At 54.5% G+C, this 55,557-nt stretch carries 57 protein-coding genes and 1 tRNA gene (2 of these 58 running past the window's edge); 25 read left to right on the forward strand and 33 right to left on the reverse strand.

What is annotated here, in order from left to right; translation table 11 throughout:
* The 3 genes from N1249_RS00270 to N1249_RS00280 form a co-directional block, all read right to left on the reverse strand.
* Positions 1-714, reverse strand: partial view of an efflux RND transporter permease subunit gene (locus N1249_RS00270; protein ID WP_259833641.1) — the start only. It extends 2,397 nt beyond the left edge of the window; the window shows 714 of its 3,111 coding nt (coding positions 1-714); its start codon is at positions 712-714; the stop codon falls past the left edge of the window.
* On the reverse strand, positions 714-1,835 hold the full coding sequence (locus N1249_RS00275; RefSeq protein WP_259833642.1) for an efflux RND transporter periplasmic adaptor subunit: 1,122 nt from the start codon (positions 1,833-1,835) through the stop codon (positions 714-716). Before N1249_RS00275 ends, N1249_RS00270 begins: the two co-directional genes overlap by 1 nt.
* 147 nt (positions 1,836-1,982) lie before the next feature.
* Positions 1,983-2,552: a TetR/AcrR family transcriptional regulator gene (locus N1249_RS00280; RefSeq protein WP_259833644.1), complete on the reverse strand. Its 570-nt coding sequence runs from the start codon at positions 2,550-2,552 to the stop codon at positions 1,983-1,985.
* Between the two features lie 186 nt (positions 2,553-2,738).
* Here N1249_RS00280 and N1249_RS00285 point away from each other — a divergent pair, with 186 nt between their 5' ends.
* Positions 2,739-3,158: a GNAT family N-acetyltransferase gene (locus tag N1249_RS00285; RefSeq protein ID WP_259833646.1), complete on the forward strand. Its 420-nt coding sequence runs from the start codon at positions 2,739-2,741 to the stop codon at positions 3,156-3,158.
* On the opposite strand, the gene N1249_RS00290 is transcribed toward N1249_RS00285, so the two are convergent.
* Positions 3,155-3,802 (reverse strand): TetR/AcrR family transcriptional regulator, encoded by a 648-nt coding sequence (locus tag N1249_RS00290; protein ID WP_259833649.1) that lies wholly within the window; start codon positions 3,800-3,802, stop codon positions 3,155-3,157. The genes N1249_RS00285 and N1249_RS00290 overlap by 4 nt on opposite strands.
* A gap of 78 nt (positions 3,803-3,880) precedes the next feature.
* On the opposite strand from N1249_RS00290, the gene N1249_RS00295 reads away from it, so the two are divergent.
* From N1249_RS00295 to N1249_RS00310, 4 genes are all read left to right on the forward strand, one after another.
* A complete protein-coding gene (locus N1249_RS00295; RefSeq protein ID WP_409193157.1) occupies positions 3,881-5,383 on the forward strand; it encodes an MDR family MFS transporter in 1,503 nt (500 codons plus the stop codon).
* A gap of 170 nt (positions 5,384-5,553) precedes the next feature.
* Positions 5,554-6,372, forward strand: coding sequence for a lipoprotein NlpA (gene nlpA / locus N1249_RS00300; RefSeq protein ID WP_257272312.1), 819 nt, complete (start codon positions 5,554-5,556; stop codon positions 6,370-6,372).
* A gap of 124 nt (positions 6,373-6,496) precedes the next feature.
* Positions 6,497-7,276 (forward strand): MBL fold metallo-hydrolase, encoded by a 780-nt coding sequence (locus N1249_RS00305; RefSeq protein ID WP_259833655.1) that lies wholly within the window; start codon positions 6,497-6,499, stop codon positions 7,274-7,276.
* Positions 7,277-7,302: 26 nt separating this feature from the next.
* Positions 7,303-8,256 (forward strand): GlxA family transcriptional regulator, encoded by a 954-nt coding sequence (locus N1249_RS00310; RefSeq protein ID WP_259833657.1) that lies wholly within the window; start codon positions 7,303-7,305, stop codon positions 8,254-8,256.
* 28 nt (positions 8,257-8,284) lie between these two features.
* Here the strand turns inward: N1249_RS00310 and N1249_RS00315 are convergent, their stop codons facing one another.
* Positions 8,285-9,373: an AAA family ATPase gene (locus N1249_RS00315; RefSeq protein WP_041161975.1), complete on the reverse strand. Its 1,089-nt coding sequence runs from the start codon at positions 9,371-9,373 to the stop codon at positions 8,285-8,287.
* Between the two features lie 131 nt (positions 9,374-9,504).
* Here N1249_RS00315 and N1249_RS00320 point away from each other — a divergent pair, with 131 nt between their 5' ends.
* Positions 9,505-10,602: an alkene reductase gene (locus N1249_RS00320; protein ID WP_259833660.1), complete on the forward strand. Its 1,098-nt coding sequence runs from the start codon at positions 9,505-9,507 to the stop codon at positions 10,600-10,602.
* Here the strand turns inward: N1249_RS00320 and N1249_RS00325 are convergent.
* Positions 10,587-11,543 carry a LysR family transcriptional regulator gene (locus N1249_RS00325; RefSeq protein ID WP_259833661.1) on the reverse strand — a complete coding sequence of 319 codons (957 nt, stop codon included), beginning with the start codon at positions 11,541-11,543 and terminating at the stop codon, positions 10,587-10,589. The two genes, N1249_RS00320 and N1249_RS00325, sit on opposite strands and share 16 nt — an antisense overlap.
* A 113-nt stretch (positions 11,544-11,656) precedes the next feature.
* Between N1249_RS00325 and N1249_RS00330 the strand changes: the two genes are divergently transcribed.
* Positions 11,657-11,971 (forward strand): DUF1330 domain-containing protein, encoded by a 315-nt coding sequence (locus tag N1249_RS00330; protein WP_259833662.1) that lies wholly within the window; start codon positions 11,657-11,659, stop codon positions 11,969-11,971.
* A gap of 11 nt (positions 11,972-11,982) precedes the next feature.
* A complete protein-coding gene (locus N1249_RS00335) occupies positions 11,983-12,510 on the forward strand; it encodes an NAD(P)H-dependent oxidoreductase (RefSeq protein WP_259833663.1) in 528 nt (175 codons plus the stop codon).
* 84 nt (positions 12,511-12,594) lie between these two features.
* Here the strand turns inward: N1249_RS00335 and N1249_RS00340 are convergent, their stop codons facing one another.
* The 3 genes from N1249_RS00340 to N1249_RS00350 all read right to left on the reverse strand — a co-directional run bounded on the left by N1249_RS00340 (position 12,595) and on the right by N1249_RS00350 (position 14,891).
* Positions 12,595-13,554 (reverse strand): DUF523 and DUF1722 domain-containing protein, encoded by a 960-nt coding sequence (locus N1249_RS00340; protein WP_259833665.1) that lies wholly within the window; start codon positions 13,552-13,554, stop codon positions 12,595-12,597.
* A 101-nt stretch (positions 13,555-13,655) separates the two neighbouring features.
* Positions 13,656-14,030 (reverse strand): hydroxyisourate hydrolase, encoded by a 375-nt coding sequence (uraH, locus tag N1249_RS00345; protein ID WP_409193182.1) that lies wholly within the window; start codon positions 14,028-14,030, stop codon positions 13,656-13,658.
* 135 nt (positions 14,031-14,165) lie between these two features.
* On the reverse strand, positions 14,166-14,891 hold the full coding sequence (locus N1249_RS00350; protein ID WP_259833667.1) for a MerR family transcriptional regulator: 726 nt from the start codon (positions 14,889-14,891) through the stop codon (positions 14,166-14,168).
* 117 nt (positions 14,892-15,008) lie between these two features.
* Between N1249_RS00350 and N1249_RS00355 the strand changes: the two genes are divergently transcribed.
* Together N1249_RS00355 and N1249_RS00360 are read left to right on the forward strand one after the other, a co-directional pair.
* Complete coding sequence (locus N1249_RS00355; RefSeq protein WP_259833668.1) at positions 15,009-15,533, forward strand: lipocalin family protein; 525 nt, start codon at positions 15,009-15,011, stop codon at positions 15,531-15,533.
* A gap of 77 nt (positions 15,534-15,610) precedes the next feature.
* Positions 15,611-16,609 carry a class I SAM-dependent methyltransferase gene (locus N1249_RS00360; RefSeq protein WP_259833670.1) on the forward strand — a complete coding sequence of 333 codons (999 nt, stop codon included), beginning with the start codon at positions 15,611-15,613 and terminating at the stop codon, positions 16,607-16,609.
* Between the two features lie 56 nt (positions 16,610-16,665).
* On the opposite strand, the gene N1249_RS00365 is transcribed toward N1249_RS00360, so the two are convergent.
* Positions 16,666-17,274 (reverse strand): hypothetical protein, encoded by a 609-nt coding sequence (locus N1249_RS00365; protein ID WP_259833672.1) that lies wholly within the window; start codon positions 17,272-17,274, stop codon positions 16,666-16,668.
* Between the two features lie 175 nt (positions 17,275-17,449).
* On the opposite strand from N1249_RS00365, the gene N1249_RS00370 reads away from it, so the two are divergent.
* Positions 17,450-17,887 (forward strand): acetyltransferase, encoded by a 438-nt coding sequence (locus tag N1249_RS00370; protein ID WP_259833673.1) that lies wholly within the window; start codon positions 17,450-17,452, stop codon positions 17,885-17,887.
* Positions 17,888-17,996: 109 nt separating this feature from the next.
* Here the strand turns inward: N1249_RS00370 and N1249_RS00375 are convergent, their stop codons facing one another.
* Positions 17,997-18,176, reverse strand: a complete 180-nt coding sequence (locus N1249_RS00375) for a hypothetical protein (RefSeq protein ID WP_409193158.1) — start codon at positions 18,174-18,176, stop codon at positions 17,997-17,999.
* Between the two features lie 53 nt (positions 18,177-18,229).
* Positions 18,230-18,514 (reverse strand): SymE family type I addiction module toxin, encoded by a 285-nt coding sequence (locus tag N1249_RS00380; RefSeq protein ID WP_259833674.1) that lies wholly within the window; start codon positions 18,512-18,514, stop codon positions 18,230-18,232.
* A 136-nt stretch (positions 18,515-18,650) separates the two neighbouring features.
* On the opposite strand from N1249_RS00380, the gene N1249_RS00385 reads away from it, so the two are divergent.
* The 3 genes from N1249_RS00385 to N1249_RS00395 are packed head-to-tail and all read left to right on the forward strand — an operon-like array spanning position 18,651 to position 22,321.
* Complete coding sequence (locus N1249_RS00385) at positions 18,651-18,839, forward strand: toxin-antitoxin system HicB family antitoxin (RefSeq protein WP_259833675.1); 189 nt, start codon at positions 18,651-18,653, stop codon at positions 18,837-18,839.
* Between the two features lie 42 nt (positions 18,840-18,881).
* The gene (locus N1249_RS00390; RefSeq protein ID WP_259833677.1) at positions 18,882-21,887 is read left to right on the forward strand and encodes an RNA-directed DNA polymerase; all 3,006 of its coding nucleotides are present in this window, start codon (positions 18,882-18,884) and stop codon (positions 21,885-21,887) included.
* Positions 21,884-22,321, forward strand: coding sequence for a hypothetical protein (locus N1249_RS00395; protein ID WP_259833679.1), 438 nt, complete (start codon positions 21,884-21,886; stop codon positions 22,319-22,321). The genes N1249_RS00390 and N1249_RS00395 overlap by 4 nt, the downstream gene beginning before the upstream one ends.
* A gap of 4 nt (positions 22,322-22,325) precedes the next feature.
* Here the strand turns inward: N1249_RS00395 and N1249_RS00400 are convergent.
* Positions 22,326-22,420, reverse strand: a tRNA-Sec gene (locus N1249_RS00400).
* Positions 22,421-22,709: 289 nt separating this feature from the next.
* Between N1249_RS00400 and N1249_RS00405 the strand changes: the two genes are divergently transcribed.
* Together N1249_RS00405 and yicI are read left to right on the forward strand one after the other, a co-directional pair.
* A complete protein-coding gene (locus N1249_RS00405) occupies positions 22,710-24,101 on the forward strand; it encodes a glycoside-pentoside-hexuronide family transporter (protein WP_166718157.1) in 1,392 nt (463 codons plus the stop codon).
* Positions 24,102-24,113: 12 nt separating this feature from the next.
* On the forward strand, positions 24,114-26,432 hold the full coding sequence (yicI, locus tag N1249_RS00410) for an alpha-xylosidase (protein WP_259833681.1): 2,319 nt from the start codon (positions 24,114-24,116) through the stop codon (positions 26,430-26,432).
* A gap of 93 nt (positions 26,433-26,525) precedes the next feature.
* Here the strand turns inward: yicI and N1249_RS00415 are convergent, their stop codons facing one another.
* Both N1249_RS00415 and N1249_RS00420 read right to left on the reverse strand, forming a co-directional pair.
* Complete coding sequence (locus N1249_RS00415) at positions 26,526-28,220, reverse strand: AsmA family protein (RefSeq protein WP_259833684.1); 1,695 nt, start codon at positions 28,218-28,220, stop codon at positions 26,526-26,528.
* A gap of 119 nt (positions 28,221-28,339) precedes the next feature.
* Positions 28,340-29,731 carry an NCS2 family protein gene (locus N1249_RS00420; protein WP_014068333.1) on the reverse strand — a complete coding sequence of 464 codons (1,392 nt, stop codon included), beginning with the start codon at positions 29,729-29,731 and terminating at the stop codon, positions 28,340-28,342.
* A 225-nt stretch (positions 29,732-29,956) separates the two neighbouring features.
* On the opposite strand from N1249_RS00420, the gene gltS reads away from it, so the two are divergent.
* Positions 29,957-31,159 carry a sodium/glutamate symporter gene (gene gltS / locus N1249_RS00425; protein ID WP_259833686.1) on the forward strand — a complete coding sequence of 401 codons (1,203 nt, stop codon included), beginning with the start codon at positions 29,957-29,959 and terminating at the stop codon, positions 31,157-31,159.
* A 2-nt stretch (positions 31,160-31,161) separates the two neighbouring features.
* Here the strand turns inward: gltS and recG are convergent, their stop codons facing one another.
* Genes recG through gmk form a run of 5 tightly spaced genes read right to left on the reverse strand, consistent with a single transcriptional unit; the run spans position 31,162 to position 37,028 of the window.
* Positions 31,162-33,243, reverse strand: coding sequence for an ATP-dependent DNA helicase RecG (gene recG / locus N1249_RS00430; RefSeq protein WP_259833689.1), 2,082 nt, complete (start codon positions 33,241-33,243; stop codon positions 31,162-31,164).
* 3 nt (positions 33,244-33,246) lie between these two features.
* The gene (trmH, locus tag N1249_RS00435) at positions 33,247-33,936 is read right to left on the reverse strand and encodes a tRNA (guanosine(18)-2'-O)-methyltransferase TrmH (protein WP_014068336.1); all 690 of its coding nucleotides are present in this window, start codon (positions 33,934-33,936) and stop codon (positions 33,247-33,249) included.
* Positions 33,937-33,940: 4 nt separating this feature from the next.
* Complete coding sequence (spoT, locus tag N1249_RS00440) at positions 33,941-36,055, reverse strand: bifunctional GTP diphosphokinase/guanosine-3',5'-bis pyrophosphate 3'-pyrophosphohydrolase (RefSeq protein WP_014068337.1); 2,115 nt, start codon at positions 36,053-36,055, stop codon at positions 33,941-33,943.
* Between the two features lie 19 nt (positions 36,056-36,074).
* Positions 36,075-36,350, reverse strand: a complete 276-nt coding sequence (gene rpoZ, locus N1249_RS00445; protein WP_000135058.1) for a DNA-directed RNA polymerase subunit omega — start codon at positions 36,348-36,350, stop codon at positions 36,075-36,077.
* A gap of 54 nt (positions 36,351-36,404) precedes the next feature.
* Complete coding sequence (gmk, locus tag N1249_RS00450) at positions 36,405-37,028, reverse strand: guanylate kinase (protein WP_166718152.1); 624 nt, start codon at positions 37,026-37,028, stop codon at positions 36,405-36,407.
* A 251-nt stretch (positions 37,029-37,279) separates the two neighbouring features.
* Here gmk and ligB point away from each other — a divergent pair, with 251 nt between their 5' ends.
* A complete protein-coding gene (gene ligB, locus N1249_RS00455; protein ID WP_259833695.1) occupies positions 37,280-38,950 on the forward strand; it encodes an NAD-dependent DNA ligase LigB in 1,671 nt (556 codons plus the stop codon).
* Between the two features lies 1 nt (position 38,951).
* Here ligB and N1249_RS00460 read toward each other — a convergent pair whose 3' ends face one another.
* The 4 genes from N1249_RS00460 to N1249_RS00475 all read right to left on the reverse strand — a co-directional run bounded on the left by N1249_RS00460 (position 38,952) and on the right by N1249_RS00475 (position 42,578).
* Entirely contained in the window at positions 38,952-39,569 is a 618-nt protein-coding gene (locus N1249_RS00460) for a trimeric intracellular cation channel family protein (protein ID WP_259833699.1), read from the reverse strand.
* A gap of 238 nt (positions 39,570-39,807) precedes the next feature.
* Positions 39,808-40,866 (reverse strand): bifunctional transcriptional activator/DNA repair enzyme AdaA, encoded by a 1,059-nt coding sequence (locus N1249_RS00465; protein ID WP_259833701.1) that lies wholly within the window; start codon positions 40,864-40,866, stop codon positions 39,808-39,810.
* Positions 40,850-41,614, reverse strand: coding sequence for an isocitrate lyase/phosphoenolpyruvate mutase family protein (locus tag N1249_RS00470; protein ID WP_259833702.1), 765 nt, complete (start codon positions 41,612-41,614; stop codon positions 40,850-40,852). The genes N1249_RS00465 and N1249_RS00470 overlap by 17 nt, the downstream gene beginning before the upstream one ends.
* Before the next feature lie 100 nt (positions 41,615-41,714).
* Complete coding sequence (locus tag N1249_RS00475; RefSeq protein ID WP_259833704.1) at positions 41,715-42,578, reverse strand: YicC/YloC family endoribonuclease; 864 nt, start codon at positions 42,576-42,578, stop codon at positions 41,715-41,717.
* A 125-nt stretch (positions 42,579-42,703) separates the two neighbouring features.
* On the opposite strand from N1249_RS00475, the gene rph reads away from it, so the two are divergent.
* Complete coding sequence (gene rph, locus N1249_RS00480; protein WP_014068346.1) at positions 42,704-43,420, forward strand: ribonuclease PH; 717 nt, start codon at positions 42,704-42,706, stop codon at positions 43,418-43,420.
* Positions 43,421-43,492: 72 nt separating this feature from the next.
* Entirely contained in the window at positions 43,493-44,134 is a 642-nt protein-coding gene (pyrE, locus tag N1249_RS00485) for an orotate phosphoribosyltransferase (RefSeq protein WP_166718146.1), read from the forward strand.
* A gap of 40 nt (positions 44,135-44,174) precedes the next feature.
* Here the strand turns inward: pyrE and slmA are convergent, their stop codons facing one another.
* From slmA to coaBC, 3 genes are all read right to left on the reverse strand, one after another.
* On the reverse strand, positions 44,175-44,771 hold the full coding sequence (slmA, locus tag N1249_RS00490) for a nucleoid occlusion factor SlmA (protein WP_166718145.1): 597 nt from the start codon (positions 44,769-44,771) through the stop codon (positions 44,175-44,177).
* Positions 44,772-44,891: 120 nt separating this feature from the next.
* Positions 44,892-45,350: a dUTP diphosphatase gene (dut, locus tag N1249_RS00495; protein WP_014068349.1), complete on the reverse strand. Its 459-nt coding sequence runs from the start codon at positions 45,348-45,350 to the stop codon at positions 44,892-44,894.
* Positions 45,328-46,539 (reverse strand): bifunctional phosphopantothenoylcysteine decarboxylase/phosphopantothenate--cysteine ligase CoaBC, encoded by a 1,212-nt coding sequence (gene coaBC, locus N1249_RS00500; protein ID WP_259838269.1) that lies wholly within the window; start codon positions 46,537-46,539, stop codon positions 45,328-45,330. The genes dut and coaBC overlap by 23 nt, the downstream gene beginning before the upstream one ends.
* A 175-nt stretch (positions 46,540-46,714) precedes the next feature.
* Here coaBC and radC point away from each other — a divergent pair, with 175 nt between their 5' ends.
* The 4 genes from radC (at position 46,715) to mutM (ending at position 48,907) form a co-directional block, all read left to right on the forward strand.
* The gene (radC, locus tag N1249_RS00505) at positions 46,715-47,380 is read left to right on the forward strand and encodes a RadC family protein (protein ID WP_259833708.1); all 666 of its coding nucleotides are present in this window, start codon (positions 46,715-46,717) and stop codon (positions 47,378-47,380) included.
* 216 nt (positions 47,381-47,596) lie between these two features.
* Positions 47,597-47,833 carry a 50S ribosomal protein L28 gene (gene rpmB, locus N1249_RS00510; protein WP_002436699.1) on the forward strand — a complete coding sequence of 79 codons (237 nt, stop codon included), beginning with the start codon at positions 47,597-47,599 and terminating at the stop codon, positions 47,831-47,833.
* 22 nt (positions 47,834-47,855) lie between these two features.
* Positions 47,856-48,023, forward strand: coding sequence for a 50S ribosomal protein L33 (rpmG, locus tag N1249_RS00515; protein WP_003024094.1), 168 nt, complete (start codon positions 47,856-47,858; stop codon positions 48,021-48,023).
* A 74-nt stretch (positions 48,024-48,097) separates the two neighbouring features.
* On the forward strand, positions 48,098-48,907 hold the full coding sequence (gene mutM / locus N1249_RS00520) for a bifunctional DNA-formamidopyrimidine glycosylase/DNA-(apurinic or apyrimidinic site) lyase (RefSeq protein WP_166718143.1): 810 nt from the start codon (positions 48,098-48,100) through the stop codon (positions 48,905-48,907).
* Positions 48,908-48,953: 46 nt separating this feature from the next.
* Here mutM and coaD read toward each other — a convergent pair whose 3' ends face one another.
* The 4 genes from coaD to N1249_RS00540 form a co-directional block, all read right to left on the reverse strand.
* Positions 48,954-49,433 (reverse strand): pantetheine-phosphate adenylyltransferase, encoded by a 480-nt coding sequence (gene coaD, locus N1249_RS00525; protein WP_166718142.1) that lies wholly within the window; start codon positions 49,431-49,433, stop codon positions 48,954-48,956.
* Between the two features lie 3 nt (positions 49,434-49,436).
* Entirely contained in the window at positions 49,437-50,207 is a 771-nt protein-coding gene (locus tag N1249_RS00530; RefSeq protein WP_259833714.1) for a glycosyltransferase family 2 protein, read from the reverse strand.
* On the reverse strand, positions 50,207-51,481 hold the full coding sequence (waaA, locus tag N1249_RS00535; RefSeq protein WP_166718140.1) for a lipid IV(A) 3-deoxy-D-manno-octulosonic acid transferase: 1,275 nt from the start codon (positions 51,479-51,481) through the stop codon (positions 50,207-50,209). Before waaA ends, N1249_RS00530 begins: the two co-directional genes overlap by 1 nt.
* A 66-nt stretch (positions 51,482-51,547) precedes the next feature.
* A complete protein-coding gene (locus N1249_RS00540; RefSeq protein ID WP_259833717.1) occupies positions 51,548-52,531 on the reverse strand; it encodes a glycosyltransferase in 984 nt (327 codons plus the stop codon).
* 157 nt (positions 52,532-52,688) lie between these two features.
* Between N1249_RS00540 and N1249_RS00545 the strand changes: the two genes are divergently transcribed.
* Positions 52,689-53,792 (forward strand): glycosyltransferase family 4 protein, encoded by a 1,104-nt coding sequence (locus N1249_RS00545; RefSeq protein WP_259833721.1) that lies wholly within the window; start codon positions 52,689-52,691, stop codon positions 53,790-53,792.
* On the opposite strand, the gene N1249_RS00550 is transcribed toward N1249_RS00545, so the two are convergent.
* Both N1249_RS00550 and rfaQ read right to left on the reverse strand, forming a co-directional pair.
* A complete protein-coding gene (locus N1249_RS00550; RefSeq protein WP_259833723.1) occupies positions 53,771-54,880 on the reverse strand; it encodes a glycosyltransferase family 4 protein in 1,110 nt (369 codons plus the stop codon). The two genes, N1249_RS00545 and N1249_RS00550, sit on opposite strands and share 22 nt — an antisense overlap.
* Positions 54,877-55,557, reverse strand: the 3' portion of a protein-coding gene (rfaQ, locus tag N1249_RS00555; protein ID WP_014068359.1) for a putative lipopolysaccharide heptosyltransferase III. The gene runs 423 nt beyond the window's last position; 681 of the gene's 1,104 nt are visible here — the last part of the coding sequence; its start codon lies beyond the right edge, outside the window — the gene reads right to left on this strand; the stop codon is at positions 54,877-54,879. Before rfaQ ends, N1249_RS00550 begins: the two co-directional genes overlap by 4 nt.

Below are 55,557 nucleotides of genomic sequence, written 5' to 3' on the forward strand. Positions count from 1 at the left end.
CTGGGCGCGCACGGTGGCGGTCAGCTGTTGGGCGTTTGAAGACGGCAGCGCACCGATTTTACCGGCAGAGACCTGCACGTTCTGCGCTTCAATCGCGCTTTGCACGTCGGACGGCATCAGCGAATAAGAGGCCAGTTTCGCCGGGTCGAGCCAGATGCGCATGGCGTATTCAGCACCAAACACCTGCAAGCTACCCACGCCTTCAACGCGCGCCAGCGGGTCCTGCACGTTACTGACCATCCAGTCGGCGATATCGGAGCTGCTGGATTTGTCGGTCTTATCGTAGACGCCCATGATCAGCAGGAAGTTACTCTGCGATTTTTCGACCGTGATCCCGGACTGCTGTACTTCGGTCGGCAGGCGTGATTCCGCCTGCTGGACTTTGTTCTGCACCTGAACCTGCGCGGTGTCCGGGTCGGTTCCCTGTTCGAAGGTGACGTTAATGCTCACCGAACCGTCCGAGCTGCTGGTGGAGGTGAAATAGAGCAGGTGATCCAGCCCGGTCAGTTGTTGTTCAATGACCTGGGTGACGCTGTTTTCCAGGGTCTGCGCCGATGCACCGGTATAGGTGGCAGAGATTTTGACCGACGGCGGCGCAACGTCCGGGTACTGCGCGACGGGCAGCGTGCGGATCGCCAGCATCCCCGCGAGCATAATCAGAATGGCGATCACCCAGGCAAACACCGGGCGACGCACAAAGAAACGGGAAAACATCAGGCGTTTCCTCCGTTGGCTTTCATCTCTTCGGCTTTCACTTCCTGACCGGCGGTGACTTTGTCGGTGCCTTCGACAATCAGCTTATCGCCGGCTTTCAGGCCGCTCAGCACCAGCCATTTGTCACCGTAGGTATCACCCGTTTCCAGCTGACGCTGTTCCACTTTGTTGCTGGCATCAACGACCAGCGCGGTGGCGTTGCCTTTGGCATCGCGGGTAACGCCCTGCTGCGGCGCGAGGATCGCATCGTTCATGATGCCTTCATCCACTCTGGCGCGCACAAACATGCCCGGCAGCAGCTGATGCTGCGGGTTTGGGAAGACAGCGCGCAGCGTCACCGAGCCGGTCGATTCATCCACCGCGACCTCGGTCAGCGCCAGGCGGCCTTTTTCGCTGTAGGTACTGCCGTCTTCCAGCAACAGGGATACGCTCAGGGTGTCGCTGTTGCTGGCGAGAGTCTGTTTGCGTAAGCGCAGCAGGTCGGCGCTGGAGCGGGTTAAATCAACGTACATGCTGTCCAGACCACGAACGGTGGCCAGCGCGGTGTCCTGCTGGGCGGTGACCAGTGCGCCTGGCGTAACGGAAGAGATGCCAATACGCCCGGCAATCGGCGCGGTGACGGTCGTCCAGTTGAGGTTAATGCGTGCGCTCTCCTGGGCGGCTTTTTTCGACTCCACGCTGGCTTTGTCCTGCGCGCAGGTGGATTTCGCGTCTTCCGCATCCTGGCGCGATACGCCGTCGTCTTTCACCAGTTGCGCATAGCGCTGGGCTTTCTGGCAGTCGGCCGTAACCAGCGCCTGCGCCTGTTTCAGTGCTGCGGCGGCTTCATCGTAAGCGGCGCGATAGCTTGAGGGATCAATCTGATACAGGGCTTGCCCGGCTTTAACGGTATCGCCTTCGGTAAATAGCCGCTTCTGGATAATGCCGCCGACCTGCGGGCGCACTTCAGCGCTCATGGCGGCGGTGGTGCGGCCGGTCAGCTCGCTGACCACCGACACCGGCTGGCTCATCAGGGTGACAATGCCCACTTCCGGGAGGGGGCGCTGGGGAGCAGATGTTTGCGCATTATCGCACCCGGTCAGGAGGAATAATGCTGCGATGGAGGTTGTTATGGCTTTCATAATTTTTTCCAGGGTGAACGATGCCTGCCCTGTTAATGGATTAACAAGGAGGAGGGCTATTTAAAGGCACAGCGATACCGCATCTCCGGCAGCACCGGAAATGTAAAAACGAGAAATTACTTATCTCTTTTAATTATTCACATACGATTACTTCGCAGTGAAAAGCATATTTAAAATATCCTGATAAATGGGCTGTAACTGTTCTGATGGTACTTTTAAAGGTGTTAATCGACGGTATATGGTGCCCTCGATCATCACGGCGGTGATCTCCACGCAGCAGCGGATATGTTCGTCACTGAGGTGGGGAAATTGCTTTTTCAGGTGCGTACAGGCGTTGGCAAACATGCGGGCTTCGGCCTCGACAAGCATGGCCGCCACCTGCGGGTTGCGTGTTGCTTCGGCGGACATTTCGAGCATCAGCGCATCGTCATCTTCGTTAAGCGTCTGGCGTGAGGCCAGGGCTTCTGGCATCCCTTCTACCAGCGTTTTGCCTTCCATCTCTTCGATGCGCGAGTCGATAATCCGGCGGATCATCTCTTCGATAATGGCATCTTTATTACTGAAATAACGATAGATTTGCCCGACGCTGAGCTTCGCCTCGCTGGCGATTTGCGACATGCTGGCAGCGTGAAAACCGCTGGCGCGAAAACAGCGTCGCGCCGCAGTGATGATCTCGTCCTGGCGTAATTTTTGGCGTTCTGCAAGCGTTGGGCTCATCGTCGGTTACCGTGCAAAAGTGAGAATGATCGTTCTCATTATACGTTTTGAGAGCGTATTGGAAAGAGTTTTTTTATTTACATATTGAATGAATATTTCCAGATAAAAAGAATGAAGGAATTAAGGAGTTTCTGTGAAGGAAAGGCTGTGCGATATTAAGAATGCACAGAAAATAAGGAGAACAATATGCACCTGAGCACGACCGATAATGTCACACAGCAAGAGAAAGATGAGTTATTAACGGGATTAAGAGCCTACAACGGGCAATTTTTGGATCTGGCGACCTTTAGCGGCGATATTGGCGTTTACGTGCGAGATGATAAAGGCGCAATGTTGGGCGGGTTAATCGGGGTGCGTAAAGGCGACTGGTTAAACATCGACTTTCTGTGGGTCAGCGATAGCGTGCGGGGCTCCGGCGTGGGCAGCCAGATTATCAAAACGGCAGAAGATGAAGCCCGACGCAAAGGCTGCAAGCACGCGCTGGTGGATACAGCCAGCTTCCAGGCGCGCCCGTTCTATGAAAAGCAGGGATACCAGTTACAGATGTCCCTGCCAGACTACCCGTATCCGGGAATGCAGCGGCACTACCTGTCGAAAAATCTTTAACCGCCTATCCCGTGGCCGATCACCGCTAAGGCATGACGCACAATGATCTCCGGCGAGAGGGTTTTCAGCCTCTCGTCGTTGCGCATCCGCGAGAAGGGCACCAGCACCAGGCTCAGCAACGTGGTGAATAACAGCTCCGGTGCAAGCTCACGATTCAGTTTTCCTTCCTGCTGCCAGCGCGTGATGGCGGTCAGCGTTGTCTGATACTTTTCATCGCCAAACCGCGCGTGCAGGTGCGTGCGCAGCACCGGCATCTCGCCGATCACTTCCTGCATCCACAGCGGGGCAAACCAGTGGTGTTGCCCGGCCAAACCGGCCAGAGCTTGCACCATCTGCGTCAGGGCATTCACCGGGTTGTCCGGGTTTTCGGCGAAAATAACGCTGATCTTGCTGCGTAATGGCAGAAAACGTTCCTCAATCATCGCATCGAGCAGCTGTTCCCGGGAGTTAAAGTAGTAGTGCAGCATTGCAGGCGTCACACCCGCCTCTTTCGCAATGGCGTTCAGCGACGTATTGGCAATCCCCTGACGGGAAAAGAGGTGCAGCGCGATATCCAGCAGCTGCTCGCGGCTGGCGGTTACCCGTTTACCACCGCGCGGGCGGCCTGGGCGGCGGGGTTCAGAATTGTCCTTTTGTGCTGGCATGGTCACAGTATCTCTTGATCTTATTCATCACTTACACAAATATTAATTATCCAATTAATTAATTTCAAGTGATGTCTTATGGAGTCCGACGTAATGACTCAAACTGCGCAAAAAGCGCCGTCGATAAAGCTGCTGTTCAGCGCGCTGCTGCTGGTGATGCTGCTTTCTGCGCTGGATCAGACGATTGTCTCCACGGCGCTGCCGACCATTGTTGGCGAGCTGGGCGGGCTGGATAAACTCTCCTGGGTGGTCACGGCCTATATTCTCAGCTCCACCATCGTGGTGCCGCTGTACGGTAAATTTGGCGATCTGTTTGGCAGGAAAATCGTCCTGCAAATTGCGATTGTGCTGTTCCTGGCAGGCTCCGTGCTGTGCGGGCTGGCGCAAAACATGACCCAGCTGGTGCTGATGCGCGCCCTGCAAGGGCTGGGCGGCGGCGGGCTGATGGTCATCAGTATGGCCGCCGTGGCGGACGTTATTCCGCCTGCCGAGCGTGGACGTTATCAGGGGCTGTTTGGCGGCGTGTTCGGCCTGGCAACGGTTATCGGGCCGCTGATTGGCGGATTTATCGTGCAGCACGCCTCCTGGCGCTGGATTTTCTACATCAACCTGCCGCTGGGATTGTTTGCCCTGCTGGTGATTGGCACGGTGTTTCATGGCAGTGCCCGGCGCAGCAAGCACGAGATTGACTACCTGGGGGCGATTTACCTCAGTATGGCGCTGCTGTGCATCATTCTGTTCACCACGGAAGGCGGGACGATTCGCCCGTGGAACGACCCGCAGCTGTGGTGCATTCTCGCTTTTGGCCTGACGGGGATCATCGGGTTTATCTACGAGGAACGCCTGGCCTGGGAGCCGATTATCCCGCTGTCGCTGTTCCGCGACCGTAGCTTCCTGCTCTGTAGTCTGATCGGTTTTATTATCGGGATGTCGCTGTTTGGCTCGGTGACCTTCCTGCCGCTCTATTTGCAGGTGGTGAAAGACGCCACGCCAACGCAGGCCGGTTTGCAGCTGATCCCGCTGATGGGCGGCTTGTTGCTGACCTCAATTATCAGCGGGCGGATCATCAGCCATACCGGGAAGTACCGCCTGTTTCCGATCCTCGGCACGCTGCTGGGTGTGGTCGGGATGGTGTTGCTGACGCGAATTTCGATCCACTCCCCGACCTGGCAGCTGTACCTGTTCACCGGCGTTCTGGGGATGGGGCTTGGGCTGGTGATGCAGGTGCTGGTGCTGGCGGTGCAAAACAGCGTGTCGGCAGATCAGTACGGTGTGGCGACCTCGGGTGTGACGCTGTTTCGTTCCATCGGCGGGGCGATTGGCGTCGCGCTGTTTGGCGCGGTGTTCACGCACATGCTGCAATCCGGCCTGATGGATCGCTTGCCGGAAGGGACTAACCTGCCGCGCTCACTGGATCCGACCGCTATTCATCATCTGCCGGAGACCCTGAAGCTGGATTATCTGGATGCGTTCGGCTCGGCAATCCACGCTGTATTCCTGCTGGCCGCGAGCATTATGGTGCTGGCGTTTGTGCTGTCGTGGTTTTTACGTGAAGCGCCGCTGCGCAAAAGGTATGAGTGATGTCCTTCGCCCGGTGGCGCTACGCTTACCGGGCCTACAACTACCACTCACGTAGGCCGGGTAAGCGCAGCGCCACCCGGCAAAATACCGTATATAACTTATCCTTCTTATTGATTCCTTTTCGGTTTTTAGCGCGCCGCTTCGTTGTCGATATAGTCATCAAAACGTTTATCAAAAGGAACTGTCTGGTGAAATTTCGATTGGGTGCTCTGGTTCTCGCGGGCCTGCTGCTGGCGGGTTGCGATCAAGGCGGCAGCGATGCCAAACACATTAAAGTCGGCGTGATTAACGGCGCGGAGCAGGATGTGGCGGAAGTTGCCAAAAAGGTCGCAAAAGAGAAGTATGGCCTGGATGTCGAGCTGGTCGGCTTTAGCGGATCGCTGCTGCCAAACGATGCCACCAACCACGGTGAACTGGATGCCAACGTCTTCCAGCACCGCCCGTTCCTCGCGGAAGATAACAAGGCGCACGGCTACAAGCTGGTGGCGGTGGCCAATACCTTCGTCTTCCCGATGGCCGGTTATTCCCGCAAGATAAAATCCGTATCTGACCTGAAGGATGGCGCAACCATTGCCATTCCGAACGATCCGACCAACCTCGGCCGTGCGCTGTTGCTGCTGCAAAAAGAGAAGCTGATTACCCTCAAGCCAGACGTGGGCCTGCTGCCGACGGCACTGGATATCACCGCAAATCCCAAAAACCTGAAAATCATGGAGCTGGAAGGGGCGCAACTGCCACGCGTGCTGGATGACCCGAAAGTCGATGTCGCCATCATCAGCACCACCTATCTCCAGCAGACCGGGCTGTCACCGGTGCATGATGGGGTGTTTATCGAAGACAAAAATTCACCGTACGTGAACATTGTAGTGACGCGTGAAGACAACAAAGACGCCGAGAACGTGAAAGAGTTTATTCAGTCGTATCAGTCACCTGAGGTGGCGAAAGCGGCCGAGACAATCTTTAACGGCGGCGCGGTGCCGGGCTGGTAAGCATTCTGGCGGGGAAACCCGCCTTTTCACATTGACCCGATTCCATCGATCATCGCCCTTTAGCCCACATCGCAAAACGGCTCCTCTGGCTATTCTCCTTATCACACCAACCGGAGGATAACCCATGAACATCACCCAGATTCGCAATGCCACCCAGCTGATTACCTACGCCGGAAAACGTTTTTTAATTGACCCGATGCTGGCGCCAAAAGGCGCGTATCCTGGTTTTTCGGGTACGGCACGCGCAGACATTCGCAACCCGATGGTCGAACTGCCCGTTGACGTAAAAACGCTGCTGGATGCCGATGCGGTGATTGTCACCCACACCCATGACGATCACTGGGATCAAGCGGCCATTGAGCTGATCGCCAAAGACAAGCCTGTTTACGTGCAAAACGACAGCGACGCCGCGCTGCTGCGCAGCCAGGGGTTTACTCACCTGACGGTGATGACCGAAGAGACGACCTTTGGCGATATCCGCATCGCGAAAACCCAGGGCGGCCAGCACGGTACCGATCGCGCTTACGCCGTGCCGGAGCTGGCAGAACGTCTGGGCGAAGCCTGCGGCGTGGTTTTCCGCCATCCTGACGAGAAGACGCTGTACATCGCAGGCGATACCATCTGGCGCGAAGAGGTGGCGGCCGATCTGCAAAAACACCAGCCGGATGTGGTGGTACTCAATGCCGGTTATGCGCATGTGCTTGGTTTCGGGCCGATTATCATGGGCGATCAGGATGTGCTGAACGTCCATTTCCTGCTGCCGCAGGCGCAGATTGTGGCGACCCATATGGAGGCGATCAACCACTGCCTGTTAACCCGCCACGCGCTGCGTGAGTATGCTGAAGCCAATCAGTTCAGTGATGCGCTGAGCATTCCCCAGGACGGCGAAAGCGTTATATTCTGAACATCACAAAGGGAAAGGAGAGACAGATGCCACCAGTAAACGTTGCGATTGTCGCGGTGGACGGGTTTAGCCCGTTCCACTACTCCGTTCCCTGCATTCTGTTTGGCGATACGGTATCCGGTGAAAAGCGCTTTAATGTCACGATTTGCGCCGAAAAGCCGGGATTACTGACCTCCAGAGACGGATTTGCGCTCAATGCCTCGCAGGATTATTCCGCGATTGCGCAGGCCGATATCGTGGTGGTGCCTTACTGGCAGCACGTTCTGGAACGCCCGCCGCAGATACTGCTCGACAGCCTGGTCCAGGCAAGGGACAACGGCGCGGAGATCGTCGGGCTGTGTCTGGGCTCGTTTGTACTGGGCTACGCGGGCATTCTCGACGGCAAACGCGCGGCAACCCACTGGGAGTTCGAGCGCCAGTTTGCGTCACAGTTTCCCGAGGTGCGGCTGGATATCAACGCGCTCTATGTTGATGACGACAACATCATCACGTCCGCGGGCACCGCTGCCGCACTGGATTGCTGTTTGTATATTATCCGCCAGCGCTTCGGCAGCGTGGTGGCTAACCAGATTGCCCGGCGGATGATTGTGCCACCGCACCGTGAAGGCGGGCAGGCGCAGTTTATTGCCCAGCCGGTACCCAAAGATACCCGCGATGCGCAGATTAACTGCCTGATCGATTATCTCCAGCAGCATATTACCGAGCCGCATAATCTGGACTCTCTGGCGGAGCTTGTATCCATGAGCCGCCGCACCCTGACCCGCCATTTTGTTAAAGCGACGGGTATGAGCGTCGCCGACTGGCTGACCGCCGAGCGCCTGCGGCGCAGCCAGATCCTCCTTGAAGCCGGAAATCTGCCGATCGAAAGCGTGGCTGAGCAGGTGGGATTTGTGTCGGCGGTGACGTATCGCCAGCAGTTTAAGGCGCGTTTTGGAGTCAGCCCGGCGGAATGGCGCAAGACCTTTCGGACTCATTCGTAGGCCGGGTAAGCGCAGCGCCACCCGGCGTTTATCCCAGCCGCTCCATCTTCGTCTCTCCTTCCGCCATCGACAGCTGATACAGCGAAAACGAACGGTGTTTTTCAATCAGCTTCGCCAGCTCCGGCGAGTGGCTGGTCAGCCAGATCTGCGAGTAGCGGCTGGCCTCGGCAATCAGGCTCGCCAGCGCGGGCAGCATCTGCGGATGCAGGCTGTTTTCCGGCTCGTTGAGGGCGATAAAGGCCGGTGGGCGCGGGCTTAGCAACGCTACCGCCAGGCACAGGAAACGCAGCGTGCCATCGGAAAACTCAGCCGGCTCCAGCGGCCGGCTTAACCCTTCGCGCTGCATCATCATGCGAAAACGTCCGCCCGAATTGTCGCTGTAAAACACGCAGCCGGGGAACGCCTGATCGAGGATGCGCATCAGCAACAACTCGTCGCCAATCTCGACAATCGTCTGAAACGCCGCAGCCAGGTTGGAACCGTCGCTGGCCAGCACCGGCGAGCGGAAGCCAACCTGCGGAGCGCGGATCGCCGAGCCGGATGAGACCGAAAACTCGTGATAAAAACGCCAGTTCCGCAGGGATTCGCGCATCTGCGACACTTCCGGGTAGAGGTGCGGTTCGCCGAGCTGCCCGAACACCGATTCGTTCTCATACAGCGTGCCGCTGTGGGTCACTTTTTCGTGATGCACGTTATTCAGAAACACGGCCTGGTTTTTGCGCTTCATCAGCTGTGACGACGGGCGACGATGCTGGCCGCTCAGCCAGATGGACTCTTCTTTGATCACCGGGTCGAGCTGAAACTGCGACGGATAGGGCAGCTTTTCGACAAAGCCCACCTGCAATTCGTATTCGTAGGTTTCGGTTTCCACCGCCAGGTTCATACGCCTCAGCTGGTCGCTGCGCGTTTTGCCTGCCCAGAACACTTTCAAAATCCCGCCCTCATTCGCCAGTGCCTGAGAAAACTGCCCCTGCGCCGCGCTGTGCATCAGGTAAATCGCCTTATAGATATTCGATTTCCCGGTGCCGTTTGGGCCGAAGACGATGTTGAGCTGTTCCAGCTCCAGCGACATATCGCGGATTGAGCGGTAATTCTGAATGTGCAGGGTGTTAATCATCAGCGAGGGCCTGTTTTTGAACAAAAGAGCAATAGTCTATTGTCATTCATATCATTTAAGTCACTAAAACGTCGGCGTATGCTCATGTCATCGCGCTGCTGCTGGCAGCGGAACGAACTGAGGAATCCACCATGTTATTTGATAAATATGCCCTTAATACCCTGCCATTACAAAACCGTATCGTGATGCCGCCGATGACGCGTTCCCGCGCCGGAGCAGGCGATGTTGCCACCGATATGATGGCCGACTACTACGCCCAGCGCGCCAGCGCCGGGCTTATCATCAGCGAAGGCACCCAGATCAGCCAGCAGGGTCAGGGCTATGCCTGGACACCGGGTATCTATTCCGACGCGCAAATTGCGGGCTGGAAAAAAGTCACCGACGCGGTACACCACGCGGGCGGTAAAATCTTTGCTCAGCTGTGGCACGTGGGACGCGTTTCCCACACCGTGCTGCAACCGGGCGGCGCGGCACCGGTTTCTTCGTCTGCCATTCAGGCCGACGGTGTGAAGGTGTTTGTGGATGTGGAAGGTCGTGGCCCGCAAAATGGCGTGGGCGAAATGGTGCAACACACCCTGCCGCGTGCGCTGGCGATTGAAGAGATCCCGGCTATCGTCAACGATTACGCCCAGGCGGCGCGCAATGCCATTGCCGCAGGGTTTGACGGCATTGAGCTGCACGGGGCCAACGGCTATCTGATCAACCAGTTTATTGATTCTCAGGCGAACCTGCGTGACGACGAATACGGCGGCGCGCTGCAAAACCGCCTGCGCTTTATGAAAGAGGTGGTGGAAGCTGTTTCTGCCGCGATTGGTAAAGAGCGCGTGGGCATTCGCCTGGCACCGCTGACCACGCTGATGGGGTCGAAAGATGACACCCCGGAAGCCACCTATCTGGCCGCTGCCAGCGTGCTGAACGACATCGGTATCGCCTACATCCACATTGCAGAAGCCGACTGGGACGACGCTCCGGTAATGCCTGCCGCGTTTAAAGAGGCGCTGCGCATTATCTTCCACGGCACGCTGATCTACTCCGGGAAATACACCAAAGCGCGTGCCGAAGAGGCGCTGGCGAACGGCTGGGCGGATCTGATTGGCTTTGGTCGTCCGTTTATCGCCAACCCGGATCTGCCGCACCGTCTGGCAAACAATCTGCCTCTTAATACTCCGGTCAGAGAGCAGTTCTTCGGTGGCGGTAAAGAAGGGTACATCGACTACCCGGCGGCGTAATCGGCCAGCCTTTCGGGCGGGAAATGCAGCGACGCATCCTGATGAAAGGCATCCAGTAAATACTCCACCGTGGCTTTCACGCGTGGCGCGACCAGCGCACGGTGGGGATACTGGATAACCATCTCGTAATTACCGGGGTCGTGCTGACCGACCAGCACGGCTTTTAGCGCCCCGGTCTGCAAATGCGCCAGCGCGTGATGCACTCCCACCTGAGCAATACCCAACCCTAACAGTGCCGCCTGCGTCTGGGCTTCTGGCGCAGAGAGCGTCACTGCCGCAGCGTCTGGCTCAATCGTGGTCAGGCTGCCATCGCTTGCCCTGAACCCCCACGGTGAGACGCGTCCCCCTAAAAATCGCCGGGCGATAAGATGATGCTGCGCCAGGTCGGCAGGTGTTTTAGGGACTCCGCAACGCGCCAGATACTCCGGCGAAGCAACCAGCGCGGTTTTGAGCTGGCAGACGGGCCGCGAAATCAGCGACGAATCGACAATGCGCCCGCCGCGGATCGTCAGGTCGTAACCGTCGGCAATCAGGTCTGTCACCCGGTCGTCGAAATCCACTTCGACGGAGATACCCGGATAACGTGCCCGCAGCCCCGGCAGTACCGGGAGTAACTGCTCACGCCCGAAAGCGGCGCTGGTGGAGATGCGCACATGGCCGCGGGTTTCCATTTTGCGCGCTACCACGGCGTCCATCGCTGTATCCAGCGCGCCGATTGCAATCCGCGCCTGCTGTAAAAAGGCGGTTCCCTCTTCGGTCAGGCTCAGGGTGCGCGTGGTGCGGTTCATCAGCCTGACCCCCAGCGCCTGCTCCAGCCCGGCGATGTTTTTACTGACCGCGGCAGGGCTGATCCCCTGGCTGCGTGCCGCGGCGGCAAAACTGCCCGCACTGGCGGCTTCGACGAACGAGACAATTGCGCGAACGCGCTGTGATAACTCCATCTTTCACTCCTCATTCACAACCTGAAGTTGATTATCTATCAACCATAACCCTAATTCTCGTTACGAGTAAACGGGCACATACTCTCGCCATCAACCCACAGTGAGGAACTTGTATGAACGTGTCCGAACCTGCTTATTTCATTTTTGATGTGATTATTCATGACCCTGCGGCGATGCAGCCGTACCGGGAAAAAGTTGAGGCCAGCTATAAAGCCTTTGGCGGTAAACGCCTGGTGATGGGCGGCCAGTGCGACACAGTGGAAGGCAACGGCCCGCAGGGGATGCTGGTGATGTTGCAGTTCGACAGCGCGGAACAGGCGCACGCCTGGCACGACTCCCCTGCGTATCAGGAGATCATTCACTATCGTCACGCCGCCGCTAGCACTAACGCCTGGCTGGTAAAAGGCGTAATGCCGGAACAACAATAAAGGAGACAACTATGAAAACCTTAGCGATTGTATCCCACCCTTATGCATCACAGTCTCGTATTATCAATGCGTTACAGCAGACGGCGGAGGGGGTGGAGAACGTCATCGTCCGCAATCTGGAAGCGATGTACGGCAACGATGTAAACGCCATCGATGTGGCGGCAGAGCAGGCGGCGTATGACGGCGTTGACCGCGTGGTGTTTATCTACCCGACTCACTGGTTCAACCTGACGCCGATGCTGAAAGGCTACCTGAATGAAGTGTGGCAGTATGGCTGGGCGTTTGGTGCAGGTGGTGATGCCCTGAAAGGGAAAAGCCTGATGGTGGTCACCTCCGCAGGTGCCAGTCCGTTTACGTACTCCCACGAAGGGCTGATCCAAAGTTCGATGGATGAGGTGCTCAGCCCAATGAAAGCCAGCGCGCTGTACGTGGGCATGAACTGGCTGCCACCGCTGGCGTTTTATGAAGTGGCGGCGGCGAATCGCGACAAGTTACCGCAGTTCCGCGAGGCGCTGGCTCAGGCGCTGGTCGCTGCGTAAAAAAAAGACGACAGTGAGGGTGTCGTCTAAACGGGGTACTGCCTGGGGCCTCTTTCGTTCCATGGACCCTTCGCATACTTTCTTTCAGGTGATAGCCAGGCGCAGACCTAAATCGTCCGGATAGGGATCAAAGTAGTTTTGCGTCATCAGATACCGGTCAGGATATTCGGCCATGTAGTGTTTGAGCAGAGTCAGCGGCGCGAGGATTGGCAGCAGCCCGTCGCGATAGTGCAGGATCACATCGCGCAGTTCGCCACGCTGACGGCTGTTGAGCTGATTACGAAAATAACCCTGAATATGCATCAGCACGTTGGTGTGATTTTTCCGCGAGGCGGGTTGCTTCAGGATCGCCATCAGCTTATCGCGGTACGCTACGAAGAAGGCGTCCAGGTCTTTCCACTCGTGCAGCGAAGCGACGAACGGGCCGATCTCGCGGTAGCCCGCCTGATGGTGCGCCAGCAGCTGTAGTTTGTAGCGGCTGTGGAAATCCAGTAGGGCGCGACGCGTCAGGCCGTTGGCTCGCAGGGTGTTCAGCTCATGCAGGGCAAAAACACGCTCGATAAAGTTTTCCCGCAGCACCGGGTCGTGCAAACGACCATCTTCCTCTACGGGCAGCCACGGCCGGGAATCAAGGAGGGCGGAGGTGAACAGCCCGACGCCCTCCTTGCGGCCCCGGTTGCCGTTTTCGTCATACAGACGCACGCGCTCCATGCCGCAGCTTGGCGATTTCGCACAGACGATAAACCCCGCCAGATCGTCGATTTTAGGCAGGTAATCCGCCGTAAAGTCCGCCATTTTCTGCGTGAGGTTTTCGTGAGGTGGTTTGCTGAAGCGCAGTTGTGTGTCACCGCCGTCTGTCAGCGTTAAACGAATGGCAGGGCGTGGCGTAGGCAGGCCAATCGCCATTTCAGGGCAGACCGGCCTGAAGCTGACCCACTGGGCCAGTTCATCCATGACAAAGCCCATACGCTTGTGCCCGCCGTCAAAGCGAACGGCGGAACCGGTCAAACATCCGCTAATACCCAGCACAGGTTTCGTTGTCATGGTGTGTACCTCCAGAGTCATACTTAAAACTTACACAGCATGAGTAATTTGTCCAAGTATTAGCGAAGTTATTTTTTCTTTCCGTTTAAAATCAATGGTAATTAGCTGCCCTTGTAAGTCGAGTAACCGTACTGACTAAGCAGAAGCGGGATGTGCAGCTTTTCGTTAGTGCGGGTCACGGTGAACAGCACCGGGATCGCCGGGAAGAACGTGTCCAGCTTCTTCGCGTGGAAGTAATCAGCCGTTTTGAACGTTACTTTGTAGATGCCTGGCTGCATATCCTGGTCCTCAGGGTAGAGGGATTTGATGCGTCCGTCCTGGTCGGTTTTGCCGCTGGCAAGCGGGATCCATTTATCCTGCTGCTGCTTTTCCAGCGTGACGGTTACGCCTGGAGGTGGTGTGCCGGTTTGCTGGTCAAGAACGTGAACGCTCAGCGTACCGACAGGGGCGCTAAACGCGGCGGGGGCAAAGGCCATGGCGGCCAGGATCAGCAGGGGGGTTGTCTTTTTCACGGTGTTTTCCTGTGGAGTTATCAATCACAGGAAAACGTTAGCATCTGCGGCGAGGGAAAATATTCAACTTTTCGTGAAGTTTCCCGCAGAGGAAAATAATCAGAGGATAATGACGTCCAGCGATACCTGCTGCTGCCACTGCTCCACCTGTTTTTTCCGCGCCGCGGTGAGTTTGCCACGGGTTACCAGCAACCATTTCCTGTCCGGAAAAATTTCCGGCGCCAGCATGGCAGGGGGTATGGGCAAAACGTCGATACGGTGGCCCTGGCCGGTACGCGTTAAGGCTTCGAGCCAGACTTCGCACGGGTCGTTCAGGTACCAGCCGGTGAGCAGGATGTTGTCGCCCGGGGCTTTTTTATCGCCCTCCAGGCAAAACGAGGTGTAGGCGATGAGGATGCCGTCGAGGATTTCACGCAGCGTCATGGCGGCGGGAACGTTGGCTGAAACCTGGCTGCGCAGCGGACGCAGGACGTTCGCCACCAGTTCTGCCCTTGGATATTCCCGGCCAGCGTCGTAGATCATCTGGCGCAGGGACTCGATTTTTCCCTCTTTGAGACGCTCAAGCATGGTTTGTTGCAGCGTCTGCCAGTTGTTGGTGCGACGCGGCACCGGGCGTTCCAGCAGCGGTTTGACCTGGCCAATCGGCACGCCTTTTTTTACCCAGTCGAGGATTTTCAGCGCCTGCTGCACGTCTTCCTCGCTGTAAAGACGGTGGCCACCCTCGGTGCGCTGTGGCTTGAGCAAACCATAGCGACGCTGCCACGCGCGCAGCGTGGTGGCGGTGATGCCGCTGAGTCTGGCGAATTCGCCGATGGAGTAAGCCATGTCAGTGCCCGGAGAGGTAGAATAATCTCAATATACTACGAATTTTTGCTGACGGGATGAAGCGTCAGAGTGCTGCACTACACTTAACATCCAACCGTGTAAATGAAAGGAATTCTCATGAAGCTATGGCCTGTTGTCACCGGTGTCGCCATTGCCCTGACCCTGGTGGCCTGTAAATCGCCCACGCCACCGAAAGGCGTGCAGCCCATTACCGGCTTTGATGCCAGCCGCTATCTCGGCAAATGGTACGAAATCGCCCGCCTGGAAAACCGCTTTGAGCGCGGGCTGGTGCAGGTGACGGCAACCTATGGCGAGCGTAGAGACGGCGGTATCAGCGTGCTTAACCGGGGTTACGACTCGGTTAAGCACGAGTGGAATGAGAGCGAAGGTAAAGCGTACTTTACCGGCGCGCCGACTACCGCCGCGCTGAAGGTGTCGTTCTTCGGCCCGTTCTATGGCGGGTATAACGTGATCAGGCTGGACGATAAGTACCAGTACGCGCTGGTGAGCGGCCCGAACCGTGACTATCTGTGGATCCTGTCGCGCACGCCAACCATCCCGGATGCGGTGAAGCAGGATTACCTGAACACCGCGCGCAGCCTGGGCTTCCGGGTTGACCAGCTGGTGTGGGTGAAGCAGTGAAGATCGTGCTTTCTTCGTAGGGTATTACTGGCTGGCCTGGATAGACTTCCGTTAAAAGCGCAACGGGGGACGATGAGATGAACTGGCAGCCTTTTCGCGGCAACGCGCCGGCGAATATGACCATTTTTAGCGCCTCATTTCCCGACGTCAGCGACCAGTGGCCGATGAAGGACGATACTGCACGGGAGATCGCTGCGCTTGATCGGGCGCTGAAAGCCGATCCGGCACTGCGACCGCCGCTGATTGAATTCGAAGAAGGAGGGCAGGCGGTGCTTGTTCCTCAAAACCGTTATTCTGAGCAGGCTTACCGCAACCGCCCGGCGCTGGAAGCCTGGCGCACCCGGCTTGTCCCCACTGCGCTGGCGCTGTTTGTGGTGCAAAATCCGCTGGAAGACCGTCTCCCCGAAGGCACAAAAATGGACAGCGACAGCCGCCAGTGGTTTATCCATGCCAACGATGCCATCGGCGTGCGATCCCGCGCCCGCGTGCTGGCCGCGCTGGTGGAGAAATACATTCACAACGAAAGTGAAAATAACTGGGTCAGCCTGGCGAGCGGTGCCGCCATCCCGGTACTGGAGGCGCTGCGTAATGCGAAGCTCGACGGTCAACAGGTGTATCTCACGCTGGTGGATAAAGATCCTGTTGCTCTGCGCTGGGCGGAAACCATGGCGGCGCAGGAAGGGCTGACCGCGGGTGAACAGCTGACTTTGCTCAGACGCGATCTGGTGCATACCCTGGTGCGTAATGAGGATCTCCTGCTGGAGCTGGGTGACCATCAGGCCGAACTGGTCGACGCGTTGGGGATTTTCGAATATTTCAATGACGCCGATGCGGCGATTTTTTTGCAACGCGCGCTGCGGCTGGTGAGGCCTGGTGGCGCGGTGATTGTGTCGAACATGCTGACCAGCAGTCCGCAAATCGACTTTACCCTGCGCTGCATTGGCTGGGAACACATCTTCCCGCGCTCGTTGCAGCAGTTGCAGGATATTCACCTCGCGGCGGGTGTGCCGGTGGAAAATGTCACCGTGATTGTGCCGAAGGATGGGGTGTATGCGGTGATGGAGGTGCGGGCGTAGTTCAGCGGATCCCTCTCCTTTTTGGGGAGAGGGGGACAGGTCGCAGAGAAGCGTTATTATTTGCTCAAGATACAGACATAGGCGGCTGAGGGTACTGCAACCCCTGGTACAACTTGTGACAGAACACATGTAGGTTTGCATGGATCAGAGGGAGGCTTATCCGCTAGTGAGTCTATTACCCCTATCAAAATGCAGAGGACAATAATGAGCGAATAGGGTAGGTGAACAAAATCCTGAAATGCGGCGCTTCTGAAGCGGTGCCATTTTTTGGCTGGTCTGTAGGCGGTTTCGTAACCGTAGATGGGTTCATCTTTCGAGTAAGACTTAAACCACCAATGATAAATTTGTAATGGCTTCGGATCTTTGAATAACACATGTGGGTCCTGGCGAAAGTGCGCTTCAATAATCCGGATTCGATCCGCAATAGCATACTGGAACGTTTTCCATTTTGCCTCGAGATACCAAAAGCACAGGGCGATCAACGAAATAGCAAACAGAGTGAGTAGTGTTACATGTTTGTCTGCATTGGTACCCAATGCGAACCCAGCCAATGCCCCAGCGCCAATCCATCCCTTTATCACTAAAGCTCTGCGATCGTAGTCTTCATATTGGTCCTGTAGTTTTAAATATTCATCTTTGAGAAAGCCATCGCTTTGATCTGCCATTTCAGGATCTCCAGCCGCTTATGTAGCCATCGTATTCAGATCGTAGTTTTGTTCTTGGCTGGCGCTTTCACATTCATGCCTTTGCATTAGCCCTGCAACTTTTCCCCTTTGGCCTAAGACTTTTCTCTACTTCTGATGGCTTGATTTTAGGTTGGCTGATAGCCATGATCCCCCCATGAAAATAGAAAATGCAGTCCCCTCACAATTCGAACGTCTTGTCGCGATCTGGGAATCTTCCGTTCGTGCCACTCACCATTTTTTGCAGGAAAGCGATATTGCGGCGCTGCGTCCGTTATTGCTTAACGCGTATTTACCCAATCTTAAGGTCGTGATCGCGCGTGATGACGCGGGCGTTATTCACGGCTTTTTAGGCGTTGATGAAAACCGTATTGAAATGTTGTTCGTTGATGATATAAGCCGCGGGAAAGGTGTCGGCAAATTACTGCTGAAATACGCTATTGAACATTTTGGCGCGAACGAAGTGGATGTTAACGAGCAAAACCCGCAGGGCGTCGCGTTTTATCGCCATATGGGGTTTGAGCAGGTTGGCCGCTCAGAGCTGGACGGGCAGGGGAATCCGTTTCCGCTGCTGCATATGCGGTTGGGGGAATAATATCTACCCCGCTGGGGCTCAGCAATTCCCCTCAAAAAATGTCTGCACGGACGTCCTCTCTCCCTTTGGGAGAGAGTGCGACGTCACAGAACATGAATAATGATGCTTATTATGAGTTCTTAACCCCTGGTGGAACTTGTAAGTCCGGCTTACAAGTTGCTTGCGACAGCTTTTCCTCTTCCTGATCCAGTTGCAGATCGATTGCAAGGCTCATCTCCTCTGCCATCTCTTTAACTCGCAGTTGGCTTTCCGGTGGACGGGATGCAATCGCTTCATTTAACGTTTTCATTTTGTTGCCTCAAGGCTTATCCGCCTGTTTTGTTATCCAGGTTTCCGGAAAAACTAATGAGCCAATGCACCCTGGATTTCGGTCAACTTCGCTTGCGCGTGTTTGTAATCGTCCAGCAACTTCTGCTCGTTCTCGCTATACGCCATCAACACGATGCAGCCTTTCATGACTTTCACCGTGACCTGATGTCCGGTTTCAAACCCCGCTGCGCGCAGCCATTTGCCAGAAAGAATAATATTGGGCGTGGTTTTGTCGTGAACCTTCGGGCGATATCCCACAATTAACGAACGCTCGGTTCCGGTTTCGTCGGTGTCTGGGGTAGAATGCAAATCAGCCATAATCAACTCCTTGATAGTTGGTGAGGTTAGCTCTCGTCCGGTATTGCGAGTACCTGGCGAGGGCGTTTTAGTGTCAGGCTATCGTATGTTAAGGTACGTACCTGAATGATGATATCTTGCTCTCATAGGTACGTACATGTCAACAGCCAAACGCGACCCAAATCAGTCAAAATCCGGAAAAGCACCAACTTTTCAGATTCGCATTACACCGGAGTTGAAGGCGCAGTTTGAGGCTGCTGCAAAGGCTGAGGGGATGAGTTTGGGGAATTGGTTAAAATCTTTGGGAAGGCAGGAAATACTTAGACTGAACGATAAAAAACGATGACACCCTCATGAATATAAACTCTTTGAGTTCAGGAGACTCAGTATGTTGCTTGCAGAATCATTTATTAGTTTAAGCGATCTTTATATAGCCTATAGAAAAGCAAAGCAAGAAGCTTATTTTGATACTTTTCATTCTAATTCCATAATGTATTCTAATTACGAGTCTGAGCTACATAAAAATCTTAAAGAGTTACATTGTAATTTAACGGAAAAAGACTCTGGTTGGGAAGATAATGTTTCCTTTCTAGGTGAGAATTTATACATCCCAAAAGCGTTAAATGACAGTGAGTGGGACAAGAAACAAATTATGCACTACCGTTCTGTTGACCCAAATACAGACTGGAGTAAAAGATTTAAAGAAAATAAAAAGAAACTTCAAGCAGAATATAGGCTTATTATTAATGCTAGTGTGAATTATCAAATTATTTCAGCATTATGGATTTTAAAAGTAGGGCATAAACTAGAAAAAAAATTAAATGAAAAGCTATCTTATGGTAATAGATTAAGGCGATATGGTAGTCAAGAGTATTCAGAAGAAAAAGATTATGTGATAAATGTAAATGCAAATGGACTATTTATCCCTTATTTCACAGCATATAAAAGTTGGAGAAAAAATGGTCTTAAATCAATGGAGCGATCTCTTAAAAATGGGAAGAATATAACAGCCGTGACAATGGATGTTGCAAGTTTTTATCATAATATTAGTCCAGAGTTTATGTTAAGGTCATCATTTTTAAAAACTATTGGCGTTGAATTTAATCCCGAGGAGGTTTCATTTACTCAATTGCTTATAAATTCAATAAAGACTTGGTATTCCCAAACTCCTGACTACAAAGAAAACCCTCAAGGAGCCATACCTGTTGGTTTGTCAGCATCGAAAATAATATCTAATGTATTATTGTTTGAGTTAGATAGAGATATTCACAAAAACATTAACCCGATTTATTATGGTAGATATGTTGATGACATATTTCTTGTATTTGAAACACCTGAGGATACTATAAGTGGTGAAGCAATAATTCGGTACATTTCACAAAAAGTTGATTGTATAAAAATCGATCGCGATGAAAATGGATTGCCTGATTTGGCTATTAAATTTAAATATGCATTTGATTCTAATTTAAAGTTTAAAACGCAAAAGCAAAGGATTTTTAGTCTTTCTTCTGAGCATGGTTTAGACCTAATAAATCAGATATCGAGTCAAATAAGAGCTCAGTCTAGTGAGTATCGGATGTTGCCGAGCATTCCTAGAGATTCTATCCAAATGGCAGAAAAAACCTTACTTGCATCTTCTGATGCTTCGTTAGTAGCTGATGCTCTTAGGAAAGCCGATACAATTTCTATCAGAAGGCTTGGGTTATCATTGTTAATTAGGGATGTAGAGAGCTACTCTAAAGATCTATCCCGTAATGAATGGGGCCATATTCGACATGAGTTTTATGGTCTTTGTGAAAGGTATCTATTATCTCCAAAAGGAATGTTTGAATATTTTCAGTATTTCCCAAGAATATTTCAAATAATGATTAGCTGTGAGGATTTCTTACAATTAAATAGTTTTATTTATAAAATAGGCCTGACGTTTAATTTGATAAAAGAAACTACATATGTGAAGGAGAATAATAAGCTTCAGTATTGCATAGAGTACTTTGTAAAAAAATTGGTTGAAACAGTTATAAAAGCGTCTACTGTTAAGGGATTTGATTCATGGAATGATTTGAAATGTGTAGTTGAAAATATTAACTCCCTTTCCAATTCTAGATCTGATTCATATCAGATCGATGAATTAAAATATATTAGTAATATGCTTTTAATATCTGATCTAGGTTTAAGACCGTATAAGGATTATTGGTATCATTCGCAAAGTAACGATGCGACTTGCATCGATATGCCCTCAGAGAAAAATATTCACCATCTATTACGACTTCCATCAATAGAATCTTTTAGAAAAAGGGTAAAATTGATGAGGCCTTTTTGGCCAGCATTAGCTTTTTCAACTAGACCTTTGAATATCCAGGAAATGGTTCTTATTTGCCCTGGGCTTCTCGAAGATTCTGACTTTTTTGAAAAAAGTGTTATGGGATTAAGAGGTGCAAGAATATTAAATAAGGAAAAATTTAGTTTTCCTCACGATGAAGGTATAAATTATCAAATACCATTTTTCAGAAAAGAAAAGGTGAATGTAGCATTAACTAGTTTTGAAACAACCTTACAAACATACAATATGGTTGTATCTGGTTTTCCGAATCGTACTTTGGAGAGATATGAAAGAACTAATGATTTAATAAATAATATCCTTCGAGCCCGTAAAAGGACTGATTATATAATTTTCCCTGAATGTTCGGTACCACGAAAATGGGCAGTTAGTATAGCATCAAAACTTGGTAAGCAAGGTGTCTCTTTTATAGCAGGCATGGAGTATTATAAATTAAATGGTGAGAAAGACCTTCGAAATGACTCACTGGTTTCTTTAGCTACAGTTTGGCCTGGCTATCCAACAAATTTAATTATCATTCAGCCAAAAATAAAACCATCTCATGAAGAAGAAAAGACTTTAAAATCAAGTGGGCAGGTTTTGTACAAACCATCTTTATTAAAAGATGTACCGCAAATATATCAGCACGGAAATTTTTTCTTTGGAGTGTTAATTTGTAGTGATCTAACTGATCCTCGCAATCGCGTTCGATTTCAGGGAAAGGTTGATGCATTGATTCTTTTAGAATGGAATGCCGATATAAATACGTTTAGTTATTTAGTCGAGGGTGCGGCACATGATATACATTCATTTATTATCCAAGTTAATAATAGGATGTATGGCGATAGTCGAGTTAGAACTCCATACCGAAAGTCATATGAGCGTGACATGGTAAGATTGAAAGGTGGAATAGATGATTATTTTGTTATTGCAGAAATTGATTTTCTGCCTTTAAGAGAATATCAGCATACTGGTGTTATGACTGATCCAGAAGAAAGATTTAAGCCTGTACCGATAGGTTTTGATTTGGCTAAAGAAAGAATGAATGCAACCATAGGGAGTGGAGATAAAAAATGAGTGTTGACGTATTGGCTAAATGGGTTTCATTGGCATCTGATCTGGCGACTTTTGTAGCTGTTTTTGTTGCTGGTTATGCTGCTTGGGTTGGTTATAAGCAGCTTAAAAGCAGTAAAGAAGAAGAGAGAAAAAGTATTGCATATGATATTTATCATCAATATTTGCAACTTTGCATTGCAAGCCCCGAATTTTCTGGTGGCTTAAAAAAACCGGAAAATAAGACTCTTGAATATGACCAATATCGATGGTTTGTTTCTGCGATGCTATTCTCTTTCGAGCAAATAATGGAGACGCAATCAGAAGATTCTAAATGGGTAGCTACTATTAAGTCTCAATTGCTGATTCATAAAGAATTTTTAAAAATATCGAGAACAGTAAGAGAGAAAGAATGGAGTAACGAACTACAAAAAATAATTCAAGACATTATTATCTAAATTTTGGCGGAAGATCACAGGAGTCGAACCTGCCCGGGAACGCTGGCGTCCCCAACTGGATTTGAAGTCCAGCCACCTCACCGGAGATGACGATCTTCCGCGCCTGCATTGCTACATGGAGGCGGGGCGCATTATAGCTACTTTCAGGCATTTACCACATACCCCGACACACTTTTTTCACGTCTCTTTTGACCTGTATTAAGCCATTTCAGTTAATTCCTAAGAAAATCCTCACGTTAGCACTTTGTGTTCATCAACTTTTAACGCGATCACAAAAAACAAGAAACGTAATCTGCTAACGAGATATCAGAATACCCGCTCCTTCACCAATGGTTTACAACATCTGAAACCGGTCTCAGCTCCTCCTGGAGCGTGAAGGATAAAAACGATGAGCGAAGTTCTGTCAGTAAAAGAGAAAATTGGTTACGGCATGGGTGATGCCGCCAGCCACATCATTTTTGATAACGTGATGCTGTACATGATGTTTTTCTACACCGATATCTTCGGCATCCCTGCCGGGTTTGTCGGGACGATGTTCCTGCTGGCGCGTGCGCTCGATGCTATCTCCGATCCGTGCATGGGCCTTATTGCCGACCGTACCCGCAGCCGCTGGGGCAAGTTCCGGCCGTGGATATTGTTCGGCGCCATCCCGTTTGGCATCGTCTGCGTGCTGGCGTACACCACGCCGGACCTCAGCCATAACGGCAAACTGATTTACGCCGCCGTCACCTACACCTTGCTGACCCTGCTCTACACCGTGGTCAACATCCCTTACTGCGCGCTGGGCGGGGTTATCACCAATGACCCAACACAGCGTATCTCCCTGCAATCATGGCGCTTTGTCCTGGCGACGGCGGGTGGAATGCTCTCCACCGTGCTGATGATGCCGCTGGTGAATCTGATTGGCGGCGAAGACAAAGCCTTTGGATTCCAGGGCGGGATTGCCGTGCTGTCGGTGGTTGCGTTCCTGATGCTGGCGTTCTGCTTCTTCACCACCAAAGAGCGCATCCAGGTGCCGCCAAGCACCACCTCCATGCGTGAAGATCTGCGCGATATCTGGAACAACGACCAGTGGCGGATCGTTGGCGTGCTGACCATCCTCAACATCCTTGCCGTCTGCGTGCGCGGTGGGGCGATGATGTACTACTGCACCTGGATCATGGGCTCGCCGGAAATTTTCGTCGCGTTCCTCACCACCTACTGCGTTGGCAACCTGATTGGCTCCGCGCTCGCCAAACCGCTCACCGACTGGAAATGCAAAGTCAGCATCTTCTGGTGGACCAACGCCGCCCTGGCGGTGGTCAGCGTGGCGATGTTCTTCGTGCCGTTCCACGCCACTATTTTGATGTTCGCCTTCATCTTTGTGATTGGCGTGCTGCACCAGCTGGTCACGCCAATCCAGTGGGTGATGATGTCCGACACCGTCGACTACGGCGAATGGACCAACGGCAAACGCCTTACCGGCATCAGCTTTGCGGGCACGCTGTTCGTGCTGAAACTCGGCCTGGCGCTGGGCGGGGCAATGATTGGCTGGATGCTGGCAGGCGGTGGCTACGATGCCGCAGCCAAAACGCAAAACAGCGCGACCATCAGCATTATTGTTGGCCTGTTCACGCTGGCACCGGCGGTGTGCTATGTGCTGAGCGCCATTATCGCCAAACGCTATTACACGCTGAAAACGCCATTCCTGACCAAAATCATGGGCGAGCTGGCGCAGGGCGCGCGCCGCAACCAGCAGGAGTTCGAGAACCTGCCGGTCAGCAAAGAATTACAGAACTAAGAGGACGATAAGATGAAAATCAGTGATGGAAACTGGCTCATTCAACCTGGCCTGGACGTAACTTACCCGGTGCAGGTATTCGATGTGGAGCAGCAGGACAACGACCTGGTGGTCTACGTTGCGCCGCGTGATGTGCGCGAGCGCGCCTGGCAGCTTGACAGCCTGATGTTTACGGTTCGTCTGTTCGCGCCGCAGGAAGGGATTGTCGGGGTGCGCATTGAGCACTTCCAGGGGGCGCTGGACAACGGCCCGCACTATCCGCTGAACGTACTGAAAGACGTGAAGGTAGAGATTGAAAACAATGCGGAATATGCCGAGCTGAAAAGCGGCAACGTCAGCGTGCGCGTCACCAAAGGTGAGTTCTGGGCGCTGGATTTCCTGCGCAATGGCCAGCGTATCACCGGCAGCCAGCTGAAAAACAACGGCTACGTGCAGGACAGCAACACCGATCGCAACTATCTCTTCGAACGTCTGGATCTGGGCGTGGGCGAAACGGTCTACGGGCTGGGCGAGCGCTTTACCGCGCTGGTGCGCAACGGCCAGACGGTCGAAACCTGGAACCGCGACGGCGGCACTAGTACCGAACAGTCGTATAAAAACATCCCGTTCTACCTCACCAACCGCGGCTACGGCGTGCTGGTCAATCACCCGGAGAACGTCTCGTTTGAAATCGGCTCTGAGAAAGTCTCCAAAGTGCAGTTCAGCGTTGAAGGCGAGCATCTGGAATATTTCGTGATCGACGGCCCGACGCCGAAAGAGGTATTAAACCGCTATACGCAGTTCACCGGGCGTCCGGCGCTGCCGCCGGCATGGTCTTTCGGCCTGTGGCTGACCACCTCGTTTACCACCAACTATGACGAAGCCACGGTTAACAGCTTTATCGACGGTATGGCCGAGCGCGACCTGCCGCTGCACGTTTTCCACTTCGACTGCTTCTGGATGAAAGCCTTCCAGTGGTGCGATTTTGAGTGGGACCCGGTGACCTTCCCGGACCCGAAAGGGATGATCCGCCGCCTGAAAGAAAAAGGGCTCAAAGTCTGCGTGTGGATCAACCCGTACATTGGCCAGAAATCACCGGTATTTAACGAGCTGAAAGAGAAAGGTTATCTGCTTAAGCGCCCGGATGGCTCTCTGTGGCAGTGGGATAAGTGGCAGCCGGGCCTGGCGATTTATGACTTCACCAACCCGGAAGCCTGTAAGTGGTACGCCGACAAGCTGAAAGGTCTGGTGGATATTGGCGTGGATTGCTTTAAAACCGACTTCGGCGAGCGTATTCCGACCGATGTGCAATGGTTTGATGGCTCGGATCCGCAGAAAATGCACAACCATTACGCCTACATCTATAACGAACTGGTGTGGAACGTACTGAAAGACACCGTCGGCGAAGAAGAGGCGGTGCTGTTTGCCCGTTCAGCGTCTGTGGGGGCGCAACAGTTCCCGGTGCACTGGGGCGGCGACTGCTACGCCAACTATGAATCGATGGCAGAAAGCCTGCGCGGCGGGTTGTCGATTGGTCTGTCTGGCTTTGGCTTCTGGAGCCACGATATTGGCGGGTTCGAAAATACGGCCCCGGCGCATGTCTACAAACGCTGGTGCGCGTTCGGGCTGTTCTCCAGCCATAGTCGTCTGCACGGCAGCAAATCCTACCGTGTGCCGTGGGCGTACGATGACGAGTCCTGCGACGTGGTGCGCCACTTCACCCAGCTGAAATGCCAGCTGATGCCGTATCTGTATCGCCAGGCCGCGCTGGCGCGTGAGCAGGGCACTCCGATGCTGCGGGCGATGATGCTGGAATTCCCGGACGATCCGGCGTGCGATTATCTCGACCGCCAGTACATGCTCGGTGATTCCATGATGGTTGCGCCGGTGTTCTCCGAAGCGGGTGATGTGCAGTTTTATCTGCCGGAAGGACGCTGGACCCATCTGTGGCACAACGATGAAATCCAGGGCAGCCGCTGGCATAAACAGCAGCACGACTTCCGCAGCCTGCCGGTGTATGTGCGCGATAACACCCTGCTGGCGCTGGGTAGCAACAACCAGAAGCCAGACTACGCGTGGAACGAGGGCACAGCGTTCCAGCTGTTTAACCTGGGCGATGGCGCAACGGCTGTCAGCGAAGTGCCTGCGGCGAATGGCTCGGTGGTGTTTACGCTGAAGGCCACACGCAGCGGCGGCACGGTGACCATCAAAGGTGAAGGTGAGGCGCGAAACTGGTCCGTCTGCCTGCGCAACGTGCAGCAGGTGAGCGGCGTGAAAGGCGGTTCACATGCGGGCAGCGAGTGGGGCGTGGTGGTGAAAGCCGAGGGGAATGAGGTGGTGATTCACCTTTGAATGTTTAAAAAATGCCCGGAGGCGCTTCGCTTACCGGGCCTACAGAAGCACTGCACCGTAGGCCGGGTAAGGCGTAGCCGCCACCCGGCTTATTTATTGTGCCACCGGAACCGTCGACACTACCCCACCGGCCATTGTCTGCTCAACCTGCTGCTTATCCATATTCACCGCATTCAGCTTTCCGTTAACGGTTGGCTTCAGCGGGGCCTTGTCCTGCACGCTTCCGCTGGCGGTCAACTGCACATTGCCATCCCCCGCAATCGGCAGCGCTGGCCAGCCCCAGTGCTCGATCACGTTCAGCGGCACGCCTCGCCCGTTCAGGCTGACTGTGGTTTGTCGTTGCGGCAGCTGTGAAACCGCCGCGGTGGCCTCCAGAATGCCTTTCTCGGTAAAGGCGCTCAGCTCGCTGATGTTAACGGTCGATGCGTTGGCATTAAGCGTAAGTGACGGGCGCCGTACGTCGACGCGGTTGAAGGTCGCCGCTGCGCCATTCAGCGTTGCGCTACCGCTCCACACGCCCCACTGGCGGTCTTTTGCCAGTTGCAGGTTCGCCCCGTAGCCGTCCAGAGAGGTGACTTGCCACGGGAAGGCCGGATCGATATCAATCACCAGGTTGCGGCTCAGGCCGAATTTTTTCAGCGTCACGCTGTTTAGCCATTCAGGCAGCGGGTCCATCCACAGGTTTTTCCAGTTCTGCGGCAGAGTGTATTCCAGCCCGGCAATGGCGGCATCGTCCAGCACCAGCGATTTTCCGTCGCGCTGCCAGTTGCCGGAGGTACGCACCATGCCACCCTCCCAGCGAGAGGTAAACTGGCGCAGCGCAATGCCCTGCGGGGCGAATTCTGCATTCAGGATCGGGTCGAACAGATGCACAGAGCCATAGATAAACTCGCTGGCGTTCATCGATAACCGCCCCTCCTGGCTTTGCCAGTCGCCTTTGCTCAGGGTCAGGTTGCGCAAGCTTAAATCGAGATCGGTCACCGCCCAGTCCGGGCCTTGCAGGCGCGCGTCGGTCACTTCCAGCCGGCCAATCTGCAAGGAAGGCAGTGTGGTGACAGGCGCAAAGAAATCCATCAGAGATTTATCGCTTTGCAATCGGATGTCATTCAGGCGCATGGAGTCGATAATCCAGCTACCATCGGCGTTACGCAGGGCAGAGCCGGTGAGCGAGCCGCGCGCCATATCTGCGCCAATGGTGTTCAGAACCACCTCTTTACCGTTGAGTTGCCCCTGGATCAGCACGTTACTGGCTGGTACGCCATTCAGGGTAAGCGACCCGGCACTCATCTGGATCTGCGCGTTTTTACCCAGCACGTTACCTGCCTCTGGCTGCCACGGGCTCACGCCGCCCGTCACTTTCTGTGCGCTCAGATCCCAGTCGGTATTCGGGCTATTAAAGGCCATGTTGTTTAACTGCAGGCGGTCGGCCTGGAAGGGCAGAGGCGCCGTTTGCGGAGAGAGATTCAGCGTTCCGTCATACAGCGTGATGGTATCCACATGCAGCGGGTCGGTTATCTGGCGGCTGCTTAAACCGATATCCACTTTTTTCGCAACCAGCGTGGCGGGCTTGCCGTCGCGGCCAAAGGTGATGTTTTCCAGAATGATGTGGGAAGGTGACGAGAAGCGATGATCCATCTGGTCGAAGCTGAGTTCGTAATCGGTATTAACCGTGACCCAGCTACTGACCTCCGACGCACCCCAGCGAGTCTGGAGCAGGAAATAGAACCCCAGAAGCACAATTAACAGGGCTATCAGAAGATAAACGAGCAGCTTTCCAATAAATTTCATGGTCTTCCATCCCGCGAAACGCACATAAAGGAGTTATGCACGATTTATGCGCAATGCTCAAGGCGGGAATGGTGTAATTAGATGTCACGGCAGGCATTGACTGCCTGCCGTGATGGCGATCAATTTTTTTCAGGCGGGAAAACGAGGTTCAGTACGATGGCAGTAATACCGCCAGCCGCGATGCCGGAAGAGAGCAGGTTTTTCAGCCAGTCCGGGGCGAACTGAAGGATCAGCGGCTGCTGAGAAACGCCCAGGCCGACAGCCAGAGACAGCGCGATAATCATGATCGCGCGGCGGTTCAGCGGCTCGCGCGAGACAATGCGCACGCCCGATGCAGCGATAGTCCCGAACATCACCAGCGTTGCACCGCCAAGCACGGGTTCAGGAATGTGCTGCACAAAACCACTCACTGCCGGGAACAAGCCGAGCACGATCAGCATCAGCGCCACCACAAAACCAACGTAACGGCTGGCAACACCGGTCAGCTGGATCACGCCGTTATTCTGGCCGAAGCAGGAGTTCGGGAAGGTGTTGAACACCGCAGAGACAAACGAGTTCAGGCCGTTTGCCAGTACGCCGCCTTTCAGGCGTTTCATATACAGCGGGCCAGAAACCGGCTGCTCAGAGACATCAGACGTCGCCGTAATATCACCGATGGTTTCCAGCGAGGTGATCATAAAGACCAGCATCAGCGGCACCAGCAGACTCCAGTCAATGCCCAGGCCGTAGTACAGCGGGGTTGGGATGGTGATGAATGCACTACTGGCTGGTGCAGTATTTTCCGGCAGCATCCCCAGTGCCCATGCCAGCAGATAACCGGCCGCCATGGCGATCACCAGTGACGCTACGCGCAGGTAAGGGTTACGCTGACGGTTAAGCAGAATAATGATCGCCAGCACCACGCCAGCCAGCAGCAGGTTTTTCGGTGCGCCGAAGGTGTGATCGGCCATTGCGCCATAACCGCCGCCGATGGAAGTCAGGCCAACCTGAATCAGGGACAGGCCGATAATCATCACCACCACGCCGGATACCAGCGGGGTGATCACCCGGCGCGCCAGGTGCAGTACGCGGGAGATCACCATCTCCGTGCAGCTTGCCAGCATCAGCGTACCGAACAGCGCCGCCATCATGGTCGGGACATCCGCACCACCGGTTTTCAGCGCCGTGCCGCCCATAATCAGCGGTGCCACAAAGTTAAAACTGGTGCCCTGAATCGACAGCAAACCCGAACCCACCGGACCCCAGGCTTTAATCTGAATAATCGAAGCCACGCCAGAGGCGAACAGGGACATGCTGATGATGTGCTGTGTGTCCTGAGCCGGTAAACCAAGCGCCTGGCAAATCAGCAGAGCAGGCGTGATCACCGCAACAAACATTGCCAGTAAATGCTGACAGGCGGCGAACAAGGTTTGAGGCAGCGGTGGGCGATCTTCAAGGCGGTAGATCAATTCACTGTTTCGCGACTGCGCAATCGGTTGCGCATCGGGAGACTCTATGGTGTTAACGGACATCGGCAGCAATCCCACGGTAGAAAAGCGGGCATTTTATCTGACCAGTTGGTAAAAGCAAACGATTGCCAGCAAAAAAAGATAAGAAAATCTGCCGCTGCGGACACCTTTTCTACACCCCATCAGGAAAAAAAATTACACTTTTTGCGCTGGTGGCTCATGACGAGCGCAAACCAGCCAGGATAACGCCGCGTGTGAATGGAATACGCGCAGAATAAGGAGCCTTCTATGATTCACCTCGATACGTTGTCGACGCTTGTTGCCGCAACGCTGGTCTTACTGCTTGGCCGTAAGCTGGTACACAGTGTTTCCCTTCTTAAGAAGTACACCATTCCTGAACCCGTTGCCGGTGGATTACTGGTGGCGCTGGCCCTGCTGGTGCTGAAAAAAAGCATGGGCTGGGAAATCGATTTTGATATGTCCCTGAAAGACCCGCTGATGCTGGCTTTCTTTGCCACTATCGGCCTGAATGCCAACCTGGCGAGCCTGCGTGCGGGCGGCAAAGTGCTGGGCGTATTTCTGATTGTGGTGGTTGGGCTGTTACTGATGCAAAACGCCATCGGTATCGGCATGGCGACGTTGCTGGGGCTGGATCCGCTGATGGGGCTGCTGGCAGGTTCTATCACGCTGTCTGGCGGACATGGCACCGGTGCCGCGTGGAGCAAGCTGTTCATTGAGCGTTACGGCTTTGAAAACGCAACGGAAGTGGCGATGGCCTGCGCAACCTTCGGTCTGGTGCTGGGTGGGTTGATTGGCGGCCCGGTGGCGCGCTATCTGGTGAAGCACTCCACGACGCCAGACGGCAGACCGGACGATGAACTGGTGCCTACGGCGTTTGAAAAGCCGGATGTCGGGCGCAGTATCACCTCGCTGGTGCTGATCGAAACCATCGCGATGATTGCCATCTGCCTGACCGTGGGCAAAGTGGTTGCGCAATGGCTGGCAGGCTCCGCGTTTGAACTGCCGACATTTGTTTGCGTGCTGTTTGTCGGGGTGGTGCTGAGTAACGGCCTGGCCGCAATGGGCTTCTACCGCGTGTTCGAACGCGCCGTTTCGGTGCTGGGTAACGTCTGCCTGTCACTGTTCCTGGCGATGGCGCTGATGAGCCTCAAGCTGTGGGAGCTGGCTTCTCTGGCGCTGCCGATGGTCGCTATTCTGGCGGTTCAGGCCATATTTATGGCTCTGTACGCCATGTTTGTTACCTGGCGCATGATGGGTAAAAACTACGATGCCGCGGTACTGGCTGCGGGGCATTGCGGGTTTGGTCTGGGGGCGACTCCAACTGCCATTGCCAACATGCAGGCGATCACCGAGCGATTCGGACCTTCTCATATGGCGTTTCTGGTGGTTCCGATGGTGGGGGCGTTCTTTATTGATATCGTCAACGCGCTGGTGATCAAGCTGTACCTGATGCTGCCAATGTTTGCCTGATATCAGGCGTTGGAATAGCGCTCGGTTTCAGGCATCCAGCGTTCAATAAGCGCGGTTGCCTGATCCGGGTAACGTTCATGAATATGGCGGGCCAGGCGCTGAACTTCGGGGATCATGGCCTGATCGCGTAGCAGGTCGGCCACCTTGAATTCGGCGTTCCCCGTCTGACGTGTGCCCAGCAATTCGCCCGGGCCGCGGATCTCCAGATCTTTTTGCGCAATCACGAAGCCATCGTTGCTGTCGCGTAATACCTGCAAACGCATTTGTGCCGTTTTCGAAAGCGGGGCTTTGTAGAGCAATACGCAGTGGGAAGCCACGGCACCACGCCCGACGCGGCCACGCAGTTGGTGGAGTTGTGCAAGACCAAGACGTTCCGGGTTTTCAATGATCATCAGGCTGGAGTTAGGAACATCCACACCCACTTCGATGACCGTGGTGGCAATCAGCAAATGCAAATCGCCCTGTTTGAATGACTGCATCACCGCCTGTTTTTCGGCAGGCTTCATACGCCCGTGAACCAGACCCACGTTCAGCTCCGGCAGGGCCAGCTTCAGCTCTTCCCACGTTGCCTCTGCCGCCTGCGCTTCAAGTAGCTCGGATTCTTCAATCAGCGTGCAGACCCAGTACGCCTGGCGGCCTTCATGAGTGCAGGCGTTGCGTACGCGATCGATGATATCGCTGCGGCGCGTGTCCGGGATGGCAACCGTGGTGACCGGCGTACGGCCCGGCGGCAGCTCGTCGATAGTCGACGTATCCAGATCGGCGTAGGCGGTCATCGCCAGGGTGCGGGGGATAGGTGTCGCAGTCATGATCAGCTGATGCGGATGGAAGCCCTGCTGAAGACCCTTTTCCCATAGCGCCAGACGCTGATGCACACCAAAACGGTGTTGTTCGTCGATGATCACCAGTGCCAGGCCATTAAACTGCACCTGCTCCTGGAAGATGGCGTGCGTGCCGACAATCATCTGTACTTCGCCGCTGGCAATGGCGTCCTGTTGCGCAAGACGCGCTTTGCCCTTTTGCTTACCGGCAAGCCAGCCGACTTCAACACCAAGCGGGGCAAACCAGTTGCGGAAGTTGTTTGCGTGTTGTTCTGCCAGGAGCTCAGTGGGTGCCATCAGCGCCACCTGTTTGCCGTGGGCAATCGCACGCAGGGCGGCCAGTGCTGCAACCAGCGTTTTACCGGAACCCACGTCGCCCTGCACCAGACGCATCATGGGTACATCGAGCGCCATATCACGTTCAATTTCGGCTACCACGCGCGCCTGCGCGCCCGTCGGTTTAAACGGTAGCGATGCCAGCAGCTTATCTTTTAAATCATCACGGGCGCTTAACGGCTGAGCGTGGAAGCGCTGCGCGCCTGCACGCAGCGCCAGCATACTCAGGTTATGCGCCAGTAATTCTTCAAGGATAAGCCGCCGCTGTGCCGGATGCTGGCCGCTTTCTAAATCACTGAGCTGTAGCGACGGAGGCGGGCGATGCAGCGTATGCAGCGCTTGCGGCAGGCTCATCATCCCCTGAGCGAGCTCAGGTGGCAGCAGTTCGGCAATGGCGCAGGTATCGAGCAACTCCAGCGCCTGATCGGTGAGCTTACGCAACGTGGCCTGTTTAATGCCTTCGGTGGTCGGGTAAACCGGAGTGAGCGTTTCCTGTAGATCCGGCGTGCTGAGATCGCCCTGCACACGGTATTCCGGGTGGATCATCTCCGCGCCGTATTTACCGCGTTTAGCTTCCCCGTACGCGAGCACACGCCGGCCAGTGGCCAGGCTGTTTTTCATTGCTGCGCTGAAGTTGAAAAAGCGCATGGTGAGGATGCCAGTACCGTCGCTAATCTGGCAGGTCATCATCCGGCGGCCGCCGAAAGTGACGCTACAGTTCAGCACTTCGCCTTCAACAGTGGCGTAAATCGCGGGAAGGAGATCGCCAATTTTATACAGCTGGGTACGGTCTTCGTAACGCAGGGGGAGGTGGAGCAGGAGATCCTGCACGGTGTGCAGGCCAATTTTCGCCAGTTTGCTGCTTTGCGCCGCACCCACGCCTGTCAGCGTATTAAGCGGAATGGCATCCAGCAGGCGGCCTTTCATGGGTTACCCTGCGTACTGCATGGTGGACCACCACTCGGCATCGGCTTCGATTTCGCCCTGCGCGTTGACGTGGGGGTAAGGCAATTTTTTCTGTTTCGCCACGCGGGCCAGCACCGGATAGCCACCTTCAAACAGCAGGCGTTGCTGTTCGTCTTCCGGCAACATGCTGTTGCTGCGTTTGTACATCCCGGCGTTCTGACGCTGGCGTTGCGCTTCATACAGAATGAGCGCCGAGGCCACGGAAACATTCAGCGACTGCACCATGCCGATCATCGGGATGATGATGTCCTGATCCGCCAGATCCAGCGCTTCTTGCGAGATCCCGGTTTTCTCCTGACCCATCAGAATACAGGTCGGGCGGGTGTAATCTATCTCGCGGAAGTCGACGGCTTTATCGGACAGGTTGGTGGCAAGAACCTGCATCCCGCGCCCTTTCAGGTGCGATACGGCTTCGCCAATGGTCTGATGGTTTTTCACTGATACCCAGCTGTTGCTGCCTGCCGCTGCGGATACCATGTTGCGCATCCGGGAACCCGGCCAGACGGCGTGCACTTCATGCACGCCCACGGCATCGGCGGTACGGACAATCGCTGAGACGTTATGAGGTTTATGGACCTGCTCCATGCAGACCGTCAGGTCCGGTTGGCGCCTGGCGAGCATCTCGCAGATACGTGCATAACGTTGTGCATTCATAAAACTAGTTTCTGTTTCGGGTGACTTTAATCACGTCCGGCATCACGCGGATTTTGCGCATAATGTTTGCCAGATGCACGCGGTCACGGGCCGTCAGGCGGATAAAGGCACTGTAAACGCGGCCATCTTTTTCTTCGGTATTCAGGCTCTGAATATTTGAAGAGGCCGTGTTGATCGCCGCCGTCAGGTTAGCCAGTGCACCCTGATGGTTGAACATATCCACCTTAATTTCGGTGATAAATTCCTGCGCCGTCTCTTTATCCCACTCGACCGCCATGAACTTCTCTGGCTCTTTCTGGTAGCCACGGATGTTACGGCAGGATTCGTGATGGATAACCAGGCCTTTGCCCGGGCTGACGTGCGCAATAATCGGATCGCCCGGGATCGGTCGGCAGCATTTGGCGAAGGTGATCAGCACCCCGTCCGCGCCTTTGATCGGCAGATGGCCGTGGCCTTGCGTAGTGGATGGCGCAGCAGAGGCATCACCCTGTTGCAGGTTTTTCGCGACGACCACGCTCATGGCGTTGCCGAGGCCGATTTCTGCCAGCAGGTCATCAAGTGACGCAAGCTTCATGCGCTCCAGCTCGCGCTGGATGTTCTCTTTCGGGATCTCCGCAAGCTTACGGCTGCCACCCAACGCGTGATTGAGCAGACGACGGCCCAGGCTTACCGAATCATCGCGTTTGAGGTTTTTCAGTAACTGGCGAATTTTGGCGCGCGCTTTAGAGCTGACGACAAAGTTCAGCCAGGCCGCGTTTGGACGTGCGCCCGGCGCGGTGATAATTTCCACCGTCTGACCGCTGGAGAGCGGCTGAGACAGCGGGTAAGGCTGTCTGTCGACGCGCGCGCCAACACAGGCATGGCCGATATCGGTATGTACTGCGTAAGCGAAGTCGACCGGTGTTGCACCAGCAGGCAGTTCGACAATGCGCCCTTCTGGTGTGAAAACGTAAATCTCATCCGGGAAGAGATCGGATTTAACGCTCTCGATAAATTCAAACGAGCTACCGGCGCTCTGCTGCAGTTCCAGCAGGCTCTGCATCCAGCGTTGCGCGCGGATCTGTGCGGTGGTGCTGCTTTCGCCGCCGTGCTCTTTATACGCCCAGTGTGCCGCGACCCCCATTTCTGCCATCTGGTCCATGTCTTCGGTGCGGATCTGCACTTCAACAGGAACGCCATGAGGGCCGATCATTGAGGTATGCAAAGATTGATAGCCGTTCGCTTTTGGAATGGCGATGTAGTCTTTGACGCGACCAGGACGAGGTTTGTAGAGGCTGTGCATCTGGCCCAGTACGCGATAGCAGGTATCGGCATCGTGGACGATGACGCGGAACGCGTAGATGTCCATGATCGAGTGAAAACGCTGCTCTTTGAGCACCATTTTGCAGTAGATGGAGTACAGATGCTTTTCGCGACCGCTGACGCGGCACGGAATTCCCGCTTCCTGTAAACGCCCTTCAATTTCAGAGAGGATTTTTTGGATCATCTCTTTACGGTTACCCCGTGCGGCTTTCACCACCTCTTTAATCACGCGATAGCGGTTCGGGTACAACGCTTCAAAACCCAGCTCTTCCAGCTCGGTTTTAATGTGATGGATACCTAAACGGTGCGCCAGCGGGCTATAGATTTCGAGGGTTTCACGGGCAATGCGGCGACGTTTGTCCGGGCGAAGTGAGCCCAGCGTGCGCATGTTGTGTGTACGGTCGGCGAGTTTGATGAGTATGACGCGGATATCCTGCACCATCGCCATAATCATCTTGCGGAAGTTTTCGGCTTGCGCCTCTTTCTTGTCGCGGAATTTCAGCTTATCAAGCTTAGACACCCCTTCCACCAGTTCGGCAACGCTTTTGCCAAACAGCTGTTCCATATCCTGGTAGGTGGCGGGGGTATCTTCGATCACGTCATGCAGCAGCGCGGCCATCAGCGTTTCATAGTCGAGTTTCATCTCGGCCAGAATACAGGCCACCGCTACCGGGTGCGTGATATAGGGTTCACCGCTTGAACGTGTCTGGCCCTCGTGAGCGTCACGTGCAACGAGATACGCCTGCTGGAGACGCTTAATCTGGTCTTCCGGCAGGTAGTGTTGAATCAGCTGATTCAGGCTTTCAAACAGATACAAGGGCGACCCGCAGGTTTAATTAACGACGACCTTCAGCAATGGCGGTTACGGCCTGCAGTTCTGCGGCTTCCTGCTCTTGCTGCTCCTGGCGCTCACGCACGTCGAGGATCTGGTTGTTGATCAGACCTTCTTCGATTTCGCGAAGTGCAATAACGGTGGTTTTATCGTTTTCTTCCGGTACCAGCGGATCTTTGCCGCCTACCTGCATCTGACGAGCGCGACGCGCGGCGACCAGCACCAGGTCAAAACGGTTACCAATTTTCTCTACAGCGTCCTGAACAGTTACGCGTGCCATACTTAAAATGCTCCACAGGTGAAGAAATGACTGGGCATGATACTGAAAGTGGGTTCAGTCTGCCAACAGTTTGGTGATTAATGCGTCATGTCGCTGCTTCTGGCGGCTCATACGCAGACGTTCTGCGCGAAGAATGGTTTTGAGATCGCTCAGTGCGGCATCAAAATCATCATTCACAATAAGGTAATCATATTCCGCGTAATGGCTCATTTCTGCAACTGCCTGTTCCATACGCTTTGCGATAACTTCTTCGCTGTCCTGACCGCGGCCACGCAGGCGGCGATCCAGTTCATCTTTCGATGGCGGTAAAATAAAGATGCTGCGCGAATCAGGCATTTTCTTACGGATTTGCGCTGCGCCCTGCCAGTCGATATCGAGGAACACATTCACGCCCGTCGCCAGAACCTGCTCAATGGTTTCACGCGAAGTGCCGTAGTAGTTACCGAAAACTTCTGCATGTTCAAGAAACGCATCTCTGCCGATCATCGCTCTGAATTCGTCATGATCCACAAAGAAATAGTGTTCACCGTGCACTTCACCCGGGCGCGGTTGGCGCGTGGTGTGAGAAACAGAAACCTGCGTGTCGTACAACGGTTGGGTTTTTAACAGTGCCTGAATAAGGCTGGATTTACCCGCGCCACTAGGGGCAGAAACAATATAAAGCGTGCCTTGAGCCATGAGAGTCTTTTGTATGTGTTAGCGAAGAAGTCCTACATACGGGCTTATTATACACGTCACCGTCCTGTGACGTAGCCTTTGTCACACTTTTTCACCAGGTTTATTGAATTTTGCGTAACGTTTTCCGGTTTTACATACGGTTTGCTGCAACGGCAATAAATCCTGGATAACGCCTCGCAGGTTGAAGTTTCGACGTTAGCACCCAGACACGTATCGCGTTATACCTCTGGCCATTCAATGGAGGGGTAGCGATGTGGCGATGGATAAGCGGGATGATGTTGCTGTGGTGCGGGTATAGCGTGGCGGTTTGCCCGGTCTGGCCGCCAGCAAAAGCAGACAAAGAAATAGCGACGCTCAGTGCGCAGCTTAAGCGCTGGAACGATGCGTACTGGCAACAAGGCAGCAGCCCGGTCAGCGATGACGTGTACGATCAGCTCACTGCACGGCTGAAACAGTGGCAGCGTTGCTTTGGCAGCGAGCCTGCGGACGTGGCGATCCCCGTGCTGGCGGGGAATATACAGCATCCTGTTTCCCATACCGGGGTGCAAAAAGTGATGCATAAAACGGCGCTTCGGCAATGGATGCAGGCGCGCAGCGATCTCTGGGTGCAGCCAAAAGTCGACGGTGTGGCGGTGACGCTGGTCTATCGCAACGGGGTGTTAACCCAGGCGATTAGCCGTGGGGACGGCAACAAAGGGGAAGACTGGACTGAGCAGGTTCACGCAATACCCTCGGTGCCCGGTCACCAGCAAGGCGCGCTGGCGAACAGTGTGTTACAGGGCGAGTTATTCCTTCTGAGCGACAACCATATCCAGAAGCAGATGGGCGGCATGAATGCCCGGGCGAAGGTAGCTGGCGCCCTGATGCGAAAAACGGACAAACTGCAATTAAGCCGCATCGGCGTGTTTATCTGGGCCTGGCCGGATGGCCCGGCAACCATGCCGCGGCGTCTTGCGGCGTTAACAGAGGCCGGATTTCCCCTTACGGCACGCTATACGCTACCCGTCCGCTCAGTGGATGATGTCGAGAAGCAGCGTGCGCAGTGGCTTACTTCCCCGCTCCCTTTTGCCACTGACGGCATTGTCGTTCGTTCAGCGAATGAGCCACCGGGTGAGCGCTGGCTGCCCGGAGAAGGGCACTGGGTGGTTGCGTGGAAATATGCACCGGTTTCGCAGGTTGCGGAGGTAAGGGATATCCGTTTCACCGTGGGACGAACGGGCAAGATTTCGGTTATTGCCGCGCTGGAGCCTGTGCAACTGGATGACAAACGCGTTCAACGGGTTAACCTGGGCTCTGTTGCCCGCTGGCAGGCGCTGGATATTGCCCCAGGGGATCAGATCCTGGTGAGCCTTGCCGGGCAGGGCATTCCCCGGGTTGATAAGGTTGTCTGGCGGGGGCCGCTGCGGCAGAAACCCAATCCACCACCCTCAAATTACCATTCGCTGACCTGTTTCTACGCATCCCCGGAGTGCATGGAACAGTTCATAGCCCGGCTCACGTGGTTAAGTTCGAAACGGGTGCTGGATATTGAAGGCGTGGGGGAGTCTGCCTGGAGAACGCTTTATCAGACTCACCATTTTGACCATATTTTTTCGTGGCTGTCGCTAACACAGGCGCAGCTACAGGCGACGCCGGGGTTTTCTGCCGCGCGCGGATTGGCGGTATGGCACCGGTTTAACCTGACACGCGAATGGCCATTTATTCGTTGGGTCACGGCGATGGGGATCCCGCTGCCTCAGGCATCACTGAAAGCGGCCACAGGAATGTCGTGGCAGGAAATGAGCCAGCGTAATACTACGGACTGGCGAACGTTACCGGGGACGGGGGAGGAAAAAGCGCGGCAAATCGTTAACTGGCTGCATCAGCCCGATGTTGCTGCGCTGGCAAAGTGGCTTGCAGAGCAGCACATCAACGGATTTTAAGTCAGTGCGCGTTGTGCTTGTAATGAAAAACGGGCAGGCCGAGTTTCAGGCGCAACGCCAGCATCCGGGTGGTAAAGCCAAACAGCAGCGTGGAGATAACCACAACGTCGTGATTAGAAACGTAATGCTGCAACGCAACGTAGAGCACTGCTGCGGCAAAGGATATCCCGGCATACAGCTCTTTCTGGAACACCAACGGAATGCGTTTGCAGAACATATCGCGCAGTACGCCGCCGAACACCCCCGTGACCACGGCAGCGATAATGGCAATTACCGGGCCTTCACCCATATCCAGCGCGATTTGTGCGCCAATAATGGAAAAGACGATAAGCCCAAGTGCATCCAGCACCAGAAACAGGCGGCGCAGATGGGGCATGACGGGGGCGACAATCGTGGTTAATACCGCGGCCGTTGCCACAATAATCACGTATTCAGGGTTTTTCACCCAGCCGAGCGGGTAATGGCCCAGCAGTATATCGCGTACGGAGCCGCCGCCGAGTGCGGTCGCGGTGGCGATAATAATCACGCCGAAAGTATCCATGCGGCGACGTCCAGCCGCGAGCGCGCCGGTCATGGCTTCTGCGGTGATCCCGATAAGATAAAGAATGTGAAGCAGCATATAACCTCCGGTGTGAAGGCGTGGAGGTTAGCGATTTGTGCGCAGGATCACGATTGAGATTTTCTAAGGTGAATCATTTTGGATAATTTTTACTAATGAATAACTAAAGAATGTTAATAATTCAATATTATGTTTTATAAGGGTTGCATGGCCATTTTTAGTCTGCATTTACTGAGCGAATGGTTGATTTTTTACCTATAAAAACTAATCCATTAACACGATGCACAGGCGCCGTTGCTCAGGTATGCGCTTTCCTGACTTTATCTTCGTGGCTAATCAACCACTCTTTACGCGCAATACCCCCGCCGTAGCCGGTCATTGAGCCATCCTTGCCAATTATGCGATGGCACGGGATAACAATCGCGACACGATTCGCGCCATTCGCGGAGGCAACAGCGCGCACGGCAGTCGGTTTGCCAATCTCCGTTGCAAGGGCCTGATAGTGTGCGGTATCACCAAACGGAATACCCTGTAACCCCTTCCAGACGCTTCGCTGGAACTCGCTGCCGGGTGTATCAAGCGCTACATCGAATGATTGTCGCAGGCCGGCAAAGTATTCCCCCATTTCTTTCTCAGCCTGGCGGGTATGGGCATTTTCCCCGGCGATAATGTTCGCCCTGAACAGATGTTGCAGATCCCTGAATTCGGTTTCCAGCGCCCGTCGGTCGACAAATTCCAGCAGGCATACCCCGCGCTCAGTGGCGCAGACAAACATTGGGCCTAAGGGGGTGGTAAAGCGATGTATGAGGATTATCTCTTTGCGTGTACCGGGCGAGGAGCCGGTCAGTTTTTTGCAGGTGTAGCCAAAACCGCTCAATGATCCGTAACCATTATCGAACGCGACGTCGGTCGTTGAACGGCCGGTTTTTAGCTCCTGTAGCGCCACGTTAACCCGCTGCATCCGCTGAAAGGCCTGAAACGTTATCTGGTGGTTTTGCAGGAACCAGCGCCGTACCCGCTCCGGGCTGATGCCGTTCTGACGCAGTTCAGTATCGCTGACGCGTTCTTTGGGTTGTACGCGTAGCAGCTTTAGCGCGTGTTCAATGAAATCGGGCGCAGAACTGGCATTCTCTGTTGGACGACATACCTTGCACGGGCGGAACCCGGCATCCAGAGCGGATTTAAAGTCAGTATAAAATTCAACGTTCTCTCGTTTAGGTTTTCGCGCACGGCATACCGAAATGCAAAACACGCCGGTGGTTTTAACGCCCACGAAAAAAACGCCGGTAAATTCTTCTGCGCGGTTGAGCAACGCCTGGTACCAGATATCGCACTGGGTGTTATCGGTTATTTTCATGGCCAAAAACGTCCGAGAAAGAGTGGTGTGCCTGAATCTTACAGAGTAAATCTGTGAGCCGCGTTTGCAGGGTAGCATGGATAAAATTACCCATCGAAATGCGCTTTACACCCAGCGAGGACAGAGTAGTGAAATCTGGCAGGGCAGGCATACACATCACGTTTAAGGGTACTGCTATTTCGCTGGCTAGGGCGGCAATATCGTCACAGCCGGTCACGCAAGGGACAAATAATCCATGAGCGCCCCGTTCGGCATATAACCGTCCACGATAAAGCGTCTCTTCCAGCGTATTTTCACAGCTAAGTAAAAACGTATCGGTGCGCACATTAAAAAACATACCGGGGCAGGCCTGAGTCAGCTCGTGCAGCTTGTCGGCAAAGTGCAGAGCATCCACCAGGCTGCGTTCGTGATTGATAACCCGGCTGTCTTCAATATTGACTCCCACGACGCCCAGGCGTGCCAGCTGGTGAATATTGTCAATCATCTGGTCAGTGGTATCGCCGTAACCTGCTTCAAGATCCACGCTTAAGGGCAGCTCGGTTACTGCTTTGATGCGGGAAACGATAAAGAACAATTCGTCAAAACTCATGCCTTCGCCGTCTTCGTACCCTAACATCGTGGCAATGGCGGCGCTGGACGTACCCAGTGCGTCATATCCCGCCTGTTCGGCGGCGAGGGCGCTGCTGGCGTCCCAGACGTTGGCGATAAGCAATGGCTGGGGCTGATGGTGAAGTGCGTTGAAGTCCATTATTTTCTCCTGTTGTGATGTGCAGTATGAATGTGCAGCTTTTGGCACATCTCTCACAACCGAAAATCGGACGAGCATTTTTTCACGTTACTGCGGGAGATTACTCGATATTCTGGATCTGCTCGCGCATCTGCTCAATAAGCACTTTCAGCTCAATGGCAGAATTAGTCACATCGGCATTAATGGATTTAGACGCCAGGGTGTTCGACTCGCGGTTAAACTCCTGCATCATAAAATCGAGGCGACGACCTACGGCTTCTTTCTTCTTCAGAATGTTGTAGGTTTCTTTCACGTGCGCTTCCAGACGGTCCAGCTCTTCTGCAACGTCCACACGCTGTGCCATCAGCACCAGCTCTTGTTCCAGACGGTTGTTTTCTAACTGAACTTCGGCTTCTTCCAGTTTCGCCACCAGGCGTTCGCGCTGCCATTGCAGCACTTCTGGCATATGAGCGCGGACTTTGGTGACTTCGCTGCTGACACCTTCAAGGCGTTGCTCAATCAGGGCCTTCAGCGCCTGGCCTTCGGTTTCACGTGCAACGATAAAGTCATCCAGGGTGCCATCGAGGGCGGCAAGGATTTCCGCAGTGATAGCATCCAGATCCTGTTCACCGGCGGCCATGACGCCAGGCCAGCGCAGAATATCAACCGGATTGATTTCGCCTTCATCGCTCTGCATTTTGACCCAGTTCGCCGCATTGACGAGCTGTTTTGCCAGTTTTTCGTTGAGGATCAGTTCACCCTGCGCGCTGGCATCGGGCTCAAAACGCAGGTTACATTCTACTTTACCGCGCGTCAGGCGAGTACGGATACGCTCACGCACAACAGGCTCAAGGCTGCGGAACTGCTCCGGCATACGGAAATAAGTTTCCAGGTAGCGCTGGTTTACCGAGCGCATTTCCCAGGTCGCGCTGCCCCAGCTGCCCTTGATTTCACGCCGGGCGTAGGCGGTCATACTGCGGATCATAGACATTCCCGTTTTTAAAGGAGAGATGGGGGGATTATAGCTTTCAGGACTTTGTCAGGATAGGAATAAGCGCGTTTAATCCGTATAATGCGCAGCCACATTCGTTTCAAGCCGGAGAATTCATCATGCGTCCAGCAGGTCGTAGCGCCAATCAGGTGCGCCCCGTCACCCTGACCCGTAACTATACAAAACACGCTGAAGGCTCCGTGCTGGTTGAATTTGGTGATACCAAAGTTCTGTGCACCGCGTCCATCGAAGAAGGTGTACCGCGTTTCCTGAAAGGTCAGGGCCAGGGCTGGATCACCGCTGAATACGGCATGTTGCCGCGTTCAACCCATACCCGTAACGCGCGTGAAGCGGCGAAGGGCAAGCAGGGCGGTCGTACCATGGAAATTCAGCGCCTGATCGCACGTGCGCTGCGCGCCGCTGTAGATCTGAAAACGCTGGGCGAGTTCACCATTACTCTGGACTGCGATGTTATCCAGGCCGACGGCGGTACGCGTACGGCGTCCATCACTGGTGCCTGTGTTGCGCTGGCTGATGCCCTGAATAATCTGGTTGCCGCGGGCAAACTGAAAACCAACCCACTGAAAGGGATGGTTGCTGCGGTTTCTGTGGGTATCGTGAATGGCGAAGCGCTCTGCGACCTGGAATACGTTGAAGATTCCGCCGCAGAAACCGACATGAACGTAGTCATGACCGAAGATGGTCGAATTATTGAAGTGCAGGGCACGGCAGAAGGCGAGCCGTTCACTCACGAAGAGCTTCTTACCTTGCTGGCTTTGGCCCGAGGGGGAATCGAATCCATTGTAACGACGCAGAAGGCGGCGTTAGAAAATTGATTTTAAAGGCGACTGATGAGTCGCCTTTTTTTTGTCCGTAGAAAAACAAAAAGTCATTTGAGGAGTAAGCCCATGAAACCGTATCAGCGCCAGTTTATTGAGTTTGCGCTTAACAAGCAGGTACTTAAGTTTGGCGAGTTTACGCTGAAATCCGGGCGTAAGAGCCCCTATTTCTTCAACGCCGGGCTGTTTAATACCGGGCGCGATCTGGCGCTGTTAGGCCGTTTCTATGCCGAAGCGCTGGTGGATTCAGGGATTGATTTCGACCTGCTGTTTGGCCCGGCTTACAAAGGCATTCCGATTGCGACGACTACCGCTGTTGCGCTTGCGGAACACCACGACCGCGATGTGCCGTACTGCTTTAACCGTAAAGAGGCCAAAACCCACGGTGAAGGTGGCAACCTGGTGGGCAGTGCGCTGCAAGGCCGTGTGATGCTGGTGGACGATGTGATCACTGCAGGTACGGCGATCCGCGAATCAATGGAAATCATCCAGGCTAACGGCGCAACGCTTGCGGGCGTGCTGATCTCTCTGGATCGTCAGGAGCGTGGACGCGGCGAAATTTCTGCTATTCAGGAAGTGGAGCGTGATTACGGCTGCAAAGTGACGTCAATCATCACCCTGAAAGACCTGATTGCGTATCTGGAAGAGAAACCAGAGATGGCGGACCACCTGGCATCGGTACGTGCGTATCGGGAAGCGTTCGGCGTGTAATGTAATTGCCCGGTGGCGCAACGCTCACCGGGCCTGAATACTACTGTAATTGCGCCGCCACTAACGGCCAGCGGGCGTCAAAATCGTCCGTTGGGCAGTATTTAAATTCGCTGCGCACAAAGCGGGAGAGCATACCCTCGCAAAACGCCAGGATCTGGCTTGCGAGCAGCGTTTCGTCAGTCACATACCCTTCGCCTTCACGCATTTTCTTCTCACGCAGAACCTGGCGCAGCTGCGCTTCGATGCGTTCAAAGAGCTGGTTAATGCGGCCCTGGAGTCTGTCCTGTTCAAACATCAGCGCGTGGCCGGTCAGGATGCGGGTCAAGCCTGGATTACGTTCGCCAAAACCCAGAATCAACAGCACGATCAGACGCAGGCGCGCGGTGGTGTCTTTCTCATCTTTCAGAATCAGGTTGATGCGCGTGATCAGGCTGTCTTCGATAAACTCGATCAGGCTGTCAAACATCCGGGTTTTGCTGGGAAAATGACGGTATAGCGCCGCTTCCGACACGCCAACAGAGGCCGCCAGTTTTGCAGTGGTGATGCGTTGACTGCCATCGCTGGATTCAAGCATCAGAGCCAGAGATTGAAGTATTTCTTCGCGACGATTCCTTTTCGCAGTTTGTTTTTCTGCCATGTTACAAAATACCCCTGAAAATAATCACTTGCCAGGCTGGCATCCACGCAGCGACCGCAAACTGGCGTTTGCGGTTTTTTATTGCATTATGGCGCTGTGGGACGCGTATTTATTGGGCGATTATTTACGCCCGGAATGGCCGAAGCCGCCTTCGCCGCGGTCGGTGGCGTCAAAGTCTTCCACCAGGTTAAATTCTGCCTGCACCACCGGTACAAATACCATCTGCGCGATGCGTTCGCCTGGTTCAATGGTGAAGCTGTCCTGACCACGGTTCCAGACGGAAACCATCAGTTGACCCTGATAGTCAGAGTCGATCAGACCGACCAGGTTACCCAGCACGATACCGTGCTTGTGACCAAGGCCAGAGCGAGGCAGGATCACCGCTGCCAGCGACGGGTCAGCAATGTGAATCGCCAGCCCGGTCGGGAGCAGGGTGGTTGCACCCGGCGCCAGCTCTACGGCGTCATCGAGACAGGCGCGCAGGTCAAGACCGGCAGAGCCGGAGGTGGCATAGGTTGGCAGCGGGAATTGCTGACCAACACGCGGGTCCAGAATCTTAACGTCGATTTTTTTCATCATAACGGGTAACGATCTCGTCCAGTAATTGTTGGCCCAGGAGTTCCTTGCGCTCAAGCGGTAAGACTTTATCTCCATCCTGCCAGAAAAGGTGCAGTGCGTTGCTGTCGCTGTTAAATCCTTGAGTGGCCAGCGATACGTCGTTCGCGCAAATCAAATCGAGGTTTTTGCGGGTACGTTTTTGCCGGGCATATTCTTCCACATTATTCGTTTCTGCGGCAAACCCAACAACGTAAGGACGGTGGTTTTTCAGAGAAGCAACACCGGCAACGATATCCGGGTTTTTCACCATTTTTATTGTTAATTCATCGCCTTGTTTTTTGATTTTCGCATCAGCAATGGTCTCTGCACGGTAATCAGCCACCGCCGCACAGCCGATAAAAATCTGCTGATTTTGCGCGTGAGCCTGCACGGCCGCTTCCATTTCCAGCGCCGTTGTTACATCAATACGCTGCACAAAAGGCGGCGTCGGTAGTGACACCGGGCCACTTACCAGCGTGACGTTTGCCCCGCGTTTTGCCGCGGCCTGAGCAATGGCAAAGCCCATCTTACCGGAGCTGTGGTTGGTGATATAGCGCACCGGATCCAGCGGCTCGCGCGTTGGGCCCGCGGTAATCATGATGTTGAGATGTTGCAGATCGTTGACAGGCGAAAAATGCGCTGCAGCCATATCCACAATCGTCAACGGGTCGAGCATTCGCCCAGGGCCGATATCGCCACAGGCCTGGCTGCCGCTGTCTGGCCCCCAAATCAGCAGACCACGTGCGGCCAGGGTCTCCAGATTATGCTGAGTGGCGGCATTACGATACATCTGCTGGTTCATGGCAGGAACTACCGCAACAGGTGCAGGTGTTGCCAGGCAAATTGTCGATACGAGGTCGTTTGCCATGCCTGCGGCAACGCGCGCAATCAGGTCGGCCGTTGCCGGGGCAAGAATAACCAGGTCCGCCCATTTGCCCAGCTCAATATGGCCCATAGCGGCTTCGGCAGCCGGGTCCAGCAGGCTGTCTGATACCGGGTATCCTGAAACGGCCTGTAGGCTCAGGGGAGTGATAAAGGCTTTACCGCCTTCCGTTATCGCGACCCGCACATCGGCCCCGCGCTCGCGCAAGCGGCGTACCAGCTCCGGCGCTTTATAGGCAGCAATACCGCCGCTCACGCCAAGAACGATTTTTTTACCGGCCAGGCTCATCATGATTCTTTCCTGTTGGGTTTCACCAGAGAGCGGGCATTTTATCACAATCCCAAAAGCGGGGTGATTTTGTCCTTCGGTCACTTTGCGAGGCGTTACGCAAGAATGAAAACTGCGCGTCGAACGCGGTACTGGCCTGTGGCAGCATAGACGGTAACCACAAGGAGACAGGGATATGGAAGGTATTTCACCCATGTTACCGCGTGAAAAAATGCTGAATTACGGCATCACGTCGCTAACGGATGATGAACTGCTGGCGCTGTTTTTACGCACCGGCACACCAGGGAAAACGGTTTTCACTCTGGCGCGTGAACTGTTGCAACACTTTGGTTCGCTATACGGCTTACTTACTGCCGAGCTGGCAGAGTTTAAGCATGTTGAAGGTATCGGCGTGGCGAAATATGCCCAACTGAAAGGCATTGCAGAGCTTGCCCGGCGTTTTTACAGCGTGCGGATGCTGGAAGAGGATTCGCTCTTAACCCCTGACATGACGAGAGAATTCCTGCAAAGCCAGCTGACGGATGCCGAGCGCGAGATCTTTATGGCGATCTTCCTCGACAATAAAAATAGGGTGCTGAAGCACTGCCATCTGTTTTCGGGAACGCTGAACCACGTTGAGGTCCATCCGCGAGAAATTGTGCGGGAAGCGATAAAAGTGAATGCAGCCGCCGTGATCCTCGCGCATAATCACCCCTCAGGCTGTGCGCAACCGAGCAGAGCCGACAAAGAGATCACTGCGCGCATTATCAAATGCTGTCAATTCATGGACATTCGTGTGCTGGACCATCTGATAATTGGTCGCGGAGAGTACGTTTCTTTTGCAGAACATGGTTGGATTTAGACCATTTCACGCGATCCATCGGGATCTTTGTCTGTTCGGGACTTGAGCACATCGCCGAGTCAGCGTATACTACGCCACCTTTGAGAATCTCGGGTTTGGCAATTGGGCCTGGCAATCGAGAGTTCGCTTAGAACTGCGATGACCGGGCTGTAAAGCCTGACGAGGCGCCGATACCCCATACGAAGCTCGAGCTAATTTGATTTTTGGAGAATAGACATGTCCCGAGTCTGCCAAGTTACTGGCAAGCGTCCGGTGACCGGTAACAACCGTTCCCACGCACTGAACGCGACTAAACGCCGTTTCCTGCCGAACCTGCACTCTCACCGTTTCTGGGTTGAGAGCGAGAAGCGTTTTGTCACCCTGCGTGTATCTGCTAAAGGTATGCGTGTTATTGATAAGAAAGGCATCGATACAGTTCTGTCCGAACTGCGTGCCCGTGGCGAAAAGTACTAAGTACTTAAAGAGGAAATAAATCATGGCTAAAGGTATTCGCGAGAAAATCAAGCTGGTTTCTTCTGCTGGTACAGGTCACTTCTACACCACCACGAAGAACAAACGTACTAAGCCGGAAAAACTGGAACTGAAAAAATTCGATCCAGTTGTACGCCAGCACGTACTGTACAAAGAAGCTAAAATTAAATAATTTTAGTCTCCTTGTATTGAAAAACCCCGCTCCTGCGGGGTTTTTTGCATTCTGACTCTCTCAACGGAGGAACCATGCCTGAATTACCTGAGGTAGAGACCAGCCGCCGCGGTATTGAACCCCATCTGGTTGGCGCGACCATTCTTCATGCTGTCGTGCGCAATGGCCGTCTGCGCTGGCCGGTTTCCGATGAGATCCACGCCCTGAGTGATAAACCGATTCTGAGCGTGCAGCGCCGCGCCAAGTATCTGCTGCTGGAGCTGCCGGATGGCTGGATTATCATCCACCTGGGGATGTCCGGGAGCCTGCGTATCCTCAGTGAAGAGTTACCTGCCGAAAAGCATGACCATGTGGACCTGGTGATGAGCAATGGCAAAGTGCTGCGCTACACCGACCCGCGTCGCTTTGGGGCGTGGTTGTGGACCAAAGAGCTTGAAGGGCATAGCGTGCTGGCCCATCTGGGGCCTGAGCCACTCTCTGACGCCTTTAACGCAGACTACCTGAAAGAGAAGTGCGCGAAGAAGAAAACCCCGATCAAACCCTGGCTGATGGATAACAAGCTGGTGGTGGGCGTGGGCAATATCTACGCCAGTGAATCCCTGTTTGCTGCGGGCATTCATCCTGACCGTCTGGCGTCGTCGCTGTCGGCCCAGGAGTGTGAACTGCTGGTCAGAGTGATTAAAGCGGTACTGCTGCGTTCGATTGAGCAGGGCGGAACGACGCTGAAGGATTTCCTGCAAAGTGACGGTAAGCCGGGCTATTTTGCGCAGGAGTTGCAGGTGTATGGCCGTAAGGGAGAGCCGTGCAGAGTGTGCGGGACACCGATTATTGCCACGAAACACGCTCAGCGCGCCACGTTTTACTGCCGCCAGTGCCAGAAGTAATGCAGTTCCGGCCGGGCAAGCGTAACGCCGCCCGGCAATCAGAGGGCTACTTAAGCTTTTCCATCAGCGCCTGATGGACGTTCACCGGCAGGAAGTGGGTCACATCGCCGTGATGACGGGCGACCTCTTTCACCAGCGTGGAAGAGATAAACGACCACTCTTTTGACGGCATCAGGAACACGCTCTCCAGATCCGGCATCAGATGGCGGTTCATGTGCGCCAGCTGCATCTCATACTCGAAGTCAGCCACCGCGCGTAACCCACGGATCAGGATATTAGCCTGCTGGGTACGGGCGAAATTGGCCATCAGGTCGCTGAACCCCACCACTTCAACGTTCGACAGATGTGAAATCGCATCGGTAGCGAGCTGAACGCGCTCGGGCAGATCGAACATCGGCTTTTTGCTTGGGCTGGCGGCAATCGCCAGAATCACCTTATCAAACATGCTTGCCGCACGGGTGATGATATCAAGATGACCGTTGGTGATTGGATCGAAGGTACCCGGATAAATCGCTTTTGTGCTCATGGCTCACGCTTTCTCTGAGTAGCCGCGGCTCAGCGCCCACAGCTCGGTGTATTTGTTAAAAGTATACTGGGCATTCACAACTGCCAGTAACCAGCCCTGTTTTCCGTCCAGCACACCGCCACGCAGCAGCAGGGTTTTCAGAAATGCCCCGATCGTATGGGTGAAAATACCGGTCAGCGTTGCCTTCTTGCCGCGCTGATGGCGTTCCTGTGCCCATGCAGTAGCGTAGTTGAGCTGTTTACGCTGGAAGCTGGCGAAATCGCGGCAGGTCAGGTGCAGTAAATCACCGTTTAAGGCGACTACCTGAGCGTCGTCGCAGGCCAGGGATTCATGGACCAGGTTATCGTTGTACTGGTAGCGCTCGCGTTCATAGAGGCGCATCACGCGGTCAGGGTACCAGCCGCTGTGGCGCATAAACCGGCCGAGAAAGTAGTTACGACGCGCGATGCTGTATACAGCACCTGACTGAGGCGCGGCGAGCACGCCCTGAATTGCCTGCTGAAGCTCTGGCGTAATGCGCTCGTCGGTGTCGATCATCAGCACATAGTCGCCGGTTGCATAAGATTGCGCGCGTTGACGCTGGACGCCATAACCCTGCCAGTCCGTATTCGTGTACACCTTTACGCCTGCTGCACGGGCTATCTCTGCCGTGTTGTCCTCACTGCCTGAATCGAGGAGGACAATTTCGTCAGCCCAGGCCACAGAGGCCAGGCAATCGGGAAGCAGGTCGGCGGCGTTTTTGGCGATCATGACGACCGACAGACGCTGAGACATTAATGGCTCCGCTGAGGCAGATAAGGTTGAAGAAGTTGCAGCAGACGAGTCAGTGCGCCCTGGTTCTGATGCAGCACCTCGACGGCATGGCGGCCGTACCACAGACGGTAATCTTCGTCAGTCAGCAGGTTTGACACCTCTTTGACCACCGAGTCAGCATCGGTCACGGTAATTAAGCCATCGGCTTGCTGCAATTTAGCGCAGATATCTTTGAAATTAAATGTGTGCGGGCCCATCAGCACCGGGATCGCGTGCGCCGCAGGCTCCAGTGGGTTATGACCACCGCGCTCAACCAGGCTGCCGCCCACAAAGGCGAGGTCGGCAATTCCGTACAGCAGCATCAGTTCGCCCATCGTATCGCCAATCACCACCTGGGTGCTGCTGGATGGGATCTCGCCGCTGCTGCGCAGGGTGAAACTGAAACCGCCTTTCTGCACCATCTCGCGGGCGTCTTTGAAACGTTCCGGGTGACGCGGCACCAGAATCAGCAGTAAATCCGGGAATTTTTCCAGCAGCTTACGGTGCGCTTGCAGGATGACCTCTTCTTCGCCGTCGTGGGTGCTGGTGGCAATCCAGACCTGGCGGCGCGGGGCCCACTGGCGACGCAACGTGACAGCGCGTGCGGCAAGCTCAGGTGTGACCGAAATATCGAATTTCAGGCTGCCGGTCACCGCAAGCTGGTTGCGTTTGAGGCCAAGAGAGACAAAGCGTGCGGCGTCTTCTTCGTTTTGTGCGGCAATCAGCGTGATCTTGCCCAGCAGACGACGCATAAATTTACCCAGCTTGCCGTAGCCTTTAGCCGAGCGCTCAGAAAGGCGCGCGTTGGCGATAACCAGCGGGATCTTACGGGCATGGAGGGCGGAAATCATATTCGGCCACAGTTCGGTTTCCATCACGATCACAAGCTTTGGGCGAACGGTATTCAGGAAACGATTCATGGCGCAGGGCAGATCGTAAGGCAAATAGACGTGATGCACGTCTTTGCCAAATGCGGACATCACACGCTCAGAGCCGGTCGGGGTCATGGTGGTGACGGTGATCGGCAAAGAGGGGTAACGATGGCGCAGGGCGCGTACCAGCGGAATAGCCGCCAGCGTTTCGCCAACAGAAACGGAATGCAGCAAAATACCGTCCGGGGCGACTTTATTGCGGCAATAGCCATAGCGTTCAGCCCAGCGTTTTCGGTACGCAGGCGCTTTACGGCTACGAAGCAACAGTCGCAGCCACACCAGTGGCTGAATGATGTAGAGCAGGGCGGTATACAACAATTCCAAGCGATTATCCGTTTTTTTAGTTTCGGCGGGCAAATTCTAAGCATTTAAGCCAGGTAAAGCTATCTCTTATGCCAGATACCGCTTTAAACGGAAATAACGGCGACCCAGGCGCCAGTGCTGGCGAAGCCCACGGGCGTTTTTCCAGATAAGCGTCCAGATCCCGCGATCGAACAGCTCCTGGATAATTTCACGTTTTTTGGCCGTATCGCCAATGTTGTTAATCGCGTGCAGGATCCCCAGACCCTCTTTCGCGATTTGCCACTGGCAGGCCGGCACGCGGCGCACAGCATCCGGGTAGCGCTGGTTGATAACGTACAGCATCTCAAGGATTTTCATATAGTGACGCGCGTTACGCATCCGCGTGTCATCCGTGCCCGGCGTGTGTGATACCGACGCAGAATGGATGAGATAGTCATAGAAGGTTTCGTCTGTGTACTGAACGCGTTTGGCGGTCAGCAGCACTTCGGTGGTCCACGGAATATCCTGGTGGCGCAGCCCATGCTCAAACGTGAACCCCTGCGCTTTAATAAAGGCGTGGCGATAAATATTCAGCCAGGTCACATGCAGGAATTTACGCGATGCCAGCGCGCGCTGAAGCCAGGTTGGGCCGTCCAGCACGTCGGTGGATTGCAGTTTGTCAGACGGGAAGATTTTTTTTGAAGGTCTGCCGTCATCGTAAATATAGGTACCGTTACAGGTGGCGACGTCGAGATCGTTTTTCTTCGCCATCTCAAGCAGGCGTGGGTACATGCCGGGGTAGATCACATCGTCGATATCCGGGAATGCGACATACTCGCCTGTGGCCTCAGCCAGACCGGTATTACGGGCGGCAGAAACGCCCTGGTTGCTCTGTTCGATAACCTTGTAATACGGGAACTCACTGGCGTATTGCGCAATGATCGCTGCAGAGTTATCGCTTGACCCATCGTCCACAACGACAAGTTCCAGACTGTCCAGATGTTGAGCTTTGATGCTGTCGAAAAATGCACTCAGGAATTTTTCACCGTTATAGACGGCGACCACAAGGCTCAATAAAGGTGTGTCGGACATGCTTTCTCCGTTGTGTTCAGGGCAGGCCACCCATGTTGGTGGTACCATTCGTGCTGTATTATATCTGGTGGATACTAAAAACATATGCCTGGAAGGACAAAGATACCCTCAGGCGGCAAATTAGCGTCACGCTGGCGAGATTCATAACAGGAAATGTATGCATATTGTTCACACTGAAGCAGACGGTGGTAAAGGCGGGCAGCCTTTGCGCATTATTAACGAATCGTTAGGCATGATTCAGCGTGGCCATCAGGTGACCATTCTTTGCCCGGAAACCGCGCCGCTGCACGCAATGGCGAAAAGCGCCGGGTTAAAGGTTGTCACCATGCCGTTAAAACGTAAGAACCTTAAAAACCTGCAATTGTTGCGTCGCTGGCTGAGTGACAACCGCAAATCGATTGATGTCATCAATAGTCATAACTCGGCGGATACCTGGCTGGTTGCGCTGGCAAACCTGACGCTGTCGAACCCTGTTCCGCTGGTGCGCACGCGCCATGCCTCTGGTGTGCCGCGCAATAACTGGACGACGCGCTGGCTGTTCCGTAAAGCCTGCGCCCATATCGTCACGACCGGTGAGGCGCTGCGTCATCAGGTGGCGGATATTGGCGTTCCTATGTCCCAGAGCACATCCGTGCCGAGCGGTGTGGATACGCAGCGTTTTCATCCGGCAGATAAACACGACGCCCGCGTGCACTGCGGATTGGCGCAGGAGGATTTCTGGCTGGGGGTGGTATCGCATTTGCGTCCGAACAAAGGCCACAGCGTGCTGCTGCGCGCCCTGGCGCAAATTGATAACCCGCACATCAAGCTGGCGATTGTCGGGGAAGGGCCGCACAAGGCCACGCTGGAGCAGGAAATCGTCGGGCTGGAATTGCAACAGCGTGTGGTAATGGCGGGGCATCAAAGCGATCCTGAGCGCTGGTTCCCGGCGTTTGATATTGCGCTGAGTCCTTCACACGATATGGAAGGTGTCCCTCAGGGCGTCCTGCAATCGCTGGCGTCTCGCATTGCCACCATCGCGACAGATGCGGGTGGGACAGCGGATGCGGTGATTGATGGGCAGACGGGGATTCTGGTCGCACAGCGCGATGAAAAAGCGCTGCACGATGGCATCGTAAAACTGTATGACGACGCAGCCCTTCGCGAGAAGCTGGCGCAGCAGGGTTATGATTACCTGAGCACCCACTTTACTCGCGAATGTATGCTGGACGCGATGGAGAAAGTCTTCTCTGAAGCGGCTCAGCGCAGCAGGTCGCGATAAAGCGCCTGGAGCTCTTTTGCCATTCTGTCCAGGGTGTAGGGTTCAGCCGTTGCGCGCGCAGACGCTGAATAATCAACGCCCTGGCCACGGCCTTGCAGCCAGTGGGCGATAGCCTGCTGGTAGCCTTCACTGTCGAGCGCGTCGCGCACCCAGCCGTTTTGACCTTCAGTTATCCACTCTGCCGCGCCGCAGCCGTGGCTGGTGAGCAGCGGCAGACCGCAGGCCAGCGCTTCCACGCAGACGTTCGGGAACGGATCGTAGAGCGTCGGCAGGATCAGCGCATCCGCCGTGCCGTAAACTTCCCGCACATCCGCCACCGGCCCCAGGAATCGCACGCGTGACGCCACGCCGAGCGTCTGTGCCAGCTTTTCAAATTTGCGCGCGTGTTTATCGCGGCCGGCAACCAGCAGCCAGACGTCAGAATGCGGGACAATGGCACGCAGCGCGGTGGCCACACCTTTACGGCTAAAACCAGACCCGACATACGCCAGCACTGGCGCATCTTCCGGGATGCCGAGCGCCGCGCGCTGCGACAACGAGCGGACCACCGGGCTGAAATACGCCGTATCCACGCCGTTGTAGATAACGGTCAGTTTGTCATCCGACAAGGCAAAACGGCGGGCGATGTCATCACGCACCATTTTCGAGTTGCAGATAACGGTGCGCAGCTGCGGATGGGTAAACATCTGCGCTTCGGCCTGCAAAATATAGCGGTGGTAGCGGCTGAACGACTGCGCCCAGCGTGCCAGCGGCGATAAAATGCGACCATACTGCTCAAGCCAGGTGGCGTGTACGCCATCGCCTGCGCGGAAAATGGTTGCCCCTGGAATTCGTTCATGGCTTTGCACAATATCGAACTGAGCAAAATGCGAGGCCGCTTCCACTGCAAATCCGGACTCACGGGCAATACGGTTGCGGAAGGGCGGGTTTACCGTCAGCGTTTTCCAGCCTGAAGCATCTTCCCACTGGCGGGCAATCAGCGTGACATCCAGAGTCGTGTCCTGGGCCAGCACGTTCAGCGCGCGGGAAACAAAACGCTCCGCGCCGCCGTTGGGGTTGTAGGTCTGTCGGACGATCGCCAGCTTCATGCAGGATATTCCAGCAGCAGGGTATCAATGGCGCTCAGCACCTGTTGCGGGGTAATGGCGGTGATGCAGTCGGAAACGCCACCGTCACCGCAGCCTGCCTTGCCGCAAGGCTGGCAGGTAAACCCGGCAGTGATCACGCGATAATTCACGCCCCACGGTGCCCATTTGATTGCCCCGGTTGGGCCAAAGATTGCGACTGTTGGGGTCCCCACAGCACTCGCAAGGTGCATTGGCATGGAGTCAACGCCAAAGTAAATACGCGCGTGCTTCATCAGGGCGCCCAGCTCTTTCAGGTTCAGCTGACCGCTTAAATCAAACACCGGCTGGGTAAGCGCAGCACGCAGCTCATCCATATACGCGGTTTCTTCTTTTGACGGCGCGGCAGAGAGGATAATCGGCAGGCCACGAGCCGCCAGGTTATCGATTGTTGCCGCCAGCTTTTTGATATCCCAGGCTTTAAACATCCAGCGCGACGTCGGGTGCACCAGAATGTAGGATTTACTCTGTAGACCAAAACCGGCCAGTTTCTCTGCAACGGAGGTTTCCGCCGCGTCACCCGGTACAAACAGGGTATGTTTGTCTTCATCAGACTGCGGGTGAATACCGATCCGGCGCAGGGCGTCCAGGTTTACTTCCACCATATGGCGGCTGTTGTCCTGAATCGCCGGGTAGAGCGT

The sequence above is a fragment of the Enterobacter sp. CP102 genome (assembly GCF_025152625.1).
Lineage (GTDB): Bacteria > Pseudomonadota > Gammaproteobacteria > Enterobacterales > Enterobacteriaceae > Enterobacter > Enterobacter soli.

Bases quoted from the DNA above. Each gene is read 5' to 3' on its own strand.
- N1249_RS00405 (WP_166718157.1), top strand. From the start codon at position 22,710: ATGAGCGAAGTTCTGTCAGTAAAAGAGAAAATTGGTTACGGCATGGGT.
- N1249_RS00305 (WP_259833655.1), top strand. From the start codon at position 6,497: ATGAACATCACCCAGATTCGCAATGCCACCCAGCTGATTACCTACGCC.
- N1249_RS00360 (WP_259833670.1), top strand. From the start codon at position 15,611: ATGAACTGGCAGCCTTTTCGCGGCAACGCGCCGGCGAATATGACCATT.
- mutM (WP_166718143.1), top strand. From the start codon at position 48,098: ATGCCTGAATTACCTGAGGTAGAGACCAGCCGCCGCGGTATTGAACCC.
- N1249_RS00395 (WP_259833679.1), top strand. From the start codon at position 21,884: ATGAGTGTTGACGTATTGGCTAAATGGGTTTCATTGGCATCTGATCTG.
- ligB (WP_259833695.1), top strand. From the start codon at position 37,280: ATGTGGCGATGGATAAGCGGGATGATGTTGCTGTGGTGCGGGTATAGC.
- N1249_RS00415 (WP_259833684.1), bottom strand. From the start codon at position 28,220: ATGAAATTTATTGGAAAGCTGCTCGTTTATCTTCTGATAGCCCTGTTA.
- N1249_RS00335 (WP_259833663.1), top strand. From the start codon at position 11,983: ATGAAAACCTTAGCGATTGTATCCCACCCTTATGCATCACAGTCTCGT.
- N1249_RS00340 (WP_259833665.1), bottom strand. From the start codon at position 13,554: ATGACAACGAAACCTGTGCTGGGTATTAGCGGATGTTTGACCGGTTCC.
- N1249_RS00550 (WP_259833723.1), bottom strand. From the start codon at position 54,880: ATGAAGCTGGCGATCGTCCGACAGACCTACAACCCCAACGGCGGCGCG.
- N1249_RS00310 (WP_259833657.1), top strand. From the start codon at position 7,303: ATGCCACCAGTAAACGTTGCGATTGTCGCGGTGGACGGGTTTAGCCCG.
- N1249_RS00545 (WP_259833721.1), top strand. From the start codon at position 52,689: ATGCATATTGTTCACACTGAAGCAGACGGTGGTAAAGGCGGGCAGCCT.
- N1249_RS00320 (WP_259833660.1), top strand. From the start codon at position 9,505: ATGTTATTTGATAAATATGCCCTTAATACCCTGCCATTACAAAACCGT.
- N1249_RS00370 (WP_259833673.1), top strand. From the start codon at position 17,450: ATGAAAATAGAAAATGCAGTCCCCTCACAATTCGAACGTCTTGTCGCG.
- N1249_RS00290 (WP_259833649.1), bottom strand. From the start codon at position 3,802: ATGCCAGCACAAAAGGACAATTCTGAACCCCGCCGCCCAGGCCGCCCG.
- uraH (WP_409193182.1), bottom strand. From the start codon at position 14,030: ATGGCCTTTGCCCCCGCCGCGTTTAGCGCCCCTGTCGGTACGCTGAGC.
- N1249_RS00385 (WP_259833675.1), top strand. From the start codon at position 18,651: ATGTCAACAGCCAAACGCGACCCAAATCAGTCAAAATCCGGAAAAGCA.
- N1249_RS00355 (WP_259833668.1), top strand. From the start codon at position 15,009: ATGAAGCTATGGCCTGTTGTCACCGGTGTCGCCATTGCCCTGACCCTG.
- N1249_RS00470 (WP_259833702.1), bottom strand. From the start codon at position 41,614: ATGGACTTCAACGCACTTCACCATCAGCCCCAGCCATTGCTTATCGCC.
- N1249_RS00325 (WP_259833661.1), bottom strand. From the start codon at position 11,543: ATGGAGTTATCACAGCGCGTTCGCGCAATTGTCTCGTTCGTCGAAGCC.
- coaBC (WP_259838269.1), bottom strand. From the start codon at position 46,539: ATGAGCCTGGCCGGTAAAAAAATCGTTCTTGGCGTGAGCGGCGGTATT.
- pyrE (WP_166718146.1), top strand. From the start codon at position 43,493: ATGAAACCGTATCAGCGCCAGTTTATTGAGTTTGCGCTTAACAAGCAG.
- N1249_RS00460 (WP_259833699.1), bottom strand. From the start codon at position 39,569: ATGCTGCTTCACATTCTTTATCTTATCGGGATCACCGCAGAAGCCATG.
- N1249_RS00330 (WP_259833662.1), top strand. From the start codon at position 11,657: ATGAACGTGTCCGAACCTGCTTATTTCATTTTTGATGTGATTATTCAT.
- rpoZ (WP_000135058.1), bottom strand. From the start codon at position 36,350: ATGGCACGCGTAACTGTTCAGGACGCTGTAGAGAAAATTGGTAACCGT.
- N1249_RS00285 (WP_259833646.1), top strand. From the start codon at position 2,739: ATGCACCTGAGCACGACCGATAATGTCACACAGCAAGAGAAAGATGAG.
- N1249_RS00475 (WP_259833704.1), bottom strand. From the start codon at position 42,578: ATGATCCGCAGTATGACCGCCTACGCCCGGCGTGAAATCAAGGGCAGC.
- N1249_RS00390 (WP_259833677.1), top strand. From the start codon at position 18,882: ATGTTGCTTGCAGAATCATTTATTAGTTTAAGCGATCTTTATATAGCC.
- N1249_RS00365 (WP_259833672.1), bottom strand. From the start codon at position 17,274: ATGGCAGATCAAAGCGATGGCTTTCTCAAAGATGAATATTTAAAACTA.
- N1249_RS00380 (WP_259833674.1), bottom strand. From the start codon at position 18,514: ATGGCTGATTTGCATTCTACCCCAGACACCGACGAAACCGGAACCGAG.
- radC (WP_259833708.1), top strand. From the start codon at position 46,715: ATGGAAGGTATTTCACCCATGTTACCGCGTGAAAAAATGCTGAATTAC.
- rpmB (WP_002436699.1), top strand. From the start codon at position 47,597: ATGTCCCGAGTCTGCCAAGTTACTGGCAAGCGTCCGGTGACCGGTAAC.
- trmH (WP_014068336.1), bottom strand. From the start codon at position 33,936: ATGAATGCACAACGTTATGCACGTATCTGCGAGATGCTCGCCAGGCGC.
- gmk (WP_166718152.1), bottom strand. From the start codon at position 37,028: ATGGCTCAAGGCACGCTTTATATTGTTTCTGCCCCTAGTGGCGCGGGT.
- rpmG (WP_003024094.1), top strand. From the start codon at position 47,856: ATGGCTAAAGGTATTCGCGAGAAAATCAAGCTGGTTTCTTCTGCTGGT.
- N1249_RS00420 (WP_014068333.1), bottom strand. From the start codon at position 29,731: ATGTCCGTTAACACCATAGAGTCTCCCGATGCGCAACCGATTGCGCAG.
- N1249_RS00350 (WP_259833667.1), bottom strand. From the start codon at position 14,891: ATGGCTTACTCCATCGGCGAATTCGCCAGACTCAGCGGCATCACCGCC.
- rph (WP_014068346.1), top strand. From the start codon at position 42,704: ATGCGTCCAGCAGGTCGTAGCGCCAATCAGGTGCGCCCCGTCACCCTG.
- N1249_RS00540 (WP_259833717.1), bottom strand. From the start codon at position 52,531: ATGTCCGACACACCTTTATTGAGCCTTGTGGTCGCCGTCTATAACGGT.
- N1249_RS00375 (WP_409193158.1), bottom strand. From the start codon at position 18,176: ATGAAAACGTTAAATGAAGCGATTGCATCCCGTCCACCGGAAAGCCAA.
- N1249_RS00295 (WP_409193157.1), top strand. From the start codon at position 3,881: ATGGAGTCCGACGTAATGACTCAAACTGCGCAAAAAGCGCCGTCGATA.
- dut (WP_014068349.1), bottom strand. From the start codon at position 45,350: ATGATGAAAAAAATCGACGTTAAGATTCTGGACCCGCGTGTTGGTCAG.
- slmA (WP_166718145.1), bottom strand. From the start codon at position 44,771: ATGGCAGAAAAACAAACTGCGAAAAGGAATCGTCGCGAAGAAATACTT.
- coaD (WP_166718142.1), bottom strand. From the start codon at position 49,433: ATGAGCACAAAAGCGATTTATCCGGGTACCTTCGATCCAATCACCAAC.
- N1249_RS00530 (WP_259833714.1), bottom strand. From the start codon at position 50,207: ATGTCTCAGCGTCTGTCGGTCGTCATGATCGCCAAAAACGCCGCCGAC.
- N1249_RS00465 (WP_259833701.1), bottom strand. From the start codon at position 40,866: ATGAAAATAACCGATAACACCCAGTGCGATATCTGGTACCAGGCGTTG.
- recG (WP_259833689.1), bottom strand. From the start codon at position 33,243: ATGAAAGGCCGCCTGCTGGATGCCATTCCGCTTAATACGCTGACAGGC.
- N1249_RS00275 (WP_259833642.1), bottom strand. From the start codon at position 1,835: ATGAAAGCCATAACAACCTCCATCGCAGCATTATTCCTCCTGACCGGG.
- gltS (WP_259833686.1), top strand. From the start codon at position 29,957: ATGATTCACCTCGATACGTTGTCGACGCTTGTTGCCGCAACGCTGGTC.
- yicI (WP_259833681.1), top strand. From the start codon at position 24,114: ATGAAAATCAGTGATGGAAACTGGCTCATTCAACCTGGCCTGGACGTA.
- N1249_RS00315 (WP_041161975.1), bottom strand. From the start codon at position 9,373: ATGATTAACACCCTGCACATTCAGAATTACCGCTCAATCCGCGATATG.
- N1249_RS00280 (WP_259833644.1), bottom strand. From the start codon at position 2,552: ATGAGCCCAACGCTTGCAGAACGCCAAAAATTACGCCAGGACGAGATC.